At 60.8% G+C, this 43,378-nt stretch carries 48 protein-coding genes (1 of these 48 cut by a window edge); 21 read left to right on the plus strand and 27 right to left on the minus strand.

The features are described from left to right. Together ACM6I0_RS04620 and ACM6I0_RS04625 are read right to left on the minus strand one after the other, a co-directional pair. Positions 1-539, minus strand: partial view of a DMT family transporter gene (locus ACM6I0_RS04620; RefSeq protein ID WP_414921585.1) — the 5' portion only. The gene continues 385 nt to the left of window position 1, outside the view; the window shows 539 of its 924 coding nt (coding positions 1-539); the start codon lies at positions 537-539; its stop codon lies off the left edge, out of view. 56 nt (positions 540-595) lie between these two features. Next, entirely contained in the window at positions 596-1,390 is a 795-nt protein-coding gene (locus ACM6I0_RS04625) for a hypothetical protein (RefSeq protein WP_414921586.1), read from the minus strand. A 157-nt stretch (positions 1,391-1,547) separates the two neighbouring features. On the opposite strand from ACM6I0_RS04625, the gene ACM6I0_RS04630 reads away from it, so the two are divergent. Next, a complete protein-coding gene (locus ACM6I0_RS04630) occupies positions 1,548-2,867 on the plus strand; it encodes an Nramp family divalent metal transporter (protein WP_285435431.1) in 1,320 nt (439 codons plus the stop codon). A gap of 36 nt (positions 2,868-2,903) precedes the next feature. Here ACM6I0_RS04630 and ACM6I0_RS04635 read toward each other — a convergent pair whose 3' ends face one another. Beyond that, a complete protein-coding gene (locus ACM6I0_RS04635; protein WP_285435432.1) occupies positions 2,904-3,797 on the minus strand; it encodes a LysR family transcriptional regulator in 894 nt (297 codons plus the stop codon). 113 nt (positions 3,798-3,910) lie between these two features. On the opposite strand from ACM6I0_RS04635, the gene ACM6I0_RS04640 reads away from it, so the two are divergent. Next, positions 3,911-4,513, plus strand: coding sequence for an NADPH-dependent F420 reductase (locus ACM6I0_RS04640; RefSeq protein ID WP_414921587.1), 603 nt, complete (start codon positions 3,911-3,913; stop codon positions 4,511-4,513). A 101-nt stretch (positions 4,514-4,614) separates the two neighbouring features. Here ACM6I0_RS04640 and ACM6I0_RS04645 read toward each other — a convergent pair whose 3' ends face one another. The 3 genes from ACM6I0_RS04645 to ACM6I0_RS04655 are packed head-to-tail and all read right to left on the minus strand — an operon-like array spanning position 4,615 to position 7,208. After that, a complete protein-coding gene (locus ACM6I0_RS04645; RefSeq protein ID WP_222585996.1) occupies positions 4,615-5,796 on the minus strand; it encodes an acetyl-CoA C-acetyltransferase in 1,182 nt (393 codons plus the stop codon). 11 nt (positions 5,797-5,807) lie between these two features. Next, positions 5,808-6,473 (minus strand): CoA transferase subunit B, encoded by a 666-nt coding sequence (locus tag ACM6I0_RS04650; RefSeq protein WP_090182831.1) that lies wholly within the window; start codon positions 6,471-6,473, stop codon positions 5,808-5,810. Between the two features lie 36 nt (positions 6,474-6,509). Next, on the minus strand, positions 6,510-7,208 hold the full coding sequence (locus tag ACM6I0_RS04655; RefSeq protein ID WP_149418878.1) for a CoA transferase subunit A: 699 nt from the start codon (positions 7,206-7,208) through the stop codon (positions 6,510-6,512). 177 nt (positions 7,209-7,385) lie between these two features. Here ACM6I0_RS04655 and ACM6I0_RS04660 point away from each other — a divergent pair, with 177 nt between their 5' ends. Continuing rightward, positions 7,386-8,288: a LysR substrate-binding domain-containing protein gene (locus ACM6I0_RS04660; protein ID WP_414921588.1), complete on the plus strand. Its 903-nt coding sequence runs from the start codon at positions 7,386-7,388 to the stop codon at positions 8,286-8,288. A 195-nt stretch (positions 8,289-8,483) separates the two neighbouring features. Here the strand turns inward: ACM6I0_RS04660 and ACM6I0_RS04665 are convergent, their stop codons facing one another. Both ACM6I0_RS04665 and ACM6I0_RS04670 read right to left on the minus strand, forming a co-directional pair. Next, a complete protein-coding gene (locus ACM6I0_RS04665) occupies positions 8,484-9,326 on the minus strand; it encodes an NAD-dependent protein deacetylase (RefSeq protein WP_414921589.1) in 843 nt (280 codons plus the stop codon). Between the two features lie 91 nt (positions 9,327-9,417). Next, entirely contained in the window at positions 9,418-10,464 is a 1,047-nt protein-coding gene (locus ACM6I0_RS04670; protein ID WP_414921590.1) for a class I SAM-dependent methyltransferase, read from the minus strand. Positions 10,465-10,777: 313 nt separating this feature from the next. Between ACM6I0_RS04670 and ACM6I0_RS04675 the strand changes: the two genes are divergently transcribed. Both ACM6I0_RS04675 and ACM6I0_RS04680 read left to right on the plus strand, forming a co-directional pair. Beyond that, entirely contained in the window at positions 10,778-11,617 is an 840-nt protein-coding gene (locus ACM6I0_RS04675) for a DUF692 domain-containing protein (protein ID WP_414921591.1), read from the plus strand. Then, on the plus strand, positions 11,610-12,368 hold the full coding sequence (locus ACM6I0_RS04680; RefSeq protein WP_414921592.1) for a DUF2063 domain-containing protein: 759 nt from the start codon (positions 11,610-11,612) through the stop codon (positions 12,366-12,368). Before ACM6I0_RS04675 ends, ACM6I0_RS04680 begins: the two co-directional genes overlap by 8 nt. A gap of 146 nt (positions 12,369-12,514) precedes the next feature. Here the strand turns inward: ACM6I0_RS04680 and ACM6I0_RS04685 are convergent, their stop codons facing one another. The 5 genes from ACM6I0_RS04685 to ACM6I0_RS04705 all read right to left on the minus strand — a co-directional run bounded on the left by ACM6I0_RS04685 (position 12,515) and on the right by ACM6I0_RS04705 (position 16,830). Beyond that, positions 12,515-13,462: a phosphatidate cytidylyltransferase gene (locus ACM6I0_RS04685; protein WP_285435440.1), complete on the minus strand. Its 948-nt coding sequence runs from the start codon at positions 13,460-13,462 to the stop codon at positions 12,515-12,517. Continuing rightward, the gene (locus ACM6I0_RS04690) at positions 13,459-14,058 is read right to left on the minus strand and encodes a lysophospholipid acyltransferase family protein (protein ID WP_414921593.1); all 600 of its coding nucleotides are present in this window, start codon (positions 14,056-14,058) and stop codon (positions 13,459-13,461) included. The genes ACM6I0_RS04685 and ACM6I0_RS04690 overlap by 4 nt, the downstream gene beginning before the upstream one ends. Beyond that, on the minus strand, positions 14,045-14,677 hold the full coding sequence (locus ACM6I0_RS04695) for a CDP-alcohol phosphatidyltransferase family protein (RefSeq protein WP_414921594.1): 633 nt from the start codon (positions 14,675-14,677) through the stop codon (positions 14,045-14,047). Before ACM6I0_RS04695 ends, ACM6I0_RS04690 begins: the two co-directional genes overlap by 14 nt. 105 nt (positions 14,678-14,782) lie before the next feature. After that, positions 14,783-16,093, minus strand: a complete 1,311-nt coding sequence (locus ACM6I0_RS04700) for a sensor histidine kinase (protein ID WP_414921595.1) — start codon at positions 16,091-16,093, stop codon at positions 14,783-14,785. Further along, positions 16,090-16,830 carry a response regulator gene (locus ACM6I0_RS04705; protein ID WP_222586007.1) on the minus strand — a complete coding sequence of 247 codons (741 nt, stop codon included), beginning with the start codon at positions 16,828-16,830 and terminating at the stop codon, positions 16,090-16,092. Before ACM6I0_RS04705 ends, ACM6I0_RS04700 begins: the two co-directional genes overlap by 4 nt. 306 nt (positions 16,831-17,136) lie before the next feature. Here ACM6I0_RS04705 and ACM6I0_RS04710 point away from each other — a divergent pair, with 306 nt between their 5' ends. The 3 genes from ACM6I0_RS04710 to ACM6I0_RS04720 all read left to right on the plus strand — a co-directional run bounded on the left by ACM6I0_RS04710 (position 17,137) and on the right by ACM6I0_RS04720 (position 19,032). Further along, on the plus strand, positions 17,137-17,403 hold the full coding sequence (locus ACM6I0_RS04710) for a DUF2790 domain-containing protein (RefSeq protein ID WP_285435445.1): 267 nt from the start codon (positions 17,137-17,139) through the stop codon (positions 17,401-17,403). A 37-nt stretch (positions 17,404-17,440) separates the two neighbouring features. After that, on the plus strand, positions 17,441-17,653 hold the full coding sequence (locus ACM6I0_RS04715; RefSeq protein ID WP_090182852.1) for a hypothetical protein: 213 nt from the start codon (positions 17,441-17,443) through the stop codon (positions 17,651-17,653). A gap of 167 nt (positions 17,654-17,820) precedes the next feature. Continuing rightward, the gene (locus ACM6I0_RS04720; protein WP_414921596.1) at positions 17,821-19,032 is read left to right on the plus strand and encodes a cytochrome c biogenesis protein DipZ; all 1,212 of its coding nucleotides are present in this window, start codon (positions 17,821-17,823) and stop codon (positions 19,030-19,032) included. Between the two features lie 9 nt (positions 19,033-19,041). Here ACM6I0_RS04720 and ACM6I0_RS04725 read toward each other — a convergent pair whose 3' ends face one another. Next, positions 19,042-20,034: an AraC family transcriptional regulator gene (locus ACM6I0_RS04725; RefSeq protein WP_414921597.1), complete on the minus strand. Its 993-nt coding sequence runs from the start codon at positions 20,032-20,034 to the stop codon at positions 19,042-19,044. Positions 20,035-20,216: 182 nt separating this feature from the next. Here ACM6I0_RS04725 and ACM6I0_RS04730 point away from each other — a divergent pair, with 182 nt between their 5' ends. Beyond that, positions 20,217-20,486, plus strand: coding sequence for a DUF4242 domain-containing protein (locus tag ACM6I0_RS04730; protein WP_414921598.1), 270 nt, complete (start codon positions 20,217-20,219; stop codon positions 20,484-20,486). A 30-nt stretch (positions 20,487-20,516) separates the two neighbouring features. Next, positions 20,517-21,329, plus strand: coding sequence for a class I SAM-dependent methyltransferase (locus tag ACM6I0_RS04735; protein ID WP_414921599.1), 813 nt, complete (start codon positions 20,517-20,519; stop codon positions 21,327-21,329). Positions 21,330-22,256: 927 nt separating this feature from the next. On the opposite strand, the gene ACM6I0_RS04740 is transcribed toward ACM6I0_RS04735, so the two are convergent. From ACM6I0_RS04740 to pcsA, 3 genes are all read right to left on the minus strand, one after another. Next, on the minus strand, positions 22,257-23,183 hold the full coding sequence (locus ACM6I0_RS04740; RefSeq protein WP_414921600.1) for a universal stress protein: 927 nt from the start codon (positions 23,181-23,183) through the stop codon (positions 22,257-22,259). Between the two features lie 234 nt (positions 23,184-23,417). Continuing rightward, positions 23,418-23,804, minus strand: a complete 387-nt coding sequence (locus ACM6I0_RS04745) for a DUF488 domain-containing protein (RefSeq protein ID WP_414921601.1) — start codon at positions 23,802-23,804, stop codon at positions 23,418-23,420. 4 nt (positions 23,805-23,808) lie between these two features. Beyond that, complete coding sequence (gene pcsA, locus ACM6I0_RS04750) at positions 23,809-24,531, minus strand: phosphatidylcholine synthase (protein WP_285436753.1); 723 nt, start codon at positions 24,529-24,531, stop codon at positions 23,809-23,811. A gap of 298 nt (positions 24,532-24,829) precedes the next feature. Between pcsA and ACM6I0_RS04755 the strand changes: the two genes are divergently transcribed. From ACM6I0_RS04755 to ligD, 5 genes are all read left to right on the plus strand, one after another. Further along, positions 24,830-25,546 (plus strand): tellurite resistance TerB family protein, encoded by a 717-nt coding sequence (locus ACM6I0_RS04755; RefSeq protein WP_414921602.1) that lies wholly within the window; start codon positions 24,830-24,832, stop codon positions 25,544-25,546. Between the two features lie 113 nt (positions 25,547-25,659). Then, on the plus strand, positions 25,660-26,103 hold the full coding sequence (locus tag ACM6I0_RS04760) for a hypothetical protein (protein WP_414921603.1): 444 nt from the start codon (positions 25,660-25,662) through the stop codon (positions 26,101-26,103). Between the two features lie 175 nt (positions 26,104-26,278). Next, entirely contained in the window at positions 26,279-27,664 is a 1,386-nt protein-coding gene (locus tag ACM6I0_RS04765; protein WP_414921604.1) for an iron-containing redox enzyme family protein, read from the plus strand. Positions 27,665-27,674: 10 nt separating this feature from the next. Beyond that, the gene (locus ACM6I0_RS04770; protein WP_414921605.1) at positions 27,675-28,667 is read left to right on the plus strand and encodes a methyltransferase; all 993 of its coding nucleotides are present in this window, start codon (positions 27,675-27,677) and stop codon (positions 28,665-28,667) included. After that, the gene (gene ligD / locus ACM6I0_RS04775; protein WP_414921606.1) at positions 28,664-31,243 is read left to right on the plus strand and encodes a DNA ligase D; all 2,580 of its coding nucleotides are present in this window, start codon (positions 28,664-28,666) and stop codon (positions 31,241-31,243) included. The genes ACM6I0_RS04770 and ligD overlap by 4 nt, the downstream gene beginning before the upstream one ends. Positions 31,244-31,314: 71 nt before the next feature. Here ligD and ACM6I0_RS04780 read toward each other — a convergent pair whose 3' ends face one another. The 8 genes from ACM6I0_RS04780 to ACM6I0_RS04815 all read right to left on the minus strand — a co-directional run bounded on the left by ACM6I0_RS04780 (position 31,315) and on the right by ACM6I0_RS04815 (position 37,229). Beyond that, positions 31,315-31,980, minus strand: coding sequence for a DUF3313 domain-containing protein (locus tag ACM6I0_RS04780; RefSeq protein WP_285436761.1), 666 nt, complete (start codon positions 31,978-31,980; stop codon positions 31,315-31,317). A 117-nt stretch (positions 31,981-32,097) separates the two neighbouring features. Then, on the minus strand, positions 32,098-33,711 hold the full coding sequence (locus ACM6I0_RS04785; RefSeq protein ID WP_414921607.1) for an arylsulfatase: 1,614 nt from the start codon (positions 33,709-33,711) through the stop codon (positions 32,098-32,100). 250 nt (positions 33,712-33,961) lie between these two features. Next, a complete protein-coding gene (locus ACM6I0_RS04790) occupies positions 33,962-34,240 on the minus strand; it encodes a DUF3303 domain-containing protein (protein WP_285436765.1) in 279 nt (92 codons plus the stop codon). Between the two features lie 191 nt (positions 34,241-34,431). Continuing rightward, entirely contained in the window at positions 34,432-34,971 is a 540-nt protein-coding gene (locus ACM6I0_RS04795; RefSeq protein ID WP_414921608.1) for an HD domain-containing protein, read from the minus strand. A gap of 11 nt (positions 34,972-34,982) precedes the next feature. Next, a complete protein-coding gene (locus ACM6I0_RS04800; protein ID WP_414921609.1) occupies positions 34,983-35,384 on the minus strand; it encodes a hypothetical protein in 402 nt (133 codons plus the stop codon). A 463-nt stretch (positions 35,385-35,847) separates the two neighbouring features. Beyond that, on the minus strand, positions 35,848-36,279 hold the full coding sequence (locus tag ACM6I0_RS04805; protein WP_285436350.1) for a nuclear transport factor 2 family protein: 432 nt from the start codon (positions 36,277-36,279) through the stop codon (positions 35,848-35,850). 149 nt (positions 36,280-36,428) lie between these two features. Further along, positions 36,429-36,680 (minus strand): glutaredoxin 3, encoded by a 252-nt coding sequence (grxC, locus tag ACM6I0_RS04810; protein ID WP_414921610.1) that lies wholly within the window; start codon positions 36,678-36,680, stop codon positions 36,429-36,431. A gap of 30 nt (positions 36,681-36,710) precedes the next feature. Next, positions 36,711-37,229, minus strand: coding sequence for a carboxymuconolactone decarboxylase family protein (locus ACM6I0_RS04815; RefSeq protein WP_414921611.1), 519 nt, complete (start codon positions 37,227-37,229; stop codon positions 36,711-36,713). 134 nt (positions 37,230-37,363) lie between these two features. Here ACM6I0_RS04815 and ACM6I0_RS04820 point away from each other — a divergent pair, with 134 nt between their 5' ends. The 3 genes from ACM6I0_RS04820 (at position 37,364) to ACM6I0_RS04830 (ending at position 40,195) form a co-directional block, all read left to right on the plus strand. Further along, positions 37,364-38,194, plus strand: coding sequence for a cupin domain-containing protein (locus ACM6I0_RS04820; RefSeq protein ID WP_414921612.1), 831 nt, complete (start codon positions 37,364-37,366; stop codon positions 38,192-38,194). Between the two features lie 105 nt (positions 38,195-38,299). Beyond that, positions 38,300-39,520, plus strand: a complete 1,221-nt coding sequence (locus ACM6I0_RS04825) for a helix-turn-helix domain-containing protein (protein WP_414921613.1) — start codon at positions 38,300-38,302, stop codon at positions 39,518-39,520. Between the two features lie 36 nt (positions 39,521-39,556). After that, the gene (locus ACM6I0_RS04830) at positions 39,557-40,195 is read left to right on the plus strand and encodes a PQQ-binding-like beta-propeller repeat protein (RefSeq protein WP_414921614.1); all 639 of its coding nucleotides are present in this window, start codon (positions 39,557-39,559) and stop codon (positions 40,193-40,195) included. Here the strand turns inward: ACM6I0_RS04830 and ACM6I0_RS04835 are convergent. After that, positions 40,192-40,461, minus strand: a complete 270-nt coding sequence (locus tag ACM6I0_RS04835) for a hypothetical protein (RefSeq protein ID WP_222586054.1) — start codon at positions 40,459-40,461, stop codon at positions 40,192-40,194. The genes ACM6I0_RS04830 and ACM6I0_RS04835 overlap by 4 nt on opposite strands. 426 nt (positions 40,462-40,887) lie before the next feature. Here ACM6I0_RS04835 and ACM6I0_RS04840 point away from each other — a divergent pair, with 426 nt between their 5' ends. Together ACM6I0_RS04840 and ACM6I0_RS04845 are read left to right on the plus strand one after the other, a co-directional pair. Continuing rightward, entirely contained in the window at positions 40,888-41,973 is a 1,086-nt protein-coding gene (locus ACM6I0_RS04840) for a hypothetical protein (RefSeq protein WP_285436344.1), read from the plus strand. Between the two features lie 2 nt (positions 41,974-41,975). After that, positions 41,976-42,329 (plus strand): DUF1428 domain-containing protein, encoded by a 354-nt coding sequence (locus tag ACM6I0_RS04845; RefSeq protein ID WP_208667833.1) that lies wholly within the window; start codon positions 41,976-41,978, stop codon positions 42,327-42,329. A 14-nt stretch (positions 42,330-42,343) separates the two neighbouring features. On the opposite strand, the gene ACM6I0_RS04850 is transcribed toward ACM6I0_RS04845, so the two are convergent. Next, a complete protein-coding gene (locus ACM6I0_RS04850; RefSeq protein ID WP_222586056.1) occupies positions 42,344-42,538 on the minus strand; it encodes a hypothetical protein in 195 nt (64 codons plus the stop codon). A 59-nt stretch (positions 42,539-42,597) separates the two neighbouring features. Between ACM6I0_RS04850 and thpR the strand changes: the two genes are divergently transcribed. Then, on the plus strand, positions 42,598-43,137 hold the full coding sequence (thpR, locus tag ACM6I0_RS04855; RefSeq protein ID WP_285436343.1) for an RNA 2',3'-cyclic phosphodiesterase: 540 nt from the start codon (positions 42,598-42,600) through the stop codon (positions 43,135-43,137). Positions 43,138-43,378: the final 241 nt, after the last annotated feature.

Consider the following 43,378-nt stretch of genomic DNA (forward strand, 5'->3'; position numbering starts at 1 on the left):
CGTCGGTTGATCACCGAATACCCTGCCCAGATCAGTGCACAGCCAAACGCCGCGAGGTAACCAGCCACCGGCATCGCCGCACCCGTCACCGTGGTGTGTTGTTGCATGATGAATGCGGTGCCGGCCAGACCGAGCAGGGCACCGAGCATTTGCCGCTTCTGCAGCTTCTCTCCGGCGGCGAACGCCGAGAGCAACACCAGCAACAGCGGCCACAAATAATTGATCAAGCTGGCTTCGGCGGCGGGCGCGGCTTTGAGCGCAAAAAAATACAGTCCGTGATACACGAAAATGCCCACGAATCCGGTTGCCCAAACGGCCCATGGTTGTCGCCAGCTACTGAATCCGGCGATGCCGCGTCGACCGAGGATCACCAGGCTCACGGCAAACGCTATGCCGAAACTCAGCGTCAGCAATTCAAACGGTGGAATGCCTTCGGTGAGGGTGGTCAACAGCGCCAGGCAGGACCAGAGCGCTATTGCGATCACGCCAATGGTGGTGGCGGTTTGGGAGCGGCGGGCGAGAGACGTTGCGGGGCTCATGTCTGTTCCTTCAGCACGTAGCGGGCGACATCCTGGCCCTTTGGGTGTGAAGGAGCTTAGCGTTTGATCGCTGAACGTCCAGCCGCGACGGTCGAATTGACCGGTCGTGCGAGTAAACGTCGAGTGATGCCCAGCATCCCCACAGACACCGCCACTCCCAGGGCAAAGGCATTCATGCCTATGGTTGGCAAGGCCAGCGCCAACACCAGGCAAAACGCCGCAAAGGAATACATGCCGGTGGCGGTTGCACGCAGCAAGGCGGCCGTAAATGCCGGTCCGCGAGTCTGCTGGGAAAACACCGCCATCACGCTGCCCAAGACCGGGAACACCGCAAGCAGACCGCTCCAGCCTTCGCCGACGGTGCGGGCCAGCAGCGTGACCGCCAGCGTCAGCAAGGCGCCGGCAATCATGCGCAGCAGCAATTTGTCGGACTTGGGCGCAGGACCCGAAACGATGGGCTGCACCTTTGGAAACAGGTACGGCGCCGCCAGCAGTGCGGTGCTGGCCGCGATGACCGAGAACAGCAGCGACGGCGGAACCTGCGAGAGCACCACCGCCACGCCGGCCCAGACCAGCAGTGAAATCGTCAATGTCCACGGCCATCGCCTCCGTTGAGCGACTTGGGCGTAGGTCACGCAGAAGGCAATCATGGCGAACATCGCCGATAACGCCGCCGTCGCGGACTGAGCGGCGAATGCCTCGCCTTGTTCAATGGCGAGGAAGAACAGAATCGGTCCCACCACCACCGGCAATCCTGACAGCCAACCGGCCACGCTGGGGCCCCAGCGCTTGCCCGCGAGGGAAATCAGCAAGAGAAATCCGGGAATCACCAGCAGTTTGAGCATCAGCACGCACGCGTCTCCGACCTGAGTGAGGCGGCAACGTTAGCATTGCGGGCGACAGATTGCTCTATCGATTGGCGTGTTTTGTATACAAAGTTGCTGGCCCTTGGGTGTGTCGGGCGAAACGTCTAAGCTGCTTGCCTCCCACTTGTTTCTGGATGTTTGTGTGAAATTCAGTTTGCCCAAAGTCGCCACCGCGCCGTTTTGCCCGCCGGAAGTGGCCGGCAGCGTTGCGGTTGACCCGAACGCGTCATTTTTCAAACGGGTCCTGCGGTTTGCCGGGCCGGGCTTGTTGGTGTCCATCGGCTACATGGACCCGGGCAATTGGGCCACGGCCATCGAGGCCGGCTCGCGATTTGGCTACAGCCTGTTGTTCGTGGTGCTGCTGGCGAGTCTGGCGGGGATGGTGGTGCAATGTTTGTGTTCGCGCCTGGGCATCGCCACCGGTCGAGATCTGGCGCAACTGTGCCGTGAACGCTACAGCACGCGCACGGCGCGGACTCAATGGCTGCTGGCGGAAATCTCGATCATCGCCACCGACCTGGCCGAAGTGCTCGGCTGCGCGCTGGCGTTCCATTTGCTGCTGGGCTGTTCGCTGACGTTCGGCATTGCGCTGACCGCGTTTGACACGCTGCTGGTGCTGGCCCTGCAAAACCGTGGTTTCCGTCGCCTGGAGGCGATCATGCTGGTGCTGGTAAGCACCATCGGCGTGTGTTTCTTCGTCGAATTGCTGCTGATCAAGCCGTATTGGCCGGACGTTGCGCGCGGCTTTACACCCTCACTGTCGGCCATTGGCGACGCTGCGCCGCTGTACCTGGCCATCGGCATTCTCGGGGCCACGGTGATGCCGCATAACTTGTACCTGCACACCTCGATCGTGCAGACCCGAATGATCGGCAAGGACATGGCCAGCAAGCAGGACGCGGTTAATCTGGCGCGTATCGACACCATCGGTTCGCTGGCGTTGGCGCTGCTGGTGAATGCGGCGATTCTGATCCTGGCGGCGGCCGCGTTTCACCAGAGCGGGCACACCGATGTGGTGGACATCCAGGACGCCTACCACTTGCTCGATCCATTGGTGGGCGGGGCGCTGGCCAGCGTGTTGTTCGGCGTGGCGTTGCTGGCGTCGGGACAGAGCTCAACCTTTACCGGGACCATTGCCGGGCAGGTGATCATGGAGGGGTTTCTGAACCTGCGGATTCCCTGCTATCAGCGCAGGCTGATTACCCGGGGGCTGGCATTGATCCCGGCGTTTATCGGCGTCTGGCTGATGGGCGATAACGCGATTGGCAAGCTGCTGGTGTTGAGTCAGGTGGTGTTGAGTCTGCAGTTGCCGTTTGCGCTGTACCCGCTGATACGCATGACCAACGACCACACGCTCATGGGGCCGTTTGTGAATCAATGGCCGACGCGGGTGTTGTCGTGGGGGTTGTTTGTGGTGATCAGCGGGGCGAACAGCTGGTTGATTCTGCAGTTTTTGGCGTGACCGGACGGGCCTGCTCGTGAAAATCGATGACGCGTTCTACCGCTGAAAGGCCTCCACCACAAAATCGATAAAGGCTCGGGTCTTGGCCGGCATCAGCGTACGGCTCGGGTAATACAACGAAATCGGTCCCGCATTCGCGTACCAATCGGGCAACAGGCGCAGCAGTTCGCCGCGCTCGATATTCGCGGCCACATCCGGCAACACCAGCAACGTCACCCCCAAACCGAGGATCGCCGCCTCACGCATGGCGGCCGGGTCATTGAGCACGATGTTTTCGCTCATGTTCGCCTGCGCCTCATTGCCCGCGCCGTCCTGCATGACCCATTGGCGAATCCGTCCCGTGCGGCTGCCGCGCATCACGATGCCGTCGAATCGGTGCAAGTGCTCCGGATTGTCGGGCAGCGCGCGCCCTGCCATATAGGCCGGGGAAGCCACTGCCACGATATCCGCCGCCGCCAGTGTTCGAGAGATGACCCCGGGCGTCAGCTCGAAACCGCCGCCGATGGCCGCGTCATAGCCCTCGGCAATCAGGTCCACCTGGCGGTTTTCGAAGTGCCATTCAGGGCGGATCAACGGGTAAAGCGCCAGGAACGCTGGCAGCAATGGCAACACATGCCCGATGCCAAAGGTCGGCGCGAGGCTGACCTTGAGCACCCCGGCCGGTTCGCTCCGGTCGCTGCTCACCGCGCTGATCGCCGTTTGCAGCGCCTGCAGATTGCCGCCGATGCTCGCCAGTAGACGTTCACCGGCTTCAGTCAACGACAGCTTGCGGGTCGAACGCTGGAATAGCCGCACACCGAGGTTGCGTTCGAGCATCGCCACGTTGCGGCTGACCGCAGCAGGCGTCAGTGCGAGCAAGCGTGCCGCCGCCGAAAAGCTCCCGGTTTCGGCGCTGCGCACGAAGGATTCAAGATTGGCGAGGGTTTCCATGGCTGCCACCTGATAGCAATACTTGAAAATGATTCAAGGCATTACCGACTAATCAAGCACTAATGGCAAGTGCAGTATTCATTCCAACGACAACCCCCTCGGAGTGAACAATCATGAGCACAATTGGAATCATCGGCGCCGGCGCCATCGGCTCGGCCTTTGCCCGGGCGCTTTCACGCAAAGGTATTGAAGTGGTCATCGCCAACAGCCGTGGACCTGAAACACTGGCTTCACTGGTGGCGGAACTCGGGCCAACGGCGCGCGCCGGCACCCGTGAAGAAGCGGCCGCGCAGCCGATGGTGCTGGTGGCGGTCAATTGGTCGAAGTTGCCGAGCGCGCTGGCCGGTCTGCCGGATTTTGCCGGGCGGATCGTCATCGATGCCAACAACTCAATCGAGGCGCCATCGTTCAAAGTGGTGGATTTGCAGGGACGCATGTCCAGTGAAGTGTTTGCCGAGTGGGTGCCCGGTGCACGCGTGGTCAAGGGGTTCAATCACCTGCAGGCGCGCTTTCTGGAAAGCGATCCGGCGGCAGAGGGCGGACGGCGGGTGCTGTTTGTTTCGGGCGATGATGCCCAGGCGAACGCTCAAGTGGCTGCGCTGATCGAGCAATTGGGCTTCTTCGGGATTGATCTTGGGGCGCTGAGTGTCGGGGCGAAACTGGCGCAGTTTCCGGGCGGCCCGTTGCCCACGCTCAATTTGGTGAAATTTGCCTGAAGGCCAGACAAAAAAAGAACCCGGTGCGACGTGAATCGCACCGGGTGTTTTGCCAGACTGCGGCGGCTATTCGTGGGTCCCCGCGCAGTCTGTTGAACGCTTTACGCCCGCTCGATCGCCAGGGCCACGCCCTGACCACCGCCGATGCACAGGGTGGCGAGGCCTTTCTTGGCGTCGCGCTTGATCATTTCATGCAGCAAGGTCACCAGCACCCGGCAACCTGATGCACCGATCGGGTGGCCCAAAGCGATGGCGCCGCCGTTGACGTTGACCTTGTTCAAGTCCCATTCCAGGTCCTTGGCCACGGCCAGCGATTGCGCGGCGAACGCTTCGTTGGCTTCGATCAGGTCCAGTTGGTCGATGGACCAGCCGGCCTTGCTCAGGCAGCGGCGAGTGGCCGATACCGGGCCGATGCCCATGATCGCCGGGTCGACGCCCGCGTTGGCGTAAGCCGCGATTTTCGCCAGCACCGGCAGGCCGAGTGCCTTGGCTTTTTCCGCGCTCATCAGGATCACGGCGGCAGCGCCGTCGTTCAGCGAAGAAGCGTTACCGGCGGTCACCGAACCGTCCTTCTTGAAGGCCGGTTTCAGTTTGCCCAGCGCTTCGGCCGTGGTGCCGGCGCGTGGTTGTTCATCGGTGGCGAAGGACAGCGGATCGCCCTTGCGCTGCGGGATCAGGATCGGCGTGATTTCATCAACAAAACGCCCGGCTTCGATGGCGGCCGTGGCTTTCTGCTGCGAGGCCGCGGCGAATGCGTCCTGCTGCTCACGCGTCAGGCTGTATTTCTCGGCCAGGTTCTCGGCGGTGATGCCCATGTGGTAATCGTTGAACGCGTCCCACAGGCCGTCGCTGATCATGGTGTCGACGATTTGCGCATTACCCATGCGCAGGCCGGTGCGTGCGCCGGGCATGACGTAGTTGGACAGGCTCATGTTTTCCTGGCCGCCGGCAATGATCACGTCAGCGTCGCCGCAGCGAATCGCCTGAGTGGCCAGGTGCAGCGCCTTGAGGCCCGAACCGCAGACCTTGTTCAGGGTCATGGCCGGTACGGTGAACGGCAGGCCGGCCTTGATCGCAGACTGGCGCGCAGGGTTTTGCCCGGCACCGGCGGTCAACACCTGGCCCATGATCACTTCATCGACTTGCGCCGGGTCGAGCCCGGTCTGCGCCAGCAACTGACGGATCACCGCAGCGCCCAGGTCAACGGCGGACACACCGGCCAGCGAACCCTGGAAACTGCCGATGGCGGTGCGGGTGGCGGCAACAATAACGACGTCTTGCATGGAATGATTCCTCACTGGGCAGCGAACTGCATTTCCGGAACGTGATCCGGCACGATCAGTTTACCGGCAGTCTTGGCGACGATCTCTTCAACGCTGACACCCGGTGCACGTTCCTTGAGAATGAACGCGCCGTCCTTGATTTCAAGGTAAGCCAGGTCAGTCAGCACACGTTTGATGCAGCCGGCGCCGGTCAGCGGCAGGCTGCATTTGGACAAGAGCTTGGACTCACCGTCTTTCGAAGCGTGGGTCATGATGACGATGATGTTGTCCGCGCCGGCCACCAGGTCCATGGCGCCGCCCATGCCCTTGACCAGCTTGCCGGGGATCATCCAGGAGGCGATGTTGCCTTCGACATCGACTTCAAAGGCGCCCAGCACGGTCAGGTCGACATGACCACCGCGAATCATCGCGAAGGATTCAGCCGAGGAAAAGATCGACGCGCCGATGCGCGCGGTCACGGTTTGTTTGCCGGCGTTGATCATGTCGGCATCGATGGTTTCTTCCGTCGGGAAGGGACCCATGCCGAGCAGGCCGTTTTCCGACTGCAGCATGACTTCCATGCCTTCGGGAATGTAGTTGGCGACCAGGGTCGGAATGCCGATGCCCAGGTTCACGTAGAAGCCGTCCTGCATTTCGCGGGCGACGCGTTGAGCCATTTGTTCGCGGGAAAGTGCCATTGTTGTTATTCCTTCATTCGGTCCGGGGGCAGGGGATCACTTACGCACGGTGCGCTGTTCGATGCGCTTCTCGAACGTGCCGCAAATGACCCGGTCGACGTAGATGCCAGGGGTGTGGATCTGCGCCGGGTCCAGCTCGCCGGGTTCGACGATTTCTTCGACTTCGACCACGGTGATCTTGCCGGCGGTGGCGGCCAGCGGGTTGAAGTTTTGGGCGGTGTGGCGGTAGATGACGTTGCCGAAATGGTCGGCTTTCCAGCCTTTGACGATGGCGAAGTCACCGGTGATGGATTCTTCCATCAGGTACTTGCGACCATGGAATTCGCGCACTTCCTTGCCTTCGGCGACTGGGGTGCCGACGCCGGTGGCGGTGAAGAACGCCGGGATGCCGGCACCGCCTGCGCGCATTTTTTCGGCGAGGGTGCCTTGCGGGGTCAGGACGACTTCGATTTCGCCTTTGAGCAGTTGGTCTTCGAACAGTTTGTTCTCGCCGACGTAGGAGGCCACCACTTTGCGGATCTGCCGGTCTTCCAGCAGCACGCCGAGGCCGAAACCGTCGACGCCGCAGTTGTTGGAAACCACGGTGAGGTCACGCGTGCCCTTGCGCTTGATCTCGGCGATCAGGTTTTCCGGAATGCCACACAGGCCGAAGCCGCCGGCGATCACGGTCATGCCGTCTTCAAGACCTGCCAGAGCTTCCTCGTAGGAACTCACGCGCTTGTCGAAACCTGCCATATGCACCTCTTTTATTCTTGATGGGCGGCTGGCTAGCCGTATGGGGTAGGAGTGTCTCGCCGAAGGATTTATTTGTTAAGTTGATTTTTAAGGTTGATTGATTCATAAAACTCAACAAATAACTGCCTTTCAACTTACAGCTTAGAGCTTAGAGCTTACAACTGGAGCGAAGCGACTATGACCGTCAAGCAGATCAGGGCGTTTTTGGCCGTGGCCCAGAGCCTGAGCTTTGCCGTGGCATGCGAGCGGTTGCACCTGTCGCAATCGGCGTTGAGCCTGACCATCAAGGCGCTGGAAGAAGGCCTGGGCGGGCGGCTGTTCACCCGCAACACGCGCAACGTGGCACTGACCGCCGAAGGTGAATCCCTGGTGCCCCTGGCGCGCCGGTTGATCGCTGACTGGGACAATGCCGAGGACGAACTGCGCCAGCGTTTCACCCTCCAGCGCGGTCGCGTCACGCTGGCGGCGATGCCGTCGTTTGCCGGGAACCTGCTGCCGCCGATCCTCAAGACCTTTCGCGCGCGGTATCCGAAGGTCAACGTCACGGTGAACGACGTGATCAACGAGCAGGTGCTGGAAATGGTGCGCGACCGGCAGGTGGAACTGGGGGTGGCGTTCGAGCCGACACAGAGTTCATCACTGGCATTTACGCCGTTGTACATGGACCGGTTCGTGGCCGTCGTGCCGCAGGATTCGCCTTTTGCCGACTTGCAAGACATCGACTGGCAGACCTTGCTCAAGGAACCGTTCATCACCCTGCAGCGACCGTCGACGGTGCGGGTGATGCTGGAGGAACACTTGCAGGCGCGGGGCATGAGGTTGCCGGTGGAGTTTGAAAGCCATCAGTTGGCGACCGTGGGGCGGATGGTGGCCAGCGGGTTGGGCGTAAGCGCGGTGCCGGCGTTGTGTGCCGGGCAGATGCGCGAACTGGGCGCACGCTGCATCACCTTGCGCGACCCGGTGGTGGAGCGGGCAATCGGGGTGCTGACCAAACCGGGGATCGAGCTGTCGGCGGCGGCGCAGGCGTTGTTCGATATCCTCAAAGAACAAAACCTGGGTCAACAAGTCTCCCTGCCTTGATCACAATCCCACAGGGGTTTTGGTTGAATCAGGAGGAGAGGCGCTGAGCCAGGAGCGGGAGCAACTGCTCACACGATAACTGATCGTTCCCACGCTCTGCGTGGGAATGCAGCCCGTGACGCTCCGCGTCACCTCTAGAGCCGAACGCGGAGCGTCCGTTGAGGCATTCCCACGCGGAGCATGGGAACGATCAGATCAGAGCGAGAGGTGCTGTGCCAGCAAAGGCAGAAGCTGTTCGCACGATGCCTCGATCTTCATATCCAGCAAATCATCCGCCCGAGTCTTGCCCAGATTGATCGCCATCAACGGCTTGCCCTGATCCGCCACCGCCCGGCACAACCGAAACGCCGAATACGCCATCAGCGATGACCCCACCACCAACAATCCCGCTGCCTGTTCAACCGCCGCCATCGCTTTGGCCGCTGTTGCTTGCGCGACGTTCTCGCCAAAAAACACCACGTCCGGCTTCATCCGTTCCCCGGCGCACTGCGGACAGTGCGGCACCTGAAACCGCGCCTCGAACGCCGCATCCAGCAGCGTGTCGCCGTCCGGCGCCTGCACCGCATCGACCCCGGCCAGATAGGGGTTTTGTGCCTCCATCAGTTGCTGAATCGAATCCCGTGCGCTGCGTTGCCCGCAATCCAGGCACAGCACCCGGTGCAGGCTGCCATGCAACTCGATCACGTCATGGCTGCCGGCCTGGTCATGCAAGGTGTCGACGTTCTGGGTGATCAACCCGCTGATCTGCCGCGCGCTTTGCAAACTGGCTAATGCTTCGTGGGCCACGTTCGGCTGCGCCTGGCGCACGCGCGGCCAGCCAAGCATCGCCCGCGCCCAATAGCGTCGCCGCGATTCCGGGGCCGACAGGAACTCCTGATACATCATCGGTTGCCGGCCACGCCGCACGCCCTGGTTGTCGCGGTAATCCGGAATGCCTGACGGCGTGCTGATGCCGGCGCCGGTCAGGACCATAAACGGCTGTTCGGTCATCCATTGCTGGAGTCGGTCGAGTTGTTCGCGGATGGGGCGGTCGAGCATGTTCAACACTCCGGGGGCCTTGAGTGTTTGCAGGGTAGCATTTGCCGATCATCGCCCGGACAGGTTGCCTGCCCAGGCGATGATCGGCGCTTTATTTACGCGCCTCCAGAATCAGGTTGAACGGCGTTTCCGTGGCTCGCCGGAAGTGCTTGAACCCCGCGTCGGTGAAGACCTTGCGCAACCGTGCCTCACCGGCCTGGGCGCCGAGCCCCAGACCGACTTCTTGCGACAGCGAGTTCGGTGTGCAAATGAACGTCGAGGCGGCGTAGAACAGCCGGCCCACCGGGTTGATGTTGTCGTCGAGCGTATCGTTGGCGAACGGTTCCACCAGCAGCACCGTGCCGTCCGGTTTCAGCGCGTCATAGGCGTGTTTGGCCGCGCCCACCGGGTCGCCCATGTCGTGCAGGCAATCGAAATAGCAGATCAGGTCATAGTCGTCGCCGGGAAAGCTTTTTGCCGTGCCCTGGAAGAACCGCGCACGTCCGCTCACGCCACCTTCTTCGGCGCGCTGGGTGGCGACGGTGACGGAGGGCGCGTGGTAGTCGAAACCGACGAACCGCGAGTCCGGGAACGCCTGGGCCATGATGACCGTGGAGGCGCCGTGTCCGCAGCCGATGTCAGCGACTTTGGCGCCGGCCTCCAGTTTGGCGACGACGCCTTCCAGGGCTGGCAGCCACTCGTCGACCAGATGTGCTTTGTAGCCGGGACGGAAGAACCGTTCGGTGCCGCTGAACATGCACGGATGGTGATCGCCCCAGGCCAGGGCGCCATTGCCGCGCATGGCGTTGACCAGTTTGTCCTTGTCATGGAAAAACGATGCGACCACCCCGACACCGCCCGCGATATAGACCGGCGAGTCCTCGATGGCCAGCGCCAGGGCTTGTTCTTCGGGCAGGCGGAACTGGCCGCCTTGGTGCTCCATGTAACCGGATGCGGCGTGGGCGCTGAGCCATTCGCGCAGCAGGCGGGTGTTGCAGCCGGTTTTGTCGGCAAGTGCTTCGGGGGTGATGGGCTGACTGTCGGCCATCGCGCGGTACAGGCCGAGTTCTTCGCCGAGGATGACGTTGGCGAGCATTGCCGCACCGCCCATGTCACCCACCAGTTTGCCCATGAAATCATTGAGTCTGGCCTCGTCCATCACATGTGCTCCTTCAACAGGATCACGGTCCAGAGGCAAGGCGGGTAGAAGCATTCACCACTGGGCGGTGGTCGTGGGATTGAACAGGGCGAACAAGCTCGTCCTGCGTGCAGTAAGTTTAGTTCGCGGGCCGCGCGCTGCCGCCCTGAGCGACGAAAACCCCATTCCCAGACCATCTCCGGGTCTGTACCAGAGTGTGTACAGCCCCGTCATTGATACATCCGACACGATGTTCTGCCGCACCGGAACACAGTCCCGATACACCGCTTCGGTTAACTGTGAGTCCGTTCCGGCCACCCGTGAGATCGACAGCATGCAGACCCCCATCACCTCAGCGAAAGCGACCGTCGGGCTTGGCCTGCGTCGCGGTTTAATGAAGGATCTCCAGGCCGCCCGTTCCGGCGATTTCGACTTTCTGGAAGTCGCGCCGGAGAACTGGATCGGTATCGGCGGCGCCCACGGGCATGCTCTGCGAGCCCTGGCCGAGCGCTTTCCGTTGTCCTGTCACGGCTTGTCCTTGTCCCTGGGCGGGCCGGCGCCGCTGGACGTCGGGTTTCTCCAGCAGGTGCGGGTGTTCCTCGATCACTACAACGTGCCGCTGTACAGCGAACACCTGAGTTATTGCAGCGACGACGGTCATCTCTACGACCTGTTGCCGTTGCCGTTCACCGAAGAAGCGGTGCACCACGTTGCCGCGCGGATTCGCCAGGCCCAGGACATCCTCGGTCGGCGCCTGGCGGTGGAAAACGTCTCCTATTACGCCGCGCCGCAGCAGGACATGGACGAGGTGACCTTCACCAACGCGGTGTTGCGCGAAGCCGATTGCGACCTGTTGCTCGACGTCAACAATGTGTACGTCAACTCGATCAATCATGGCTTCGATCCGCAGGCCTTTCTGGCCGGCATCGATTCGGGCCGGGTGGTGGCGATGCACGTGGCCGGGCACTTCGATGAGTCGGACACGTTGAAAATCGACACCCACGGCGCTTCGGTGAAACCGGCGGTCTGGTCGTTGCTGGCCGAGGCGTATGCCCGGTTTGGTGCGCAACCGACGTTGCTGGAGCGGGATTTCAATTTTCCGGCGTTCTCTGAGCTGGTCGCCGAATTGCAGACCATTCGCCGTTTGCAAACCAAGGGGGTGAACCGTGGATAAGCCCAGTCTGCTTCAACAGCAAACGGCGATGGGGCTTTACCTGCGGGATCCCGATCACCACGCGCCGCCCAGCGAAATGAACGCCAAGCGGGCACAGGTTTACCGTGACCTGATTTTCGCCAACCTGTCGTCGTTGCTCAGCGGCACATTTCCGGTGCTGATCAAGATACTGGGTGATGAACACTGGCGCACGCTGGTGCGGATCTTCCTGCGGGACTACCGCGCACGCACGCCGAAGTTTGGTGAAATCGCGCAAGAGTTCGTCGAGTTCCTGGCCTCTGGACCTCAGGCATTGGGTGAGGGCGTGTGGCCGCCGTTCATGGTCGAGCTGGCGCATTACGAGTGGGTCGAGATGGCGCTGCAGCAATCCGACGCCGAACCGTTGGCACCGAGCGATGTCGAGTTGATCCTTGAGCGACCGTTGCGGGTGTCGCCGCTGGCCTGGCCGTTGGCGTATGGCTGGCCGGTTCAATTGGTAGGGCCGGATTATCGGCCGGACGCGCAGCCGGCCCAGCCGACGTTGCTGCTGGTGCGTCGGGCAGAAGACTGGAGTGTGAAGTTTTCCGAACTGAGCCCGTTGGCATGGCGCTTGTTGCAGCGGATCGAGGAGTTTCCCGAACTGGTTGGGCGGGCGCAGCTGGAAGGGCTGGCGGCGGAGGCGGGGGCTGCGGGATCACAGGCATTTATTGAGAGTGGCGCGGCGTTATTGCGTCAGATGCATGGGGAAGGGGTGGTGGGCGTGACTGTCTGAATGAACACAATCCCCCAAACACCCGAGAACCCCTGTGGGAGCGAGCCTGCTCGCGATGAGGCCGGTAGAGCCAACATTGATGTTGACTGACACTCCGCCATCGCGAGCAGGCTCACTCCCACAGGTTTAGTGGTGTGTCTGGATGTTTAAGGCGCGGAGAAAAAATACCGCGTCAGGTGAAAGAAGATCGGTGCCGCAAAGCAGATCGAATCCATCCGGTCCAGCATGCCGCCGTGTCCTTTGATCATGGTTCCCCAGTCCTTGGCGCTCAGGCTGCGCTTGATTGCCGACATGACCAGCCCGCCCAGAAACCCCATCACCACAATCACCAACGACATCAACAGCGACTGCCAGAAATTGAACGGTGTCATCCAGAACATGCACCCGCCAATCAGCGTGGCCGACAGGCCGCCACCGACCAGGCCTTCCACGGTTTTCGACGGGCTCACCAGCGGCGCAACCTTGTGCTTGCCAAAGAGCTTGCCGAACACGTACTGCAGCACGTCACTCATCTGCACGACAAACACCAGGTAGAACAGCAGCAACGCGTTCTGGCCCTTGAAGCCTTCCAGGTCCAGTAGCAACAGTGCCGGTGCGTGGCTGATGCAATACACGCAAATCATCACCCCCCACTGAATCTTCGCCGCGCGTTCCAGGAAGGCGTCGGTGTCCTGGCTCAGCACCGCAATCGCCGGCAACAACAGGAAGGCGTACACCGGAATCAACAGCGTGAACAGCGAATACCAGTGCGTGCCGATCAACACGTATTGCAGCGGAATCAGAATGAAAAACGCTGAGAACAACGCGTTATGGTCGCCCAGCCGTGTCGGTGTCAGGGTGATGAATTCCCTGAGTGCGAACAGGGAAATGAAGCCGAACAGAATGACCGTCGCGTTCCCGCCCAGCAGGTAGGACACGAAAAAGATGATGACCATCCCCCACCAGGCATTGACCCGCTGGTTGAGGTTCTCGATGGTCGACATCGAGCTTTCTGATTTAGCGCGACTGGCCAGGATCCGGCCGATGATCGAGGCAATCGCCAACAGACCGGCGATGGCGCCGAAGAACCACAAAAACTTTTGGTCAAGATTCATTCCGCCAACCTCACAATCGCATCACGCGCCCGGTCTAGAAACAGCTGTTTTTCCTCACCTGCGATCCGTGGCATCGGGTTGCCGATGCGGATCGTGCAGATGATGGGCAACGGCACGTGTTTGCCTTTTGGCATGGAGCGATGCAGGTTTTCCAGGTAGATGGGCACCAGGTCCACCTCGGGGAACGTCTCGGCCAAGCGGTACAGACCTGATTTGAAAGGGCCGGGCAACGGCTGGTTGCCGCGCGTGCCTTCCGGAAAGATGATGATCGAATGCCCGGCGCGCACCACATCGAAAATCGGCTCAAGCACGTTGACGCCCGGCGCTGGGTTGCGCTCGATCAGCACCGCATTCAGGCCTTTCTGTGAGATGTACGACAGAAACGCGTTCTTGCCCCAATAGTCGGCGGCTGCCACGGGTTTCACGTTTATCCGGGCTTCGGGCGGCAGGGCCGCGATGATGGCCAGGGTGTCCATGTGGCTGGTGTGGTTGGCGAAGTAGATGCGCTGGCGCGTCAGGTCCGGCGGGCTTTCCCATCGGGCCGTGACGCCGATGAGGAATCGAAGGACCGAAATCAGTGCGTTACTGATCCACATGGGCGTTCACCTTGAGCTGGCGGGAGATGGCCAGGGTGCGCGTGACGCAGGTCGCGGCCGATCCGGCGGCGATCACGATCAGTGCGATCAACAGGCTGTAATGGGTGCCATAAAGGCTGGTTTCGACCGCATTGAGCACCAGTGCGCCGGTCATCACGGCCATTCGATGCTGCTTGGCCATCGGCCCCATGAAGCTCTGTTTCAAACCGATCGAACCGCCGAATACCCGCACGTACGCTGTCAGCGCAGCGGCCAACGCCGCGAACCAACCCAGGTCGGCGTGCCCGATGGCATACCCGAGCGCGATGATCAGCAGGCTGTCGGCAATGCGGTCGGGGAATTCGTTGTAGAGGCTGCCGATGTCGGATTTCTTGCCGCCCTCGATCGCCACCATCCCGTCGAAGAGGTTACACAGCAAGCGCAATTGAATGCCGATCGCGCAGATGATCGAGCCGACAAGGCCGTTATCGATGTTCAGCGCCACTGCGCCCGCAAGCGCAAAGGCGATGCTGGCGACGGAAATCTGATTGGGGGAAATGCCTCGTTTCACCAGGAGGTCGGTGAGGTGTTTTGCCCAGCCCGCAGAGCGCGTCTTGATGGGCCTTCTGTTGTCATCCATTTGCCAATATCCATATAAGTGTCGGTTGCTATCGGGTGCGCCACAGCGCTGCGTTGCGCGACTGTGTCCGACACTATAGAGGCTATCCTGCGCCCTTGTGCCTGTTTACTGACTGACAGGTCGAAGTGGCAACTTCAACTCCGCACACAATCCACCGCCCTCACGCTGACTCAACGTCAACGATCCGCCGATGGCCAAGGCCAACTGCTGGGCAATCGCCAGGCCCAACCCGGTCCCGCCGGTGCTGCGATTGCGTGAATTCTCCACCCGGTAGAACGGCTCCATCACATGGGCCAGTTCCTCTTCGGCGATGCCGGGACCGCGGTCCATGACCTTGACCGACAGGTTGCCGTTTTTCGTTTCTACCCACAGTTCAGCCGCCCCGGCAAACTTCAGCGCATTGTCCGTGAGGTTCACCAGGACCCGGCGCAGCGCATGGGGCCGGGTGTCGATCACGGCGCTGCTTTTTCCGCTGAGCTGCACGTCCTTGCCCATGTCCTGATAGTCGAACACCAGGCTGTCGAGGAACGAATCCAGGTCGGTGCGGCGGCTTTCTTCGGTGGCGCCGTGAACACTGCGGGCATAGGCCACGCCTTCGCGCACCAGGTGTTCCATCTCACCGAGGTCGTTCCACAGTTTGTCTTTCTCGCTGGAGTCATCCATGAATTCGGCGCGCAGTTTCATGCGGGTGATCGGGGTTTGCAGGTCGTGGGAAATCGCCGCCAGCAGCTGCATGCGCTCCTTCAAGTAGGCCGCGATACGTGCCTGCATCGAATTGAAGGCGATGGCGGCATGGGCGACTTCGGTCGGGCCATTTTCATCCAGCAGCACCGCGTGGGTGTTGGGGTCGAGGTTGTCCACGGCCTGGGCGAGGCGGGTGAGGGGACGGATAGCGATTTTCACGGCCAGCCAGGTGCAGAGAATCATCAGCGCCAACTGGCCCAGCAACACGATGGGCAGCCACGGCGACAACGGCACCATCGATGGCCGGACGTCGATGGTCACCGGGCTGCCGTCCGCCAGTTTCAGGTGAACCTGAAAGTTCTTTTGCGGACCGGGGATGTCAGTCACGGTCATCGGGTAATCCTTGCCGATGGCGTCCTTGATCGAGGTCATCGCCATGGGCGTGTCACGCAGGCTGGTGCCCGGCGAACCTTCATTGAGCAAATAGCGGTAATTGCGCCGATCCAGTTGTTTCAGCCAGCTCGCCCGTTCTTCGGCCGGCAAGCGGTCAAGGATGGCGATGGACGTCGAGACGTCCGTTTCCAGATTGCCCAGCATGGTGTTTTTCGCGCTTTCGTAGCGCTCGTAGTATTGCGCGCCGAAAGACAGCGCTTGCGCGAGGATCAAGCCGATCAGGAAGATCAGCGACAGCCGCGAGGCGAGGGTGCGCGGCCAACGAATCGCCAGGTTCATGAGGGCGCACCGAGCACTTCCACCGGCAGCGAAAACACATAGCCTTCGCTGCGCACGGTCTTGATGTAGGCCGGTTCACGGGCGTCGTCGAGCAAGCGCTGACGCAAGCGGCTGACCAGCAAGTCGATGGAGCGGTCGAACAGGTCGGCGTCGCGGCCCTGGGTCAGGTTGAGGAGCTGGTCACGGTTGAGCACCCGTTGCGGATGATCGAGAAACACCCGCAGCAAACGGTATTCGGCGCCGCTGAGCGCAACCATGGTGCCGTCTTCGTCGAGCAGGTGGCGGGCAGAGGTGTCCAGGCGCCAGCGTCCGAAAGCCAGCAGACGGCCGCTTTCAGTGACCACCAGGTTCGGCGGCAGCATCCGCGTGCGCCGCAGCACGGCGTTGATGCGCGCAAGCAGTTCACGGGCGGCGAACGGTTTGACCAGGTAATCGTCGGCGCCCATTTCCAGGCCGATGATGCGGTCGGTTTCATCGTTGCGCGCCGTCAGCATCAGCACCGGCGTGGCCTTGTGTTTACCGGCGCGCAATTCGCGGCAGAGCAGCAGGCCATCGTCGCCCGGCATCATGATGTCGAGCACGATCAGGTCCACCGGCGTGGTCTCGAGAAAGGCGCGCATCTGGCGCCCGTCGGCGACGACGGTGGTGCGCAAGCCGTTCTTCTTCAGGTAGTTGCCCACCAGCTCGCGGATCTCGCGGTCATCGTCGACGATGAGAATGTGATCGACATGTTCCATGGAGCCAAGCCTCTATCAATGGGGGATATCACGCAGTCTATCGAGCCTTTGCCCGCTCGCCCGCAGCCCTTTGTATTGCAGTGTATCTGCCGTGGCGACGGATACACGCAGACGCAAAAACGTCCGTTTTCAGTGGTTTTGTATCGCTCTGTATCAGGGGCCGGCTTTGATACGCAACGATTTACACGCGCCGGTTTTCGACACAGACGAGATACCTCGCAGGCTTTTAATAGGTTCCATCGAGGCACACCAGACCGCCTCGGCCCAGATGAACGACCTATCCATTGAAGCCTTGAGGAAACCACCATGAACACCAAAACCATCTACGCCGCTTGCCTGTTTGCCGCCCTGAACATCTGCACCTTGGCGGCCCGCGCCGAAGCCGCCGATGTCACCGCCAAAACCTACACCTACGGCACCCACCTGGATATCAAGAAAGTGTTGTCGTTGAAACAGGACGCCACGCCTTCCTGCGGGATCGTCAATGCCCAGCTGACCTACCTGGACTCCCACGACAAAACCCAGGTGCTCAATTACAGCAAATTTGCCGATGGCTGCACCACCGACAACTGAGTCCTTTGCCAATCCCCTTTGAAACAGGAAGAACATCATGATTAACGTCACTCGCTATTTGACCGCTGTTGCCTTCTCCATTGCTGGTGCGGCGGCTCATGCCAATGTCGCTGTTGAACAGAAAACCTGTGGCAGTGCCACGTGCTTCCAGCTGACGCCAGTGGCGGAGCAGGCCGGCAATGCCTTCCTGGCACAGGACGGTTCGAGCCGTACGCCGCAAGGGCAACAACTGGATAACCAGACGGCTTGAGGCCTGGTTAACTTTCGCAACGCCATCGTCCCTTGTGGGAGCGAGCTTGCTCGCGATGACGGAGTGTCAGTCGACATCGATGTTGAATGTTCTGGCCTCATCGCGAGCAGGCTCACTCCTACAAGGGATTGTTGGTGTGTCGACCCTCTGATTTCAAAGGTGATCCCATGTTTCTCATCGCGTTCCTGGGCGGCATATTGACCGTCCTCAGCCCCTGCATCCTGCCGGTCGTGCCGTTCCTGTTCGCCGGTGTCAAACGCACACGTTCATCGATCTTGCTCACCCTTGGCGGCATGGTCCTGACCTTCGCGCTGATCTCCAGCCTGGCCGTGGTCAGCAGTGAATGGGTGGTGCAAGCCAACAACACCGGCCGCCACATCGCGCTGATTGTGATGGGGTTGTTCGCGCTGTCGCTGATTTCCACCCGTGTCAGTGACTGGCTGACCCGTCCGTTCGTGGCGCTTGGCAATCGCCTCGACCCGGACACCCGCAAAATGTCCGGCCCTCTGGGATCGGTGATGATTGGCGTGGCCACCGGGCTGCTCTGGGCACCCTGTGCCGGGCCGATCCTGGGCGTGATTCTTACCGGTGCCATGCTGCAAGGCGCCAATGCGCAGACCAGTCTGTTGCTGCTGGCGTACGGCCTGGGCAGCGCTTTGTCCCTGGGCACCTTGATCTTCGCCGGTCGCGGCCTGGTCAATCGCTTGAAAGCGTCGATCCCGGTCACCGGTTGGCTGCGTCGGGGCGCCGGTGTGGCGGTGCTGGCTGCTGCCGCGGTGATTTCCACCGGCGCCGACAAAACGCTGCTGGCCGGCACCTCGTCCGAAGGCGTCAGCAGTCTGGAGAAAGGTGTGCTGGAAACCGTGCCGAAGGTGGTCGACTACTTCGTCAGCAAGGTCAAGGCCGATACGTCCATGGACAACGCCCAAGGCGCCATGCCGTCGCTGTCCGGCGCGGTCCAATGGCTCAACTCGCCAGCCCTGAGCAACGATTCGCTGAAAGGCAAAGTGGTGCTGGTGGACTTCTGGACCTTCGACTGCATCAATTGCCAGCACACCTTGCCGTACGTGAAGGACTGGGCGAAGAAATACGAGAAGGATGGCCTGGTAGTGATTGGCGTCCATACCCCGGAATACGGTTTCGAACGCATCATCGACAACGTCAAGGACCAGGTGAAAAAGCTCGGCATCACCTACCCGGTGGCCATCGACAACAACTATGCGATCTGGCGTGCATTCGACAACCAGTATTGGCCCGCACACTACCTGATCGACGCCAAGGGCCAGGTGCGCTACACCCACTTTGGCGAAGGCAGTTACGAGACTCAGGAAAAGATGATTCAGCAACTGCTGGAAGAGGCCAAGGCACCCGCCGCGTAACCCTCGATATCAATGGCTCACAGGCAGCACGCCGTGGGCCATTGGTTTTTTCTCCTGACTGCGGCGCCACGCCGCCGGTGGCGCGCCGTACTCACGACGAAAGGCCCGACTGAACGCCGTGTCGGTTTGATAACCCACCTCTTCGGCAATCCGCATCAACGAGCTGTTACTGCTGCGTAACAGATTGGCCGCCAGCAACATGCGCCATTGCGTCAGGTACTGCATCGGCGAGCTTCCCACCAGTTGCTGAAAACGTTCCGCCAACACCGACCGCGATGCGCCCGCCGTGCGCGCCAGCTCTTCCAGGGTCCAGGCGTGACAGGGTTTTTTGTGCAGCGCGTTGAGGGCGGCGCCGACGATCCGGTCGCTGACACCCGCCAACCATCCGGTCCGACCTTCGCCGTGTTCATTCATGTACAGGCGCAATACCTCGATGAACAGCACCTCGGCCAGTTTGGCCAACACGCCTTCACCACCGGGCCTGGGCGAGCGCGCTTCCGCCAGCGCATAACGCACCGAAGATTCGAGCCACATACCCGCATTCGAGCCGCGCACATTGACCCGTACCACCGCCGGCAACCCCATCAGCAACATGCCCGCCAGCCGCTTGTCGCACGCAAGGTAGCCGCACACCAGGCGCGTCACCGCGCCGCCACCGCCATAACTCAGTTGCCGGGGACGGCGCGCCAGCACCATGTCCAGCCGCGCACCGGTGGCGGGTGCAAGCCCAGGTTTAGAGCTCATGCGGTGGGCGTCCCCTTGGGGAAACACCACCACATCGCCGGCCGTCAGCCGCAGCGGTGGCTCATCACCCAGTTCGACGTAACACTCGCCTTCAGTGATCAAGTGAAAGATCACCACGCGTTCGGCGCCGGGCTCCAGAAACGGCGCGGCCGTGTCGGCGCTGGGCGACTGATAGCACCAGGGCGCAGTGAACCTGGCATTGATGAAAATCGCGCCGACCAGGCGCACGACTCGCAGGGTCTGGGACAGGGCATCCATGACGGTTTTCCGTGCTGGCGAATGCTTTCGATTGTGAACGCGTGGCGTCGCTGTGCGAAATCTCCGGACGATCGGACAGTGTTGGCCGACGATCGGGCAGGACGCCGGAAGTCGGCAGAGCGATAGTTTGCCAACAGGGCCACTGCCGACCCTGTCATCAATAACAACAGTGAGAGGTTGCTATGCCTAAGTTCGTTATAGAACGCGAGATTCCAGGTGCTGGGACACTGTCAGAACGGGATTTGAAAGCGGCATCGCAAAAGTCCTGCCGGACATTGCGCGATTTGCCCGAGGTGCAGTGGCTTCAGAGTTATGTCACGGGCGACAAGCTGTACTGCGTGTACATCGCGCCAAGCGAAGAGCTGATCAAGGAGCACGCCCGGCAGAGTGGTTTTCCAGCCAACCGCATTTCCCAGGTCATGAACATCATCGATCCGACCACGGCGGAATAAGCCGAGGCAGACCCGTACGGAGCAGACTTGATGAGTACCCCCATTGATCTTACTGCCTTGAAAAACCGCCAGATGGCCGCGTGGGCCAGCGGCGACTATGCCGTGATCGGCACCACGTTGCAGATTGTCGGCGAGCAACTGGCCGAAGCCTGCGACCTGCTGTGCGATGAGTTGGTGCTGGATGTGGCGGCCGGCAACGGCAATGCGACGCTCGCCGCCGCACGTCGCGGCTGCTACGTGACCTCGACCGACTATGTTGCGGCGCTGCTGGAACGCGGCGAAGACCGCGCCCGGGCCGAACGCCTGGAGGTTACCTTCCAGGTGGCCGACGCCGAGGCGCTGCCGTTCGCCGATGGCAGTTTTGATGCCGTGTTGTCGACGTTCGGTGTGATGTTTGCCCCAGACCAGGCCAAAGCCGCGTCAGAGCTGGCCAGGGTGTGTCGCCCTGGTGGGCGCATCGGCCTGGCCAATTGGACGCCTGAAGGCTTTGTTGGCCAGATGTTCAAGACCCTGGGTCAGCACTTGCCACCGCCGGCAGGGGCGCCATCGCCTTCGAATTGGGGGTCCGAATCCTGGTTGCATGAGCATTTCGATGAGCGCAACTTTCTGGTCCAAGTTACGCGGCGGACTTTCAATTTCCGTTATCGCTCGGCGGCGCACTTCATTGATGTGTTCCGCAATTGGTATGGGCCGCTGCACAAGGCGTTTGCGGTGTTGCCTGCTGATGGTGCCAGGGCTCTTGAAAGTGATCTGACGGAGCTGATTAATCGGATGAATCGGGCGGGTGAAAAATCGCTGGTGGTGCCTAGTGAATATTTGGAGGTTGTCATTACGCGACGGTGAATTGTCAACGCACGAACCCCCTTTGGAAGTGTGTTTTTTTTTGGGGGGGGGCATATCCGTTGCTGCGGTTACGGCGGCTATTGGTTCCGCTTTTACAGCGGGTCACTTGGAGAAGCGCCAAGTAACCAAGCGCTTTTGCCCCTGACGTTCGGTGCCTCGCTAAGGCTCGGCATGCCCTCGCTCCGGTCCTGCTCCGTGGGCCCGCCGCCATCGGCCATCCATGGCCGGGGGCGGCTACCGCGGCATCCTTGCCGCGGTGCCCACTGCGCAGAACCTGCGCTCGGCCTCTCGAGGGGGCGTGTACCGCCAAAGCAAAAGCGAGGCGGCCTACGGGCCGACCTGTTTGCTCAACGCTTGCGCGTCCTGATCCTGACCCTGATCGTTCCCACGCTCTGCGTGGGAATGCATCCCGTGACGCTCCGCGTCACCTTCCGCAAGACTCAAGTCAGGTGTCGACAGCGGAACGCAGAGCGTCCCCGGCGGCATTCCCACGCGGAGCGTGGGAACGATCAACAGCCAAGATCAACAGCATCGCGAGCAGGCTCACTCCCACATAAAGCAGAGCAGGCCAGCGCACCGCTGTTGCTCCTCACCACTCATCAGGCCGAGCGTTAGCTCGCCTTTAGCTTTTGATCTTGATCTGCCCCGTCGGGAGGCCGAACGCAGGTTCTGCGTAGTGGGCAACCCGGCATGGATGCCGGGTTAGCCGCCCCCGGCCATGGATGGCCGATGGCGGCGGGCCCACGGAGCAGGACCGGAGTGAGGGAATGCCGAGCCAAAGCGAGGCACCGAACGTCAGGGGCGCAAGCGTTTGGTTACTTTGCGCTTTTCAAAGTGACCCGCCGTCAGGGCGGAACCAATAGCCGCCATGACCAAAATAACGGATATGTACCCAACCCCGATGGTGGTGTTCTGTCGAGGGGGCAATCACTCATCCAGCCGCTCGGTATAAACCACCCACACGCTGCACGGCATTTTGTACAACAGATGTTCCACCGTACTGCCAACAAACCGCCCCAGTCCGCGATGGCCAATGCGGCCCATGACCAGCACATCAATGTCAAAGGCATCGGCATAACGGGTCAGGACTTTGGTCGGGCTGCCCATGATCATGTGCCGTTGCCCAGGTGCGATGCCGTTGCGTTCGGCCAATTCGTTGAAGGCCTCTTCCTGGCAGTCGAACAAGGTCTTGGCCTTGCCCGATGAGAAATACCCCGAGCCTTTATCGAAGCCGAATTCGTCGGAGGTAATGGAGGAAAGGTCATGGGCGTAGACCACGTCCAGCTCGGCGTTACAGGCGCTGGCCAGTTTCGAAGCCTCGTGAAGGATCCGGTCGTTGAAGGTTTTATAGTGATCATCACGGTGGAAGGGATCAATCGCCGCGACGATCTTGCGCGGCAGCGCGTTAACGGCGTGGCTGACGAAATGCAGCGGCACCGGGCATTCGCGCAGCAGGTGCACGTCGAGCGGGGTAAACATCAGTCGCGACAGCAGCGATTGGTGCTCCAGCGCCTTGATCAGCACGTCCATCGGCTGCTCTTTGAGGTGAATCAGGATTTCCTCCAGCGGGCGTTCCACCCATGCCACCTCGGTGGTGACGTGCACGCCAATCTTGCGCAAGGGGCGAGCCTGATCTTCAAGCCACTGGCGGTGACGGTCGACGTAACCCAGGCGCATTTGTTCCAGGGCCTTTTCGTTGACCAGGCTGGCGGTCGCCAGGCCTTCCAGATAGTCGAACGCCACGATGTGCAGCGCCGCGCCTTCGGCCTTGGCCAGCGCCGCAGCCCGGTCAAAGGCGGGACTGTGTTCCATCAGGGGCGAGGCGACCAGCATGAAGCGTGATTGTTCGGACATGACGAACCTCCCGGGGTAAGGAGACAGCGGTCACTGGTTGAACATCTGATCTTTAGTATTGACCAAGATCGCCAGCAAGCTCGTTGGCCTGCCTCAATCTCTGAAAACACTAAATCCCCCCTGTAGGAGTGAGCCTGCTCGCGATAGCGCAGTGCCAGTCAATATCAATGTTGAATGATAAATCGCTATCGCGAGCAGGCTCACTCCTACAGGGATTTGTGTTGGGCGTTCGATTTAAACAATCTTCGCGCCCCGTGCCTCCAGCAGTTCGCGCAACACCGAACGGTGACAATGCGCCTCTTCCTCGCAGTAACAGCCGACGGCCAGCGAGGTTTGGTGGGAGAGGGCGGCCAGCAGGTCCAGCAGCTGGTGGGGGGCAGGGTGGTTCATTTCGGCCTTGAACTTGCGTCGGAAGGCCTCCCAGTCTTTTGCATCGACCGCCGCTTTGGCTTCGGCAACCAGTTCCGCGCTGGGCGACAGCAGCGGTTGCCAGACGTCGTAAAAATCACGGCTGGCAAACTCGGCCTTGGGCACGCCCCGGGGTGGACGGCGTACCGTGCCCAGACGCAGGCCTTCGTCTGGCGTGCGGGGCGAACCGAGTCGAACGATGTGGATGGCCATGGCGTTACTTGCTTCGCGATCCGTCAAACCACTCCAGCGCCGTGCGCCAGATGCAGATGCCCAGGAAATAGGCCGACATCAGCAACCAAAGGCCCATCACCAGCGGGTTGATGACCGGGTGGTTAACCACCAGCGACAAGCTGCACAGCAGCCAGATGGCGGTGACGGCGATGTTGATCGGCATGAATTTGCGCACGCGGAACGGATGCAGGAACTTCATGCGCGTCACGGTCAACAAAGCCAGGCCGATGACAGTCAGTAAGGTGATCCACGGCGACGGCGCGATGATGTACAGGCACAGGGCAACCACGTTCCACGCGGCGGGGAAGCCCTGGAAGTAGTTGTCTTTGCTTTTCATGTTGACGTTGCAGAAGCAGAACAGCGACGAGACCAGAATCAGCGACACGGTCAGCAGCAGCGTGTAGTCCGGCAACGGGATGTAGCGATAGATGAACAGGGCGGGGATAAACACATACGTCAGGTAGTCGATCACCAGATCGAGGATCGAGCCATCGAAACTCGGCAGCACCGATTGCACATTGACCTTGCGCGCCAATGCGCCGTCCAGCCCGTCGACGATCAAGGCGACGCCCAGCCACAGCAGGCAGTTGGTGGCCTGGTTTTCCAGCAGAGCGAGGGTGGCGAGGAAGGCAGTGACTACGCCGGTGGCGGTAAAACCATGGGCGCCCCATGCTTTGAGCCTGGCGATGTGTAGGGTGGATATCACGGGGGCGTTCTCCAAAAAGTGAAGCAAGCCAGTCATCACCCTCTGTATCGAGGGCGGCGGCAAACCGGTTCGGTTGCAGGTATCGACCGGAAATCCGGGAATAAGGTTCACCGTCTGTGAATCTTAGCTGGATGGCGAAAAAATACCCCGGGTAAATCCAGGGTATTAACGAACCGGGTTCCTGTGTGTTTGATTTGCCTGTTCTATCGATATCACGTCAGCCAAACGGTTGTGGCGCATTTACAAGCGAGGTCTATCGTTGCCTGACTGGATCACTCCTACTTAGAGGACATTCGTCATGAACACCAGCGATCTGCTCGAACAACTACTGCGGGCCGGCCAGGGCTCGATGTCCCAACAGGGCGGCGGTGGCGCGGCGCCTCAAGGCGGACTCGGCGGATTGCTGGGTGGTCTGTTGGGCGGCGGAGCCGGATCAGGCATGGCCGGTGGTGGCCTGGGTGGTTTGCTTGGTGGTTTGCTGGGTGGCGGTTCACCGATGGGTGGCTCGCCCCAGAGTCGATCCGGCGGCGGCACCAATTATGCGGCGCTGGCGTCCCTGGGCATGATGGCTTTTCAGGCGTATCAAGCGTGGCAACGCAACCAGGCCGCCGCGCCGCAGCAGGCACCACGCACGGTGGATTTGTTGTCAGGCCCGGAAATCGAGGACCACAGTCACGCGATCCTGCGCGCGTTGATTGCGGCGGCCAAGGCGGACGGCCGGATCGATGACGCCGAGAAGCAGATGATCAGCACCGAAATCGGCCGCCATACCGATGACCCGCAATTGCAGCAATGGCTGGATGACGAAGTGGCCCGACCACTGGATGCCGCGGATGTGGCGCAATCGGCCACTGATCCGGGCATGGCGGCGGAGATGTACCTGGCCAGCGTGATGCTGGTGGACGATCAGCAGGATGCCGAGCGCAACTACCTGGATGAGCTGGCGGCGGCGCTGCACATTGATCCCGAGCTGCAAGTGCATCTGGAGCAACAGGCCAAGGGCGGCGCGGCCTGACCGATCGTCCCCGAAACCCGACCGACCATCCGAAGAAATGCCCGCTTTGCCCTGAACGCTAGAATTGATCAGGGGGATCCTTCAACGCGTCCTTACCAAGCGGGAGTACCACGATGAAAATCGTATCTTCGCTGGCGTTGGTGGTAGCAGTCGGGTGGATCTCTGGATGCTCAACCGTACCGGACAACCAGATCAGTACCGTTCCCCTGAACGCTACGCCCGTCAATGCCGGGAAAATCGCTCGACCGATCATGATGCCCGACGGCAATGCGACCGCATTCTGGTTCGCCGTCAGTGGCGAACCGAAGGGCAGCGCCGTTCCCGGCCGTTTGTTGGCCTACATCTATCAAGGAAGTTGTTCAAACCTGGGCGAGAAACCGGCGTATGACCTGAATGACGGTCCGAACGCCCGGTTCTACTCGCAGGCGTCACTCCAGTACTTCTGGAAGAGCGCACCGGTCGCCATCGACACCCTTCGGTCCGGCGACTATGTGCTGGTGGTGCGTGAGAGCCCGGCCGATGGTCACCAGAATATTTTCTGCGGGGCCTTGAGCTGAGACGAACAGAAGCTGCCGCACCCTGCGGCAGCTTCTACCGGGCACCTCGGGACAAGCCCGTTTGTCAGCGGGATTTCAACGTCGATTGAATTTTTCTCCGGGCCGATTGCTCTGCTGATGTAGAGACGTGTTGATTCAACGTCCTGCCACTGGCCTTAGACCGAGAGAAGCGCCCATGACTGCCCTGACACTACTCGACTCCCAGCCTGCCCACGAACACGCGATTTCCGTTGCCGGCAGCATGAAACAAACCTACGAACAGTTGTTGCTGAGCGACGATGTCGAGCAACAACGCGCGTTCGCTAAGGCCTTCTTGCAAGTGCAGTTGCAACGCGCTGCGGACATGCCTGAAGAAATACCCCACGAGCTGTCGGCGCTGCAAGACTGGGTCGAGCAACACTGCGCCGACGTCGCTCGCCAATACGCCGACTATCTGCAAACGCGCAAGGACGGCGGTCCTCGGCAGTTCTTCAGCAACAAGGCCCATGCGCTGTTTTTCCTGCAAGCAGTGGCCCCGACCAAACTGGTCGACGGCGCATGGCTTTATGGCTTGTTGCGTCACTGGCGCGACCCGCGTTTCGAAGGGCTGATCTGCACTTATCTGGAAGAACTGGGTGACGGTAATCCGGCGCAGAATCACGTGGTGATCTACCGCAAGCTGCTCGCCGAACATGGCTTGCAAGACACTGGCGTGATCGCTGACGAGCACTACCTGCAAGGCTCGATACAACTGGCGTTGGGCGAATGCGGCGAGGAGTTTTTGCCCGAGGTGATCGGCTACAACCTGGGCTATGAACAGCTGCCGCTGCATTTGCTGATCAGCGCCTACGAACTGAGCGAGTTGGGCATCGATCCGTATTACTTCACGTTGCACGTGACCATCGACAATGCCAGCACCGGCCACGCGCACAAGGCGGTGCAAGCGGTGCTGGAGTTGTTGCCGCTGGAGGGCGATCGTGAAGACTTTCTGCGCCGGGTGGCGCTGGGTTATCGGCTGAACGATCTGGGGCAGGGCAGTCGCGCGATCATCGAGTCGTTCGACCTCGACACCGAGCTGCTCAGCATGCTTGAGCGCAAACGTCCTTTCGGCCAGCACATGCACTCCGACTATTGCCGGTTTGAAGGCCAGACCGTCAACCAATGGTTGGCCTCGCCGGAGCAGTTACCCGGTTTCCTCGACGCCCTGCAAAACAAGGGCTGGATCAAGCGTCACCAGGACCCGCAAGGCAGCCGTTTCTGGCAATTGATCGACGGTGACGGCGCGGCGATGTTCGGGGTGTTCAGCCCCTATGAAAAACAGCTGCTGCATGACTGGATCGCCGGCGACTGGACACCCGAGCGTTCAGGCGCTGCGGTTCGAGCCGGCAAAAGTGCCGTCGCCGAAGCGCCTGTGCCGGTCAACGATCCGGATGTGCAGAGCCTGCAAGACTCGCTGGAGGGGCTTGATGCTGCCGAGCAGATGCAGGCGTTGATTGCGTGGCTGTCGCCTCGTCGACACGCTCATCCTGCAGGACTGATGGCGACGCGGCGGTTCATCGAACTGAAGTCCAGCCTTCGCTAAGGAGTTGCACATGAATCAGGAAGAACAACCGGACACTGCTGATCTTGCGCTGCTGCAGTTGGGCCGGCGTTTGCAGGCGGATGGCTACCGTTTTATCACCCCGACACCGCTGACGCATCAGCGGGTCAATCAGCGTGCTGAAGGGCAAAATGCCCAGAACCTGCGCGACGTGTTCGGCTGGTCGCGCGCCTTCGAACCCGGTCTGCTGTCGGTGGATGAGCAACGGCAATTGCAACAGGCTGGTGTGCTCGAAGAACACGAAGGTCGCTTCAAAAGCCGGGTGCGCTGGTCGAGCCTCGACGATCTGCTGTTTGTGCATTCGGGTTTCCCCACCGACGCGGCTGACGCGGTGTTCTTCGGCCCCGACACCTACCGTTTTGCGCAGTTGATTCATGCCCATCTGCAACAGAATTTCGCGCCGATCCGACGCGCTGTGGACATCGGCTGCGGTGCCGGTGTCGGGGCCATTGTGATTGCCCGCGCACGCCGCGAAGCCGAAGTATTGGCGGTGGACATCAACCCGGCGGCGCTGCGTCTGACGGCGGTCAATGCGGCGCTTGCCGACGTGGCGAATGTCCGCGTCGAGACCAGCGATGTGTTGCAGGACGTCGACGGCCTATTCGACCTGATCGTCGCCAATCCACCCTATATGGCCGACCCTGCCGAACGCGCTTACCGACATGGTGGCGGCGCGTTCGGCGCACAACTGTCGTTGCGCATCGTCGAGCAAGCCTTGAATCGACTGGCGCCCGGTGGTTCCCTGGTGCTGTACACCGGGGTGGCGATGATCGACGGCCGCGATCCGTTTCTGCAAGCCCTGACCCCGTTCCTGGAGTCGCCACGGTTCGCCTGGACCTACCGCGAACTCGATCCCGACGTGTTCGGCGAAGAGCTGTTGACGGCGGGTTATCAACGGGTGGAGCGCATCGCGGTGGTCGCGCTGATCGTCACCCGCAGTGGCCCTGGCCTTGGGGGAAGCGTTGAAGCAGCAGGTGCGCCATGAGCAAGAGCCTGGAAGACTACAACCGCATGCGCGACTTTTCGGCCACCTCGGAACCGGCCGCCGGTCAACGTTCGGGCAAGAAAGCGGGGAAGGATCACGCGTTGCAGTTCTGCATCCAGAAGCACGACGCCTCGCGCCTGCATTACGACTTTCGCCTGGAACTCGATGGCGCGCTGAAAAGTTGGGCGGTGCCCAAGGGCCCGTCGCTGGACCCCAAGGTCAAGCGCCTGGCCGTGCATGTCGAAGACCATCCGATTGACTACGCAACGTTCGAGGGCAGCATTCCGGATGGGCATTACGGCGCCGGTGATGTCATCGTCTGGGACCGTGGCGTGTGGATTCCCCAAGGTGATCCGGCCGAGTCATACGCCAAGGGCAAGCTCAAATTCGAGCTGCAAGGCGAGAAGCTCGGTGGGTTGTGGAACCTGGTGCGTACGCACATGCCGGGCAAGCAGGAACAATGGTTTCTGATCAAGCATCAGGACAACGCGGCAAAACCCGAGAGCGATTACGACGTGGTGGCCGCCGAGCCGGACAGCGTGCTCAGCGATCGGACCCTCATCCCCACGAAGTCAAAAGCGGCGGATAAACCCAAACCGGTCAAGAAGCCCGCGCGCAAGGTCGCGACGAAAGCACCGTCGGCGCAACTCACCGGTGCGCACAAAGCCAAACTGCCCGACCTGCTCAAACCGGAACTGGCAACGCTGGTGGAGAAAGCCCCGGGCGGGCAGTGGAGTTACGAGATCAAGTTCGACGGCTACCGGATCATGGCGCGCATCGACCACGGCGAGGTAAAACTCCTCACCCGCAATGGCCACGACTGGACCCACAAGCTGCCCGCGCAAGCCGAGGCACTGGCCGCGCTGGGCCTTGAATCCGCTTGGCTGGACGGTGAAATGGTGGTCGTCAACGAGCAGGGCGTGCCGGACTTCCAGGCGCTGCAAAATGCATTCGAATCCGGTCGCAGCGGCGCCATCGTTTACTACCTGTTCGACATGCCCTACCTCAACGGCGTCGACCTGTGCGAGGTGCCGGTCGAGGAGCGAAGAGTGGCGCTGGCGACCGTGCTCAATGCCAACAAGGACCCGCTGCTGCGTTTCTCTGAGACGCTTGCCGAGGAACCCGAAGCCTTGCTCAACAGCGCCTGTCAGATGCAAATGGAGGGTCTGATCGGCAAGCGCCTGGGGTCGCCTTATGTGTCCCGGCGTAGCAGCGACTGGATCAAGCTCAAATGCAAACATCGGCAGGAGTTTGTGGTGGTCGGCTATACCGATCCCAAAGGTTCGCGTAATGCCTTCGGCGCCTTGCTGCTGGGCTTGCATGACCGTGACAGCGGTGAGTTGCGCTACGCCGGCAAGGTCGGCACCGGGTTCAACGAGACCACGCTGAAAAGTATCCACGAACAACTCAAACCCTTACAGGTGAAAAAACCATCGGTGGTCAATCCGCCGACCGGATTTGACGCCAAGGGCGTGCACTGGCTCAAACCTGTGCTGCTGGCAGAAATCGCTTTCGCCGAGATGACCAAGGACGGTTCGGTGCGCCATGCGGTGTTCCATGGTTTGCGCGATGACAAACCGGCCGAAAACATCACCGAGGAGCGCGCGAAAGTGGTGAAGACTCAAGCGAAAAAAACGACCGCCGCGGCTGAAAAGAAAACCGCCCAGACCGCGCCGTCGCAGGCCGGACTGGCGGCGGGCAAAGTTCGCATCACGCACCCGGACCGAGTGATCGACGCCAGCAGCGGCACCACCAAAGTGCAACTGGCCGAGTATTACGCCAGCGTCGCGCAGTGGATTCTGCCCGAACTCAAGGACCGCCCGGTGGCCTTGGTCCGGGCTCCGGACGGCATCACCGGCGACCTGTTCTTCCAGAAGAACGCCGAGCGCCTGGCCATTCCCGGGATCACCACGCTGGACAAGGAACTCACCGGCCAACCGGTGATGATCATCAATAACGCCGAAGCCCTGATCGGTGCCGTGCAGATGAGCACCGTCGAGTTGCACACCTGGAACGCCACCACGGACAACCTCGATAAACCGGATCGCTTCGTTCTCGACCTTGACCCGGACCCGGCGCTGCCCTGGAAAAGCATGGTCGAGGCGACTCAACTGACCCTGTCGGTCCTCGATGAACTGGGGCTCAAGGCCTTTCTTAAAACCAGTGGCGGCAAAGGCATTCACTTGGTGGTGCCGCTGACCCGCAAGCTGGGTTGGGACGAGGTGAAGGACTTCAGCCACGCCATCGTCAGTCACATGGCCAAGCTGTTGCCGGAGCGTTTTTCCGCCGTGTCGGGACCGAAGAACCGGGTCGGGCGGATCTTCATCGATTACCTGCGTAACGGGCTCGGCGCGACCACCATTTGCGCTTACGCAGTGCGCACCCGCGAAGGGATGCCGGTATCGATGCCGATCTTTCGTGACGAGGTGGGCGAGCTCAAGGGCGGCAATCATTGGAACATCCACAACGCCCACGAACGCCTGGCGGACGTCGGTGATGAGCCGTGGGCCGATCTGAAGAAAACCCGGCAATCCATCACCGCCGACATGCGTCGCAGAGTCGGAATGAAAAAATAAACCGGGGAGCTGCGTAGGAGCTATGTAGGAGCTATGTAGGAACGCCTACACAGCTCCTGCACAGGATTGTGTTACTTGATGAACGCCTGCAAATCGGTGCCCAGTTTGTCGATGGCTGCCTTGAAGTCCTTGGCGGTAATCTTCTGGCTGGCGTTTTCCAGGGTGCTGCCGAAGACTTTGCGCACGACCTTGGCCACGGTCTGATTGGTTTTGGCGTCGATGAACTCGGCTTCGATAAACAGTGTGGTGTCCTGATCGCGATGACCACTGGCAGCAGAAACACCGCCCACCACAGCGGCGACCGGAACCACTTCATACCACTTCATGCCTTCATTCTCGGCGGTAACCCCGGTAATCGCCGCACGCATGATCAGGGTTTTCGAGCCTGGTTGTGGGCTGGTGACTACGCGGTATTTCTGACCGAGGATGGTTTTGGCTTTGGTGGTCATGTAGTTCTGGATGTCATCCAGGGTTTGCCGATTGACCCGTTCGTTTGGCTTTGGCGCCGGGTACAACTCCAGTCTGTTGAAAGCCACGGTGTCGTAGGCATTGGGGTTCCATGAAGGGCTCACCCAACGCATCGCGGTCTCACCGCTGGTGGTGGTGACTTCCTTCAGGTTGTTGTAGCTGGACAGGAAGCCTGAGTACTGGTCTTTTTCGGTGACTTTCGAGGTACACCCGCCAAGTAGCAGGCTGGCCAATGCAGCGCCAATGAACAATTTACGGGACAGGTTCATAGTGGTGTGTGCTCCATGGTTTGCATCGCGTTTACTCATTTCTGAGCATAGGTGGGTCTTGAGAATAGTCATCACCAAAAAAGGCGGCCGCCTTGATCATTCGCAACATAGTGCTTTTTATTTGGCCATTTCCGCTCGCGCCGCTGCGATCTTGGCTTTGACTGAATCCAGGTTGAAACTCGCGCCTTTTTGCATCGGCGGGAACTCAATCGCGGTTTCAGCCAGCTTGGCCACCTGTTGCTGGACGAACACAAAACGCCAGAACTGAAACTTGAACCAATCGAAATACTGCTGTGAACCTTGGGCGGCCTGGTTTTCCGGCCAACCCATGCGCTCGAACGGGTCAAGACGAAGGTTGGTCAGGATCGGCACATCGACCGCCAGTTTGGCGCCCATCCAGCCGCCGGGTTGATCGATGAAACGGTACTTGTAGTCATCGATGCGGACCGCACCCAGCGCACTTTCACCAAAGTAGAAGATTTCATGCCGGTTCGACGGGCCTTTGCCGGTGATCATCGGTGTCTGGTCATAGCCGTCCAGGTGCACCTTGTAGGTCCTGTCGCCCAGTTGTTTGCCCTTGAGCAGTTCGTCCGTGATGTTTGGATTGCCCGCTGCCGCGACCAGGGTCGGGAACCAGTCCATGCCCGACATGATGCCGTTGGCCACGGTGTTTGCCGGTACTTTGCCCGGCCAACGCACGATTGCCGGCACGCGGAAGCCACCTTCCATCACCGTGCCTTTGCCCATGGCAAATGGCGTGGTGCCGCCGTCCGGCCAAGTGAAGTTTTCCGCGCCGTTGTCGGTGGTGAAAATCACGATGGTGTTGTCGTCCATGCCGTCTTTTTTCAGCTTGGCCATGACGTCGCCGACGATGTCGTCGAGTTGCGCCATGCCGGCTTCCTGCTCCGACCAGCCATTTTGGGCATTACGCATCGCTTCATATTTGTCAGCCAGGTGCGTGACGATGTGCATGCGGGTCGGGTTGAGCCAGAGGAAGAACGGTTTGTTGTCGGTCTTGGCCTTGTCGATGAAGGTGAAAGCCTTGTCGCGAATTTCTTCGTCGACGGTTTTCATCCGGTCCGGATACAGCGTGCCGGCGTCTTCGATCTTCTGTTTGCCGACCTTGCCCCAGCGTGGCATCACCGTCGTGTCATCGGTGGTGGTGGCCCAGCTGTGAACCATGTTGCGCGGTCCGACGGTGGCCAGAAGCTCTTGCGGATAGTTGGGGTGCGCCGGGTCTTCCATGGCGTCGAGGTGATAGAGGTAGCCGAAGAACTCGTCAAAGCCATGCACGGTCGGCAGAAACTCGTTCAAGTCGCCCAAGTGGTTCTTGCCAAACTGACCCGTGGAGTAACCCATGGATTTGAGGGTGGTGGCGATGGTGACTGCTTCGGCGGGAATACCGATAGGAGAGCCGGCCTGGCCGACCGTGGTCATGCCCGTGCGGATCGGCAGTTCACCGGTAATGAAGTTGGCGCGTCCGGCGGTGCAACTGGCCTCGGCGTAATAGTCGGTGAAGCGCATACCTTCGGCGGCCAATTGGTCGAGGTTAGGGGTACGGCCGGCCATCATGCCCTGGTTGTAGACGCCGATATTGGACCAGCCAATGTCGTCGCCCATGATCACTACAATGTTTGGCGCTTTATCGGCCGCGTGCGTGGCGAACGGCAGAGCCATTGCAGACAAAAGAAGTGATGCCGTGAATAGTCGGGAGAGCTTTGTCCGGTTCATGTCGAGATCCTGTGCTTGCGTTTGCACTCTGGGACGAACCCCCCGATCGTCTTGAAATATTGGATCCCCCGCGATCAGCGTAGATTTGAATGGACGAATTGCAAAAAAATACCCGTCATTTTCGCCACTTGTTTCATCAGGGTTACAGCCTGCGAATGAGGTGATAGGCAGGACGTTGTCGTCCAGTGGGTGGGATGATTGGCGGGAAGAACATCAGAGGCGGCGAGTAGTACTCGCCACCCCGTGACGATTATTTGCCGACAACGGCCGCCAACAGCGGCGCCATCTGCGCATCGGTCAGCGCCGCGTGAACTTCCATCTTCATGAGGTCATTCCACTCCAGTACCCATTTCTGAACCTGTACCAGATCACTGGCCTCGGCGATGCCAAATCCGCTCGAGCCACCGACCGCGTGCCAGCGTCCATGCATCTTGACGCCCTCAGGTGGAGCGCCTCCGGTCTTGAGGAAACGCTGGATTGCCGTGTTGCGATTTTCCGGGCTGATGGACCAACTGACGATGAATAACATTTGCCACCTCCTGCTACGGATTGGCACCTGTTGGAGTACGCCACCTGGCTGGCGCCGGGACCACGATGGCGCGCCTGTTTGCAGCTTTATGTCCCTTGTAGGCATAGCAGCGCGCAGCGGTGCATGTACGACCGCTGATCCTCTTTAATGGCATTTTCGAGGATTGAGCAACGCCGTGGCCGGCGCCTGTTTCACCAGCGAAACATCGGCAGTGGCTTGAGTGGGGAGCGAAGAAATTGTCGCGCGGTTTGCCTGAGCAACATCCCGTGAAAGCCATGATTGGGGAACGTCGACTTCACCGTTTTGATCCAGGCCCGTGGCAGCCCGAACGTCAGCAGGCCCAGCGACACATCAATCACATCGGCACGCCGGAAAGGCTCGACGCTGAGAGCATGCTCGGCGGCGTAGGGGCGTATTTTGTGGTGTTCGAGAATCAGTGCCGCCACTTCGCTGTTCAAGTGCGACAGGTGCTGCTTGTCGAGATAGTCAGTGGCCAGGCGAACCGACGGTTCCAGGTAATCGATGGTTTGATCGGTCCAGATCCCCAGATCGTGAAACGCCCCCGCAATCTGCACGGCCTCTGACGGCAGGCCTTCGATGCCGCAGATTGCGCGATAGAAGTTGAGCACGCGGTAGATGTGATTGCGATAGCCCGGCAGGTCAGCACCGATTGCCAGCGCGTATGAGGTGAGTATTTCGTCGGTGACGGGGAATTCGAGAATGAGATTCATGGGGGCAGGCCTCACGCATCGCGCAACAGGTCGTTGGCGTTGAGGATCTCGAACGCAATCTCCGGACGCTTTTCCAGGCTGCGGCGGATGGCGGCCGGGATCGACTGGCGGGTCTTGCGGCACAGTCCTGGCAATTCGCCGAGGGTGATGCCGATGCCGCGCATGGTGCGGACTTCGTTGAAGCTGGGGACGATGTCCACGCGAATCCCCAATTGTTCGTACATGCGATGTTGCAAGCGTTCGAGGTCGGCGAGGCTTTGCAGGTTTTCCAGCCGTTCAAGCAGGCGCTTTTCTTCCTGGCGCGTCAGAAACAGGATGCGCACGTCCGCGCCCGGTGTTTCCAGCAACGGGTCACGCCCGCAGATGCAGGCGCCGGGCGGGCAGGGGGAGCGGATCGGAACAGAGGTCGTCATGGGCCCTAATCATAGAGCCCACCCAACCCGTTTGCCCATAGGTCAATCGTCAGTCGGAAATATCGGTCAGCGGGATTGATCGTTCCCACGCTCTGCGTGGGAATGCATCCCGTGACGCTCCGCGTCGCCCTTGCGCACGACTTGAGCCTGGTGTCGACAGCGGAACGCAGAGCGTCCCTGGCGGCATTCCCACGCGGAGCATGGGAACGATCAACGGCAAGATCAACGGCATCGCGAGCAGGCTCACTCCCACCTAAAGCAGACTGGCTGCAGATCGTTAGCAGACCGTCTGCAGATCGTTCCCACGCTCTGCGTGGGAATGCATCCCGTGACGCTCCGCGTCACCCTTGCGCAAGACTTGGGCCTGGTGTCGACAGCAGAACGCAGAGCGTCCCTGGCGGCATTCCCACGCGGAGCGTGGGAACGATCAAACGCTTTCTTAAGTGAACCGGGATTTGTTTGTTCAGATACGGAAGGCTTGTCGACCTACCAGCAACCAATGGCCGTTCTTCTTCTGCCAGATCTGAAAGTTTTCGATTTCGGTCGGGACCAGCTCGGTGCCCTTGATCGCTTGGGCCGAGAAGTGGTGGCGTACCAACGCGACGTCACCCGAGACGGTGATGGTCTGGTTTTGCATTTCGAGGGTTTTGAAGGCGCTTTTGCCGGTTTCGATGTCGTCGATGAAGGCCTGCTTGTCCTGGACCTTGCCGCTGGAATGGCCGTAGGTCAGGTTTTCGGCGGTCAGCGCTTTCAGTTGGGGGATGTTCTTGTGCAGCATGGCTTGGGTCAGATGGTCCACGGCGTCGGCAACGTCCTTCTCTCCCGTTGCAGGCGCTGCGGCCACATAGCCGCTGAAGAGGCAGAGAAAACCGATCAGCACTTTGACTTTGGTCATGGGTGTTTCCTTGTTGTTATTGGATGGGTGACTCGTCGGTCATCGTACAACCTTGCGGAATTTTATTGAAGTAGTGGCAAAACGACTTGGCACGACGTTCATGGGGGATGAACGGCGTGCCAAGTCGAAAGGGCATTTTCATTTGGGGTTCAGGCCAGCATCGACAGCAAGCCTCCTTGCCGGTCCAGTTTGGCCAGGTCGTCGAAACCACCGACATGGGTGTCGCCGATGAAAATCTGCGGCACGCTACGTCGACCGCTGCGCTCGAGCATTTCCTTGAATTTGCTTGGGTCCGATTGAACGTTGATTTCCTCGGTGGCGATGCCTTTGTTCGCCAGCAGCGCCTTGGCATTGCGGCAATAGGGGCAAGTGTCAGTGGTGTAAAGCGTCACAGTGGTCATGGTGTGCACTCCTCAAGTTATAAGTGGCAATCAGGCGTCGATAGCCGGGAAATCGATGTCGGTCAGGGCCAGGTTGTTCAAGTAGTTGGTCAGGGTTTGCGAGGCGACGTGGGCGACCACCTCGATGATCTTGGCGTCGTCGATACCGGCGGCGCGCGCCGCTTCAATCTGCTCGTTGCTCAAGTGGCCACGGCTTTCGGTGATTTGTCGGGCCAGCGCGGCAAAGGCATTGAGTTGACCCTGTCGGGCGCTGAGGATGTCCTGCGCGGACAACCCGGCCTTGCCGGCGAACAGCGTGTGCGCCGCCAGGCAGTAGTCGCAGCCGTTGACCTGCGAGGTGGCGAGAAACACCGCTTCCTTTTCAGTCGCACTCAGGGACGTCTTGCCCAGCGCCACGGACTGTTGCAGATAGGCCGACAGCACGGCGGGTGCGAGGGCCAGTGTCTTGAAGACATTGGGTAAAAAGCCGATTTTCTTCTGCACACCCTCCAGCAGCGGGCGAGTGGCTTCAGTGGCGTTTTCAAGGTTCAGGGCAGTGATGCGGCTCATGGTGAGACTCCGTAGATTCAAGCGCGGTGTGCGCTGGGTACGGGGTCCATGTTAGGAGGCGAGGCTGGCCTTTAGGGTGCAAATCGTCGAGGATATGCGACAGATCGTCCAAATAAGTCGCCGGGAGTTGTTCCATGGATCGCTTATCCACTTTGCTTACGCATTTCGGTGTCAGTGCCGGCACCTTCCACAGCGGGCATTTTTGCGGGGCTGCGGCGTTTGACGGCGAACAGGCCACCGGCCACCTGCATCTGCTTCAAGCGGGGGAACTGACGCTGAGACTGGCCGATGACCGCGAGGTTTGGCTTGAGCAGCCGACCTTGATTTTTTTCCCGCGCCCATACCGCCATCGCTTGTTTGCCCATGAAGCTTCGGGTACGCAACTGGTGTGCGCTTCGCTGGCCTTCGACGGCGGGTCGGGCAATGCCCTGGCGGCGGCGCTGCCGGATTACCTGGTGCTGGGCCTCGACAGCGTGCCGATGCTGGCCGGGACGCTGGACTGGCTGTTCAACGAAGCCTTTGGTGGCACCTGTGGTCGCGAAGCGATGATGGACCGGTTGTTCGAACTGCTGGTGATTCAGCTGCTGCGGCACATTCTGAGCAACCGCGAGCAAAGCCCCGGGATGATGGCCGGCCTCGCCGATCCACGCCTGGCGCGCCCCATGAGCTTGATGCACGACGCGCCGGCCAAGGCCTGGACCGTGGCCGAATTGTCAGCGGCGGCGAACATGTCCCGGGCCAGTTTTGCCGAACACTTTCGTCTGGTGGTGGGGCAGACGCCGGTCGATTATCTGGTGAGCTGGCGCATCAGCCTGGCGCAGAAACGCTTGCGTGAAGGCAAGTCCATCGCGCTGATCGCCGATGAAGTCGGCTATGAAAGCCCTTCGGCGTTGGCCCGGGCCTTTCGGCGTAAAACCGGTGTCAGTCCGCGCGAATGGGTGCAGGAAGGCAAACGTGCGCGGTGACCCTTGCGCCTCAAGGCGCTCAATCCACCGGGCTGTTGGGCGGTCGTGAGATAGACTCATCAACGGGCATCGAACCGTGGGAGTGGCACCTGTGGCGCAATTCAAATGGACTCGCTGATCACCGCAGCAGCGCACGCACTCGCAGCGGGTGATCCGCTTGGCGCATTGAACCGCATAGCGTTGCGCGACGACGCGCCGGCGCTGGCGCTGCGTGGTATCGCCATGGCGCAGCTTGGCGAGTTTGTTCGGGCAAAGGAGCTGGTCCGGCGTGCCGCCCGCGCCTTCGGTCCGAAAGAGCCGATGGCCCGCGCGCGGTGTGTGGTGGCCGAGGCCGAAATCGCCCTGGCTTCACGGGACCTGGGCTGGCCGGTGAAAGCGCTCGAAGCGGCGCGAGTGACGCTGCAAGCCCATGGCGATTGGGTCAACGCCGCCCACGCGCGCTATCTGCAGATTCGCCGCTTGTTGTTGATCGGCCAATTGGAGGAAGTCGAAGCGTTGCTCGCCGAGCTTGAACCGGCGCCATTACCGCCCGAATTGCGCGCCGCCCATGAGCTGGTGGTGGCAGGGATCGCGATGCGTCGGCTCGAGACGACGAAGGCCCGATCTGCGCTCGAAAGGGCCGAACGCGCCGCGCTCCTCGCTGGCATTCCTGCACTGACCGCCGAGGTCGAAAATGCTGCCCATCTGTTGAACAGCCCGGTGGCGCGACTGATTGCCCAAGGTCAGGAACGCCCCTTGTTGCTGGACGACGTTGAAGCACTCCTCGGGTCAACGTCACTGGTGGTCGATGCGTGTCGTTACGTTGTGCGAGGCGCCGGGATGTCGGTGTCCCTCGCCACGCGCCCGGTGTTGTTCACCCTCGCACGGGCGTTGGCCCAAGCCTGGCCCGGCGAAGTGGCGAGGGAAACACTCATCACCCAGGCCTTTCGCTTGAAACTCTCGGACGAGTCGCATCGCGCACGGTTACGTGTGGAAATCGGCCGGCTGCGCGCGGCGCTCAAACCGCTGGCCGGTGTCACGGCGACGAAGCGCGGGTTCGTGCTGCAACCACAGGTTGCCGACGACGTTGCGGTGCTGGTCAGACCGGTCGAAGAGCCGCAAGCGGCACTGCTCGCCTTTCTCGCCGACGGCGAATCGTGGTCCAGTTCGGCACTCGCGCTGGCGCTGAACACCAGTCAGCGCACCGTGCAGCGCGCCCTCGATGCGCTGGCGGCCTCTGGCAAGGTGCAATCGTTCGGTCGCGGGCGAACCCGGCGCTGGTTGACGCCGCCGATGCCGGGTTTCGCGACGACTTTGTTACTCACCCCTTGGGCGCCGGGTGATTAGGATTCACCTCACCACCCCTGTGACGAGGAAGTAGACATGAAACGCTCATCAGCTGAAATCATCCGCGAATACGGCCCGTTTCCAGGCGTCGACCACGTGCATGGCGTGTCTTATGACGGCCAAAACGTCTGGTTTGCCTCTGGAGAAAAACTCAACGCATTCGACCCGGCAAGCGGGCAGGCGCTGCGCTCGATCGATGTCGCCGCCCATGCCGGCACGGCGTTCGACGGCCAGCACCTGTATCAGATCGCCGAGGATCGCATCCACAAGATCGACCCCCAGACCGGCCGCGTGCTTGCAACGATTCCCGCGCCGGGCGGCGGAGGCGACTCGGGCCTGACGTGGGCAGAAGGGACGCTTTGGGTCGGCGAATATCGCGACCGCAAGATTCATCAAATCGACCCCGCCACCGGCAAAGTGCTGCGCACCCTCGAATCCAACCGCTTTGTCACTGGTGTGACGTGGGTCGAAGGCACGCTGTGGCACGGCACATGGGAAGAGGAGGAAAGTGAATTGCGGCGTATCGATCCGAAAACCGGCGAGGTGCTGGAAAGCGTGATGATGCCGCCAGGCGTCGGCGTGTCGGGACTGGAGTCCGATGGCGCGCAGCGGTTTTTCTGTGGCGGCGGCAAGAGCGGCAAGGTGAGGGCCGTGCGCCGGCCCGTCGCCTCTTAGAAGGTGAACTGACGCGAAGACCGAGGCGCGTTCCGGGCCAGTTCGATCTCCAGCAAGTGATCAGCCAGCACGTCGCTCAGAAACCGGAACTGATCGTTCAGCCCGACCACTTCGTTGTTGAAGTGGTTGGCGGCTGCCGGTATCAGCAGCGCCTCGAAGCCCTCGTCGAACACCAGTGACAGCGTTTTGCGAGAGACGGATGTTTGCGAATAGTAGTTGTTGCCGAACACCGGGAAACTCACGGCGAGATTGACGGAGTGGATCATGAGGTGCGCTCCTCGGCCAGGACAAAGTATGAAAAAGCAGTCAGCGTAACGGCCGTCAGGGCCAGGCAGGTCAGCAGATGGATCAACATGGTTTTCCCCTCCGATGTGGGGTTTCGCCTTTGGATGGGTTGATCGTGCGCCAAGCGGTTTTTTAGCGGAAGGCAATCATCGCGATGGTGAATATCGATGAAGATGATGGTGTTCTGGAGGGCCGAATCGCGAGCAGGCTCGCTCCCACAGGGGATCAGCGTCGTTCGCAAAACTGTGTTTCACCGCAGAACACTGTGGGAGCGAGCCCGCTCGCGATGAGTCCCCCGAGGACAACAATCAATCCAAAGCGAACAAACCCCCGCACCTATACTCAAAATAAATAGGCATTTGAGCGCCGGACATACCGTTCGGTGATCACTTTAGGAAACCGCGATCTTGAACCTGCGTTCGCTGATCGTCGCCGTGATGGTGGTGTTGGCGGGATGCGCCACGTCTACGCGTGCCCCGGTGGTGGAGCCGGTTGTGGTGGTGTCCGAGAGCACCTGGCGCCAGGTGGATCGCGAAATTGTCGCTGCCTCCCAGTCCGCCACCGAACAGACCAAAATCTACTCGCGCGGCGCCATGGAATACTGGCGAACCCGGGTGTACGAACTGACCGAAGAAAACTTCATCCCTTGGTTCAGCAGCTATTGGACCCAGGAATGGCTGTCGTTGAAGGTCAGCTGGTACACCCTCAGCGCCAAGGGTGAGCAAGATGCCTCGGCCAAACGCCTGGCGGACTACCTGCTTGAGCAATATCAGGAACGCGTGTTGGCACCGGTCGCCGTGGAGATCGATCCCGACGCGATTCTTGCCCAGGCCACGGCGTTCTACGTCGACATCCTTCAGGAAGAGCTGCAGAAAACTTCCAAGCGCCACGGCGTGCCGATGGACCAGCTCAACGCCCGAATCCAGAAAATCCCCGCCATCGCCCTGGGACCACCGCCGGCCCGGAATGCTTCGCTGTACCAGGTGGTGCATACACAACCGCTGAACACCTTGCCGGCCTACGCGGCGCTCATCGACAAGATCCACAAGGCAGGCGGGAGCAAAGGTGTCGGGTCGACCGACACCGCGATGGCACCCGTGGCCAAGCGCGCCAGCCAGCGGATGGAAGCCGAAATGGCCCCGCGCGGCGCTGCCAGTGCAGTGGCGGCGGCGGCCGGTAAACTGGCGGGAGGATTGATTACCGTGGGGGTGGCGGGGATACGCGCGATGCTTCAGGCCAACGACCGGCCGGACAGCGAGGCGCTGATTCGCAGCAGCCTGGGCAACACGTTCGATAAGGCCTGGTTGAAGATGGTGCAGAACCCGACGACCGGCGTGATGGCCGGCACGTTGTACATGGCGGGGCAGATTGAGGGCAGTCTGGCAGGCAGTGCCGATGTACCGTCGGTCAGCTCGGGCCCTGGGGCTGTCGAATGGAGTGCGCCGGAATCGACTAACCAGCAGATCGAACCTCAACCCCCCGCAGGAGAATAACCATGTCTTACGTCGATGGTTTTGTCGCGGCCGTACCGACCGCCAACCGCGAAAAATTCAAGAAACATGCCGAAACCGCCGCCGCGATTTTCAAGGAAAGCGGTGCGCTCAGCGTCACCGAGTGCTGGGGCGATGACGTGCCCGATGGCAAGGTGACCTCGTTCCCCATGGCGGTGAAACTCAAGGAGGACGAAACCGTGGTGTTTTCCTGGATCGTCTGGCCCGACAAGGCCACCCGCAATGCCGGCATGGACAAACTCATGAACGATCCGCGCATGCAGCCCGACACCAATCCGATGCCGTTCGATGGTCAGCGGTTGATCTTTGGTGGTTTCGAAATAATCGTTAAAGCCTGATGGTCACGGCAGGGTCATTCCGGCGTCGGGGTGATCCTGCAACTCTTGCGATTGCGGATTTCATTGTCCGTCGGTCGCTCCCTGACGAATTCGAAACGCGGCTCGCCTTCGCTGTAATGCACCAGCCAGCCCCATTCCAGCTCGGCTTCATCCTGGCCGGGTTTCGGCGGTACGGCCCACCATGGCTCTTTGCTGATGATCTGTCGCATGGCCCCCTCCAACGATTCGGTTGCTTGAACTATAACTTGCCTGTCAGGAGGTGCCAGGTATGAGCGACGAATCCCATGAACCGCTGAAACGGCTGTTTTTCGCCTTGGATTGTGCGCCGGCCCAGCGCAAGTCCATCGCCCAGTGGCGCAGCGCGCTGCAGCTTCGCAACGGTCGCCCGGTGCCAGCGGAAAACTTCCACCTGACGTTGATGTTCTTGGGCGCTGTCGAGGTGGCGCACATTGCCGAGATCTGCGCGGCGGCTTCAAAGGTTCGTGTGCCCGGCGTGCCCTTGAAGGTGGCGCTGGATCGGCTGGATGTCTGGCGCAGGGCCGGGGTGTTGGTGCTGGCGCCAGAGCAGGCATCACCGGAGTTGCTGCGACTGGTTTACGGCCTTGAACAGGCGATGTTGCCGTTTGGCTTCGAGGATTCGCCCAAGGAGTTTCGACCGCACCTGACGTTGATGCGTGACTATCGGGTGCCGGTGCCTGAATCCGCGACGCCGCCCGAGTTTTTTCTGCGGGCCGATTGTTTCACGCTGTTTGAATCCCATAAGGGCCGGTATCGGGCACTGGCGCAATGGCCGCTCGCGCCCCCATAAAAAAAGGCGCCCGAGGAGGGCGCCCAAATTCACCTGAACCGAGAGGAAGCCAGGTGAGACCGTTCTTGACAGGAGTGCAGCGGTGGTAAGGCGCTGCGTGAACGGAAAACGTTGCCACTGACCACTGACCACTGACCGCTTGATCGTTCCCACGCTCTGCGTGGGAATGCCTCCACGGACGCTCCGCGTTCGGCTTTGGAAGGGACGCGGAGCGTCCTGGGCTGCATTCCCACGCGGAGCG

It is taken from the genome of Pseudomonas sp. IT-P294 (assembly GCF_949767865.1).
GTDB lineage: Bacteria > Pseudomonadota > Gammaproteobacteria > Pseudomonadales > Pseudomonadaceae > Aquipseudomonas.

What these genes read in the sequence shown, in the direction of transcription:
- ACM6I0_RS04700 (WP_414921595.1), bottom strand. Translation starts at nt 16,093, where the DNA reads ATGAACCTGGCGATTCGTTGGCCGCGCACCCTCGCCTCGCGGCTGTCG.
- ACM6I0_RS04850 (WP_222586056.1), bottom strand. Translation starts at nt 42,538, where the DNA reads ATGCGACAGATCATCAGCAAAGAGCCATGGTGGGCCGTACCGCCGAAA.
- ACM6I0_RS04820 (WP_414921612.1), top strand. Translation starts at nt 37,364, where the DNA reads ATGGATCGCTTATCCACTTTGCTTACGCATTTCGGTGTCAGTGCCGGC.
- ACM6I0_RS04645 (WP_222585996.1), bottom strand. Translation starts at nt 5,796, where the DNA reads ATGCAAGACGTCGTTATTGTTGCCGCCACCCGCACCGCCATCGGCAGT.
- grxC (WP_414921610.1), bottom strand. Translation starts at nt 36,680, where the DNA reads ATGACCACTGTGACGCTTTACACCACTGACACTTGCCCCTATTGCCGC.
- ACM6I0_RS04670 (WP_414921590.1), bottom strand. Translation starts at nt 10,464, where the DNA reads ATGGACGAGGCCAGACTCAATGATTTCATGGGCAAACTGGTGGGTGAC.
- ACM6I0_RS04770 (WP_414921605.1), top strand. Translation starts at nt 27,675, where the DNA reads ATGAATCAGGAAGAACAACCGGACACTGCTGATCTTGCGCTGCTGCAG.
- ACM6I0_RS04695 (WP_414921594.1), bottom strand. Translation starts at nt 14,677, where the DNA reads ATGGATGACAACAGAAGGCCCATCAAGACGCGCTCTGCGGGCTGGGCA.
- ACM6I0_RS04740 (WP_414921600.1), bottom strand. Translation starts at nt 23,183, where the DNA reads ATGTCCGAACAATCACGCTTCATGCTGGTCGCCTCGCCCCTGATGGAA.
- ACM6I0_RS04795 (WP_414921608.1), bottom strand. Translation starts at nt 34,971, where the DNA reads ATGAATCTCATTCTCGAATTCCCCGTCACCGACGAAATACTCACCTCA.
- ACM6I0_RS04660 (WP_414921588.1), top strand. Translation starts at nt 7,386, where the DNA reads ATGACCGTCAAGCAGATCAGGGCGTTTTTGGCCGTGGCCCAGAGCCTG.
- ACM6I0_RS04705 (WP_222586007.1), bottom strand. Translation starts at nt 16,830, where the DNA reads ATGGAACATGTCGATCACATTCTCATCGTCGACGATGACCGCGAGATC.
- ACM6I0_RS04640 (WP_414921587.1), top strand. Translation starts at nt 3,911, where the DNA reads ATGAGCACAATTGGAATCATCGGCGCCGGCGCCATCGGCTCGGCCTTT.
- thpR (WP_285436343.1), top strand. Translation starts at nt 42,598, where the DNA reads ATGAGCGACGAATCCCATGAACCGCTGAAACGGCTGTTTTTCGCCTTG.
- ACM6I0_RS04665 (WP_414921589.1), bottom strand. Translation starts at nt 9,326, where the DNA reads ATGCTCGACCGCCCCATCCGCGAACAACTCGACCGACTCCAGCAATGG.
- ACM6I0_RS04685 (WP_285435440.1), bottom strand. Translation starts at nt 13,462, where the DNA reads ATGAATCTTGACCAAAAGTTTTTGTGGTTCTTCGGCGCCATCGCCGGT.
- ACM6I0_RS04720 (WP_414921596.1), top strand. Translation starts at nt 17,821, where the DNA reads ATGTTTCTCATCGCGTTCCTGGGCGGCATATTGACCGTCCTCAGCCCC.
- ACM6I0_RS04675 (WP_414921591.1), top strand. Translation starts at nt 10,778, where the DNA reads ATGCAGACCCCCATCACCTCAGCGAAAGCGACCGTCGGGCTTGGCCTG.
- ACM6I0_RS04725 (WP_414921597.1), bottom strand. Translation starts at nt 20,034, where the DNA reads ATGGATGCCCTGTCCCAGACCCTGCGAGTCGTGCGCCTGGTCGGCGCG.
- ACM6I0_RS04835 (WP_222586054.1), bottom strand. Translation starts at nt 40,461, where the DNA reads ATGATCCACTCCGTCAATCTCGCCGTGAGTTTCCCGGTGTTCGGCAAC.
- ACM6I0_RS04830 (WP_414921614.1), top strand. Translation starts at nt 39,557, where the DNA reads ATGAAACGCTCATCAGCTGAAATCATCCGCGAATACGGCCCGTTTCCA.
- ACM6I0_RS04800 (WP_414921609.1), bottom strand. Translation starts at nt 35,384, where the DNA reads ATGACGACCTCTGTTCCGATCCGCTCCCCCTGCCCGCCCGGCGCCTGC.
- ACM6I0_RS04735 (WP_414921599.1), top strand. Translation starts at nt 20,517, where the DNA reads ATGAGTACCCCCATTGATCTTACTGCCTTGAAAAACCGCCAGATGGCC.
- ACM6I0_RS04825 (WP_414921613.1), top strand. Translation starts at nt 38,300, where the DNA reads ATGGACTCGCTGATCACCGCAGCAGCGCACGCACTCGCAGCGGGTGAT.
- ACM6I0_RS04730 (WP_414921598.1), top strand. Translation starts at nt 20,217, where the DNA reads ATGCCTAAGTTCGTTATAGAACGCGAGATTCCAGGTGCTGGGACACTG.
- ACM6I0_RS04655 (WP_149418878.1), bottom strand. Translation starts at nt 7,208, where the DNA reads ATGGCAGGTTTCGACAAGCGCGTGAGTTCCTACGAGGAAGCTCTGGCA.
- ACM6I0_RS04790 (WP_285436765.1), bottom strand. Translation starts at nt 34,240, where the DNA reads ATGTTATTCATCGTCAGTTGGTCCATCAGCCCGGAAAATCGCAACACG.
- ACM6I0_RS04635 (WP_285435432.1), bottom strand. Translation starts at nt 3,797, where the DNA reads ATGGAAACCCTCGCCAATCTTGAATCCTTCGTGCGCAGCGCCGAAACC.
- ligD (WP_414921606.1), top strand. Translation starts at nt 28,664, where the DNA reads ATGAGCAAGAGCCTGGAAGACTACAACCGCATGCGCGACTTTTCGGCC.
- ACM6I0_RS04765 (WP_414921604.1), top strand. Translation starts at nt 26,279, where the DNA reads ATGACTGCCCTGACACTACTCGACTCCCAGCCTGCCCACGAACACGCG.
- ACM6I0_RS04780 (WP_285436761.1), bottom strand. Translation starts at nt 31,980, where the DNA reads ATGAACCTGTCCCGTAAATTGTTCATTGGCGCTGCATTGGCCAGCCTG.
- ACM6I0_RS04785 (WP_414921607.1), bottom strand. Translation starts at nt 33,711, where the DNA reads ATGAACCGGACAAAGCTCTCCCGACTATTCACGGCATCACTTCTTTTG.
- ACM6I0_RS04715 (WP_090182852.1), top strand. Translation starts at nt 17,441, where the DNA reads ATGATTAACGTCACTCGCTATTTGACCGCTGTTGCCTTCTCCATTGCT.
- ACM6I0_RS04690 (WP_414921593.1), bottom strand. Translation starts at nt 14,058, where the DNA reads ATGTGGATCAGTAACGCACTGATTTCGGTCCTTCGATTCCTCATCGGC.
- ACM6I0_RS04845 (WP_208667833.1), top strand. Translation starts at nt 41,976, where the DNA reads ATGTCTTACGTCGATGGTTTTGTCGCGGCCGTACCGACCGCCAACCGC.
- ACM6I0_RS04650 (WP_090182831.1), bottom strand. Translation starts at nt 6,473, where the DNA reads ATGGCACTTTCCCGCGAACAAATGGCTCAACGCGTCGCCCGCGAAATG.
- ACM6I0_RS04760 (WP_414921603.1), top strand. Translation starts at nt 25,660, where the DNA reads ATGAAAATCGTATCTTCGCTGGCGTTGGTGGTAGCAGTCGGGTGGATC.
- ACM6I0_RS04815 (WP_414921611.1), bottom strand. Translation starts at nt 37,229, where the DNA reads ATGAGCCGCATCACTGCCCTGAACCTTGAAAACGCCACTGAAGCCACT.
- ACM6I0_RS04710 (WP_285435445.1), top strand. Translation starts at nt 17,137, where the DNA reads ATGAACACCAAAACCATCTACGCCGCTTGCCTGTTTGCCGCCCTGAAC.
- ACM6I0_RS04755 (WP_414921602.1), top strand. Translation starts at nt 24,830, where the DNA reads ATGAACACCAGCGATCTGCTCGAACAACTACTGCGGGCCGGCCAGGGC.
- ACM6I0_RS04745 (WP_414921601.1), bottom strand. Translation starts at nt 23,804, where the DNA reads ATGGCCATCCACATCGTTCGACTCGGTTCGCCCCGCACGCCAGACGAA.
- ACM6I0_RS04805 (WP_285436350.1), bottom strand. Translation starts at nt 36,279, where the DNA reads ATGACCAAAGTCAAAGTGCTGATCGGTTTTCTCTGCCTCTTCAGCGGC.